46 protein-coding genes (2 of these 46 running past the window's edge) are annotated in these 57,671 nt (G+C 65.0%); 13 read left to right on the top strand and 33 right to left on the bottom strand.

The window, feature by feature from the left end; genetic code table 11:
• Positions 1-575, top strand: the 3' portion of a protein-coding gene (locus tag U5782_RS20265; protein WP_322045710.1) for a helix-turn-helix transcriptional regulator. The gene continues 385 nt to the left of window position 1, outside the view; the window shows 575 of its 960 coding nt (coding positions 386-960); the start codon falls outside the window, past its left edge; its stop codon occupies positions 573-575.
• Positions 576-743: 168 nt separating this feature from the next.
• On the top strand, positions 744-1,043 hold the full coding sequence (locus U5782_RS20260; protein ID WP_322045659.1) for a hypothetical protein: 300 nt from the start codon (positions 744-746) through the stop codon (positions 1,041-1,043).
• Between the two features lie 86 nt (positions 1,044-1,129).
• On the opposite strand, the gene U5782_RS20255 is transcribed toward U5782_RS20260, so the two are convergent.
• The 9 genes from U5782_RS20255 to U5782_RS20215 all read right to left on the bottom strand — a co-directional run bounded on the left by U5782_RS20255 (position 1,130) and on the right by U5782_RS20215 (position 11,521).
• Positions 1,130-2,257: a porin gene (locus U5782_RS20255; RefSeq protein ID WP_322045658.1), complete on the bottom strand. Its 1,128-nt coding sequence runs from the start codon at positions 2,255-2,257 to the stop codon at positions 1,130-1,132.
• 185 nt (positions 2,258-2,442) lie between these two features.
• Positions 2,443-3,147: a response regulator gene (locus U5782_RS20250; RefSeq protein WP_322045657.1), complete on the bottom strand. Its 705-nt coding sequence runs from the start codon at positions 3,145-3,147 to the stop codon at positions 2,443-2,445.
• A 9-nt stretch (positions 3,148-3,156) separates the two neighbouring features.
• Positions 3,157-4,539 (bottom strand): sensor histidine kinase, encoded by a 1,383-nt coding sequence (locus U5782_RS20245; RefSeq protein ID WP_322045656.1) that lies wholly within the window; start codon positions 4,537-4,539, stop codon positions 3,157-3,159.
• 90 nt (positions 4,540-4,629) lie between these two features.
• Positions 4,630-5,490: an ABC transporter permease gene (locus U5782_RS20240; protein ID WP_322045655.1), complete on the bottom strand. Its 861-nt coding sequence runs from the start codon at positions 5,488-5,490 to the stop codon at positions 4,630-4,632.
• A gap of 25 nt (positions 5,491-5,515) precedes the next feature.
• Positions 5,516-6,325 (bottom strand): ABC transporter ATP-binding protein, encoded by an 810-nt coding sequence (locus tag U5782_RS20235; RefSeq protein WP_322045654.1) that lies wholly within the window; start codon positions 6,323-6,325, stop codon positions 5,516-5,518.
• An 82-nt stretch (positions 6,326-6,407) separates the two neighbouring features.
• A complete protein-coding gene (locus U5782_RS20230; protein WP_322045709.1) occupies positions 6,408-7,403 on the bottom strand; it encodes an ABC transporter substrate-binding protein in 996 nt (331 codons plus the stop codon).
• 323 nt (positions 7,404-7,726) lie between these two features.
• The gene (locus U5782_RS20225) at positions 7,727-8,875 is read right to left on the bottom strand and encodes a branched-chain amino acid ABC transporter substrate-binding protein (protein ID WP_322045653.1); all 1,149 of its coding nucleotides are present in this window, start codon (positions 8,873-8,875) and stop codon (positions 7,727-7,729) included.
• Between the two features lie 43 nt (positions 8,876-8,918).
• Entirely contained in the window at positions 8,919-10,151 is a 1,233-nt protein-coding gene (locus tag U5782_RS20220) for an FAD-dependent oxidoreductase (protein WP_322045652.1), read from the bottom strand.
• Positions 10,151-11,521, bottom strand: a complete 1,371-nt coding sequence (locus tag U5782_RS20215) for an amino acid permease (protein WP_322045708.1) — start codon at positions 11,519-11,521, stop codon at positions 10,151-10,153. The genes U5782_RS20220 and U5782_RS20215 overlap by 1 nt, the downstream gene beginning before the upstream one ends.
• A gap of 362 nt (positions 11,522-11,883) precedes the next feature.
• Between U5782_RS20215 and U5782_RS20210 the strand changes: the two genes are divergently transcribed.
• Positions 11,884-13,308 carry a PLP-dependent aminotransferase family protein gene (locus U5782_RS20210; protein WP_322045651.1) on the top strand — a complete coding sequence of 475 codons (1,425 nt, stop codon included), beginning with the start codon at positions 11,884-11,886 and terminating at the stop codon, positions 13,306-13,308.
• 68 nt (positions 13,309-13,376) lie between these two features.
• Here U5782_RS20210 and U5782_RS20205 read toward each other — a convergent pair whose 3' ends face one another.
• Positions 13,377-14,327 (bottom strand): LysR family transcriptional regulator, encoded by a 951-nt coding sequence (locus U5782_RS20205; protein WP_322045650.1) that lies wholly within the window; start codon positions 14,325-14,327, stop codon positions 13,377-13,379.
• Positions 14,328-14,494: 167 nt separating this feature from the next.
• Between U5782_RS20205 and U5782_RS20200 the strand changes: the two genes are divergently transcribed.
• The 3 genes from U5782_RS20200 to U5782_RS20190 all read left to right on the top strand — a co-directional run bounded on the left by U5782_RS20200 (position 14,495) and on the right by U5782_RS20190 (position 18,196).
• Positions 14,495-15,664: a M20 aminoacylase family protein gene (locus U5782_RS20200; protein ID WP_322045649.1), complete on the top strand. Its 1,170-nt coding sequence runs from the start codon at positions 14,495-14,497 to the stop codon at positions 15,662-15,664.
• 77 nt (positions 15,665-15,741) lie between these two features.
• Positions 15,742-17,070 (top strand): MFS transporter, encoded by a 1,329-nt coding sequence (locus tag U5782_RS20195; RefSeq protein ID WP_322045648.1) that lies wholly within the window; start codon positions 15,742-15,744, stop codon positions 17,068-17,070.
• A gap of 25 nt (positions 17,071-17,095) precedes the next feature.
• Entirely contained in the window at positions 17,096-18,196 is a 1,101-nt protein-coding gene (locus U5782_RS20190) for a porin (protein ID WP_322045647.1), read from the top strand.
• Positions 18,197-18,205: 9 nt separating this feature from the next.
• Here U5782_RS20190 and U5782_RS20185 read toward each other — a convergent pair whose 3' ends face one another.
• The 17 genes from U5782_RS20185 to U5782_RS20105 form a co-directional block, all read right to left on the bottom strand.
• Positions 18,206-19,354 (bottom strand): alginate O-acetyltransferase AlgX-related protein, encoded by a 1,149-nt coding sequence (locus U5782_RS20185; protein WP_322045646.1) that lies wholly within the window; start codon positions 19,352-19,354, stop codon positions 18,206-18,208.
• 4 nt (positions 19,355-19,358) lie between these two features.
• Positions 19,359-20,768 (bottom strand): MBOAT family O-acyltransferase, encoded by a 1,410-nt coding sequence (locus U5782_RS20180; protein WP_322045645.1) that lies wholly within the window; start codon positions 20,766-20,768, stop codon positions 19,359-19,361.
• Between the two features lie 115 nt (positions 20,769-20,883).
• On the bottom strand, positions 20,884-21,594 hold the full coding sequence (locus U5782_RS20175) for a cell division protein FtsQ (RefSeq protein ID WP_322045644.1): 711 nt from the start codon (positions 21,592-21,594) through the stop codon (positions 20,884-20,886).
• 82 nt (positions 21,595-21,676) lie between these two features.
• The gene (locus U5782_RS20170) at positions 21,677-22,327 is read right to left on the bottom strand and encodes an SGNH/GDSL hydrolase family protein (protein WP_322045643.1); all 651 of its coding nucleotides are present in this window, start codon (positions 22,325-22,327) and stop codon (positions 21,677-21,679) included.
• 56 nt (positions 22,328-22,383) lie between these two features.
• The gene (locus U5782_RS20165) at positions 22,384-26,451 is read right to left on the bottom strand and encodes a cellulose biosynthesis protein BcsC (RefSeq protein ID WP_322045642.1); all 4,068 of its coding nucleotides are present in this window, start codon (positions 26,449-26,451) and stop codon (positions 22,384-22,386) included.
• Between the two features lie 13 nt (positions 26,452-26,464).
• Positions 26,465-28,834, bottom strand: coding sequence for a cellulose biosynthesis cyclic di-GMP-binding regulatory protein BcsB (bcsB, locus tag U5782_RS20160; RefSeq protein ID WP_322045641.1), 2,370 nt, complete (start codon positions 28,832-28,834; stop codon positions 26,465-26,467).
• Between the two features lie 40 nt (positions 28,835-28,874).
• On the bottom strand, positions 28,875-31,316 hold the full coding sequence (gene bcsB, locus U5782_RS20155) for a cellulose biosynthesis cyclic di-GMP-binding regulatory protein BcsB (protein ID WP_322045640.1): 2,442 nt from the start codon (positions 31,314-31,316) through the stop codon (positions 28,875-28,877).
• Positions 31,313-33,595 (bottom strand): UDP-forming cellulose synthase catalytic subunit, encoded by a 2,283-nt coding sequence (gene bcsA / locus U5782_RS20150; RefSeq protein WP_322045639.1) that lies wholly within the window; start codon positions 33,593-33,595, stop codon positions 31,313-31,315. The genes bcsB (U5782_RS20155) and bcsA overlap by 4 nt, the downstream gene beginning before the upstream one ends.
• A gap of 10 nt (positions 33,596-33,605) precedes the next feature.
• The gene (bcsQ, locus tag U5782_RS20145; RefSeq protein ID WP_322045638.1) at positions 33,606-34,628 is read right to left on the bottom strand and encodes a cellulose biosynthesis protein BcsQ; all 1,023 of its coding nucleotides are present in this window, start codon (positions 34,626-34,628) and stop codon (positions 33,606-33,608) included.
• The gene (locus U5782_RS20140) at positions 34,625-35,185 is read right to left on the bottom strand and encodes a hypothetical protein (protein ID WP_322045637.1); all 561 of its coding nucleotides are present in this window, start codon (positions 35,183-35,185) and stop codon (positions 34,625-34,627) included. Before U5782_RS20140 ends, bcsQ begins: the two co-directional genes overlap by 4 nt.
• 73 nt (positions 35,186-35,258) lie before the next feature.
• Complete coding sequence (bcsD, locus tag U5782_RS20135) at positions 35,259-35,735, bottom strand: cellulose biosynthesis protein BcsD (protein WP_322045636.1); 477 nt, start codon at positions 35,733-35,735, stop codon at positions 35,259-35,261.
• A gap of 415 nt (positions 35,736-36,150) precedes the next feature.
• Positions 36,151-36,669, bottom strand: coding sequence for a hypothetical protein (locus U5782_RS20130; protein WP_322045635.1), 519 nt, complete (start codon positions 36,667-36,669; stop codon positions 36,151-36,153).
• A 369-nt stretch (positions 36,670-37,038) separates the two neighbouring features.
• Positions 37,039-37,794, bottom strand: a complete 756-nt coding sequence (locus U5782_RS20125; RefSeq protein ID WP_322045634.1) for a response regulator transcription factor — start codon at positions 37,792-37,794, stop codon at positions 37,039-37,041.
• Between the two features lie 59 nt (positions 37,795-37,853).
• Entirely contained in the window at positions 37,854-39,287 is a 1,434-nt protein-coding gene (locus tag U5782_RS20120) for an efflux transporter outer membrane subunit (RefSeq protein WP_322045633.1), read from the bottom strand.
• Entirely contained in the window at positions 39,284-42,634 is a 3,351-nt protein-coding gene (locus U5782_RS20115) for an efflux RND transporter permease subunit (RefSeq protein WP_322045632.1), read from the bottom strand. Before U5782_RS20115 ends, U5782_RS20120 begins: the two co-directional genes overlap by 4 nt.
• Positions 42,631-45,738 carry a multidrug efflux RND transporter permease subunit gene (locus tag U5782_RS20110; RefSeq protein ID WP_322045631.1) on the bottom strand — a complete coding sequence of 1,036 codons (3,108 nt, stop codon included), beginning with the start codon at positions 45,736-45,738 and terminating at the stop codon, positions 42,631-42,633. The genes U5782_RS20115 and U5782_RS20110 overlap by 4 nt, the downstream gene beginning before the upstream one ends.
• Positions 45,735-47,069, bottom strand: coding sequence for an MdtA/MuxA family multidrug efflux RND transporter periplasmic adaptor subunit (locus U5782_RS20105; protein WP_322045630.1), 1,335 nt, complete (start codon positions 47,067-47,069; stop codon positions 45,735-45,737). The genes U5782_RS20110 and U5782_RS20105 overlap by 4 nt, the downstream gene beginning before the upstream one ends.
• A gap of 239 nt (positions 47,070-47,308) precedes the next feature.
• On the opposite strand from U5782_RS20105, the gene U5782_RS20100 reads away from it, so the two are divergent.
• The 4 genes from U5782_RS20100 (at position 47,309) to U5782_RS20085 (ending at position 50,416) form a co-directional block, all read left to right on the top strand.
• Complete coding sequence (locus tag U5782_RS20100; protein WP_322045629.1) at positions 47,309-48,052, top strand: response regulator transcription factor; 744 nt, start codon at positions 47,309-47,311, stop codon at positions 48,050-48,052.
• Complete coding sequence (locus tag U5782_RS20095) at positions 48,052-49,413, top strand: ATP-binding protein (protein WP_322045707.1); 1,362 nt, start codon at positions 48,052-48,054, stop codon at positions 49,411-49,413. Before U5782_RS20100 ends, U5782_RS20095 begins: the two co-directional genes overlap by 1 nt.
• A gap of 62 nt (positions 49,414-49,475) precedes the next feature.
• On the top strand, positions 49,476-49,871 hold the full coding sequence (locus U5782_RS20090) for a DUF2946 domain-containing protein (RefSeq protein WP_322045628.1): 396 nt from the start codon (positions 49,476-49,478) through the stop codon (positions 49,869-49,871).
• 98 nt (positions 49,872-49,969) lie between these two features.
• Positions 49,970-50,416 (top strand): copper chaperone PCu(A)C, encoded by a 447-nt coding sequence (locus tag U5782_RS20085; protein ID WP_322045627.1) that lies wholly within the window; start codon positions 49,970-49,972, stop codon positions 50,414-50,416.
• A 66-nt stretch (positions 50,417-50,482) separates the two neighbouring features.
• Here the strand turns inward: U5782_RS20085 and U5782_RS20080 are convergent, their stop codons facing one another.
• From U5782_RS20080 to U5782_RS20060, 5 genes are all read right to left on the bottom strand, one after another.
• Positions 50,483-51,148: a GntR family transcriptional regulator gene (locus U5782_RS20080; protein WP_322045626.1), complete on the bottom strand. Its 666-nt coding sequence runs from the start codon at positions 51,146-51,148 to the stop codon at positions 50,483-50,485.
• A 49-nt stretch (positions 51,149-51,197) separates the two neighbouring features.
• Entirely contained in the window at positions 51,198-52,523 is a 1,326-nt protein-coding gene (locus U5782_RS20075; protein ID WP_322045625.1) for an amidase, read from the bottom strand.
• A gap of 75 nt (positions 52,524-52,598) precedes the next feature.
• A complete protein-coding gene (locus U5782_RS20070; RefSeq protein ID WP_322045624.1) occupies positions 52,599-53,567 on the bottom strand; it encodes an ABC transporter substrate-binding protein in 969 nt (322 codons plus the stop codon).
• Entirely contained in the window at positions 53,564-54,382 is an 819-nt protein-coding gene (locus U5782_RS20065; RefSeq protein ID WP_322045623.1) for an ABC transporter permease, read from the bottom strand. The genes U5782_RS20070 and U5782_RS20065 overlap by 4 nt, the downstream gene beginning before the upstream one ends.
• Complete coding sequence (locus U5782_RS20060; protein WP_322045622.1) at positions 54,379-55,233, bottom strand: ABC transporter ATP-binding protein; 855 nt, start codon at positions 55,231-55,233, stop codon at positions 54,379-54,381. The genes U5782_RS20065 and U5782_RS20060 overlap by 4 nt, the downstream gene beginning before the upstream one ends.
• A 453-nt stretch (positions 55,234-55,686) precedes the next feature.
• Between U5782_RS20060 and U5782_RS20055 the strand changes: the two genes are divergently transcribed.
• The 3 genes from U5782_RS20055 to U5782_RS20045 all read left to right on the top strand — a co-directional run bounded on the left by U5782_RS20055 (position 55,687) and on the right by U5782_RS20045 (position 57,104).
• Positions 55,687-56,151 (top strand): type VI secretion system tube protein Hcp, encoded by a 465-nt coding sequence (locus U5782_RS20055; protein ID WP_322045621.1) that lies wholly within the window; start codon positions 55,687-55,689, stop codon positions 56,149-56,151.
• Positions 56,152-56,153: 2 nt separating this feature from the next.
• Complete coding sequence (locus tag U5782_RS20050) at positions 56,154-56,555, top strand: DUF3592 domain-containing protein (RefSeq protein WP_322045620.1); 402 nt, start codon at positions 56,154-56,156, stop codon at positions 56,553-56,555.
• Between the two features lie 312 nt (positions 56,556-56,867).
• Positions 56,868-57,104, top strand: coding sequence for a hypothetical protein (locus U5782_RS20045; protein WP_322045619.1), 237 nt, complete (start codon positions 56,868-56,870; stop codon positions 57,102-57,104).
• Positions 57,105-57,151: 47 nt separating this feature from the next.
• On the opposite strand, the gene U5782_RS20040 is transcribed toward U5782_RS20045, so the two are convergent.
• Positions 57,152-57,671, bottom strand: partial view of a glycosyltransferase family 2 protein gene (locus tag U5782_RS20040; RefSeq protein ID WP_322045618.1) — the 3' portion only. It continues 233 nt past the right edge of the window; only the last 520 of its 753 coding nucleotides appear in the window; its start codon lies beyond the right edge, outside the window; it ends in the stop codon at positions 57,152-57,154.

The following is a 57,671-nucleotide window of genomic DNA, read 5'->3' as shown; positions in this document are numbered from 1 at the left end:
GCGGCCTCGGCATGTCGTTCATCCAGGTCGCAGCAGCAGTTGGGACGCGCTGGCAAACGATTCAAAACTGGGAAACGGGCAAGCTGCCGCGCCACGTCGATGCGTCGTCGTTTGCAGCGTGGGAAGAAGCCTTGTCGGTGCCGCACGGTTGGCTCAAGCGTGGCCAAGGCGCTGCCGCTGCGGCAGATCGAAACGGCTCGATCGAAGTGCGATTCCCCGCCGATGATTTTTATGAAGCTGTGCGAACGATTGGAATCGTACTCGCCAAACCCGCCTTCGATCCGTTCTGGCATTCCACCGCGCTCGACGCGAAGCAAAGCCGGTTAGCAACCCTCTTCGCGCGTCGTTTCGGCGATGCACAAAACCCGTTGAGCGACATGCGCACGATTGCCGCCGATTTCCAGATCTCACGACGGCACGCCACACAACTGGTCGACGCGATGTGTGTACGCGCCGCACGTTATGTTTTTGTGGTGTCGATGAATACATCTGGCCATTCTCAGGAAACGCGGTTTATCGTGGATTCAGCGCGGGGCGTGGCGGTGATGAATGGGCCTTCTTCATCCGTTGAATGACATAGCCCAGGCGGGGATTCGCTAAACAAGGCGGATCGGCGAACGAGCGCTTTATTCATACATTCGAATCCTTGAGTTCGGCGCAAGAGTCATTTTCCGAATTCGCGCTAGCGCGACGGCGCGGGCTGATCGAATATGGAAGCCCCTCAATCAGCTCAGGAGCGTGTCATGAAGATCACCCCACTCTGCACCGCATTCGCCTGTGCCGCCGCGCTCTGGAGCACAGGTAGCTTTGCTGCGCCGCCGCTTTCTTCTTACGAAACGGCCATCCATCTATCAAGCGGAAAAGACCTGATTTGCGGCGTCAATCAGGCCGCACCTGCCGGCGCTTCGGTCGCGCTGACGCCTGGCGAACAAGCGCAGGCCGACGTGCTGGCGACGCAGCGTCTGCGCCTCGTGAGCGGACCGTCGTCGCCTTATCCGTCTGATTACACGGCGCCGACCGTAGCCTGCGCGAGCGCGGGTTGAAACCCGACTGATAGAGGGCCGACTAATCGCCTCCCGCGCACGACGGCGCACGCCGGCGACCGCCCTCTATCGAGCGCATACGACACTCAGAAGCGCGTGCGTACGCCGGTCGTCACTTCGACCTGATTGGTCGCGCCATAGGTCGTGCTCACCGTATAACCGCCGTGCAGTTTCATGAAGTCGCCCGCCAGATACACTTCGGTGCGCTTCGAAAGGTGATAGAACACCGAGCCGTAGAGCGTTTCCTTGAAGCCGTTGTGCAGACCGCTGGTCGGGTCGAATGCGCCGATGTTGGCGTTCGGAATATCGCCGCCCGCGTTATAGGCGGCGTTGTGCGTGCGCATCTGCTGATAGCCCAGTTCGTAATCGAACGCACCCTTCGGCACGAGCTTGAACGACACGGTCCACGCATTATCCTGGCGCTGACCCAGCGCGCCCTGGTTGCCCCAATAACGGAAGTAGCCCGCATTGGCGCGCACGATACCGAGCGAATAGTTACCGCCCACCGAGAATGCCTGATTCGTGAAGCCGTCGCGATTCACGTGGCTATAGAAAGTCGACGCGGTATACGTCGGGCCGTTGTAGCCCAGCGCGAATTGATAATTTGCGTTATTGCCGAAACTCGTCGAATTGCCAAACGCGTAACCGGCGCTCGCGAAGATGCCATTGTCGAACACCTTCTTCCACGCGACCCCGTTGTCGTAGCGTGTGCCGGTCGCACTCGCCGCGTAGAAAATCATCTGCTTGAAGTTGTTGGCGTTGGTCCAGCCGCCCTCTTCCGTCGTCAGCTTGGCGTTGCCGTACGGGTCGCCGTAGATCGCGGACGCATCGCGCGCGATGGTGTTCTGGAAACCGGCCGTGAACTTGCCGAAGCGCTCGTCGTCCAGACCCACCCACGCGTCGCGGTCGAAGAGTTGGCCCGGGTCTTCCATCTGCCCGTCGCTCACGCGGTATTCGCTTTCGAGCCGGAAGATCACCTTCGTGCCGCCGCCCAGGTCTTCCGCCCCCTTCACGCCCCAGCGGCTGCCGCTGAACCACGGCTCGCCGCCGATGCCCATCCCGACCACGTGATTGCCATTGGCGTCCGCGTGCGACTGGTACGTCGGCACGCTCAGATCGAGGAGGCCATAGAGCTGAACGCTCGACTGTGCGTGCGCGCCGCTCGCGGCCAATACGCCGGCCGCCACGGTGAATGCGAGATGTTTTTTCTTCAAGATTGTCTCCTCAGAGTGCTGCGTTCAAATTCTGATGGTTCCGTTGCCGCCTTCTAGTCCGTCGGCTTCGATCTGCGCCGGTCTGTCAGCGTGCAACGGATGAGACGAATCCTAGTGGGGTGAATCCTTCGCGCTCCTTTCGCGAATCATTGGCATCACTAAGTGCATTCACCAATGCCCGATCACTACGCACCTTGCATGGCAACGTGCTCGTGCGTGGCGGTTTCCTTCGCCCGCAGGATATAGCCGAGCCCACGCAACGTCATGATCTGCGCGCTCGACTCCGCAAGATGCTTGCGCAGGCGGTGAATATAGATGTCGATGGCGTCCGCGCTCGGCTCGTCGTTCAGGCTGAAGATGCGTTCCATCAGTACATGCTTGGACACCGTCTTGCCCTGTTGCAGCATGAGCGCCTCCAGGATCGAATGTTCGCGGCGGCGCAGGCTCAAGGTCGCGTCGTTGTGACGAAACTCGCGCGTGTCCGAGACATAGTGCAGATCGCCGCATGTGAGGCAGCCCGACTTCTCGCCCGTTTGCCGCCGTATCAGCGCCTTGATGCGCGCAACCAGTTCGCGGCTGTCGAAGGGCTTCACCACATAGTCGTCGGCGCCTGCGCTGAAACAGGCCACCTTGTCGTCGATCGAACCATGCGCGGTGAGCATGAGGACCGGCACGTTGTCGCGCCGCCTTCGCAAGCGGTTGAGCACGTCCTTGCCGCTCATGCGCGGCAAGCGCATATCGAGCAGCACGACGTCGTAGCGCTGCGTGAGCAGCACCGAGTCCGCCGATTCGCCATCGGTCACGGCATCCACGGCGAATTGCTCCGCGCGCAGCAAGTTGACGATCCAGTGCGCCAGTTCGGCGTTATCTTCCACCAGCAGCAGTTTCATAGGGTTTCCTCACTCGCGCCAAACTGGCAGACGCACGGTCACGACGAGCCCCACGCGCCCTGCACCCGGCGCGAGGGCAACCGAGCCGCCGTGCGAGCGCGCGACCTGATGCACGATGGCCAGTCCAAGCCCCGTGCCGTCCGTATCCGCCGACACGCGGTAAAAGCGTTCGAATACATGCGCACGCGCTTCGGCCGGAATGCCCGGCCCATTGTCGATGACCTGAAGCACCGCCTCATCGCCTTCGCGTTTGCACAGCGCGGTCACACTGCCGCCCCGTTGCGTATAGCGTATGGCGTTGTCGATCAGATTCGATGCCAGCGAGGCGATGAGTCCCGCGTTGCCCGCCACGCTCACGCGTTCGTCGAGTTCCGCGCCCAGGTCGATATCGCGATGCTGCGCAGCCTGAATCAGTTCTTCCAGCACAGAGGACAGCACCGCAGCCAGCGGCACGCGCGTCGCCACGGCGGGCGTCGCCATCGACTCGGCCTGCGCAAGCAGCAGCAACTGACTCGTCAATTCCGCCATCTTCTGACTGGTTCGGCGCACGCCGCTCAGTGCCGCGAACAGCGCCGGGTCGCGCGCGTCGCATTGGCTCGCGAACTGGGTTTGCGTCGCGAGCAGCGTGAGCGGCGTGCGCAGTTGATGCGCGGCGTCGGCAATGAATTGGCGCTGCGTCGATGCGTGCACCTTGAGGCGCGCGATGCACTGGTTGATCGCATCGACGATCGGCCGTAATTCCGATGGCAAATGCGCGGGACGTATGGGTTCGAGTTGCGTCGGCTCGCGGTCGGCCACGTCGTCTTTCAGCTTGATCAGCGGACGCAGTTCGAGCGTAAGACCGAGCGGCACCAGCAGCATGACGAGCGCGAGCATCAAGCCCTGCCGCAAGAGTTGCGGCCGCCAGAGGCTATCGATCATCGCCTGGCGCGAGGCCATCGTCTTGCCCACGATCACCGTCACGCGCTCCGCTCGCCCCGAATCGTAGAGCAGTCGCTCATAGGCCACCGCGCGGATCGGCATGCCCGCATAGGTGCTGTCGTAAAACGCGGGCAACGCCCGGCCCGCAGGCGGCGCCGCGAGATCCGGCGCGCCGATCAATAGTCGTCCTTCGGATCGACCGCCACCGGCCAGCACCTTGTAAAACACCTGGTCCTGGTAAGGCGACTCGAATAGCTCCAGCGCCGCGGGCGGCACCGTGGCGATAAGCGCGCCGTTCTCCCAATCCACATCTTCGATGATGGTGCGCGCCGACGCGAGCAGCGCACTGTCCTGCAACAAATCCGCGGTCTGCCGCGCGGCGTCGTACGACACGCCGCCCGCCACCAGCACGAACGCCGCGAGCGGCAGCAACAGCCACAACAGCAAACGCGCACGCAGGCTATGCACCATGTCACGCCCTCCAGTACAAAGCCGTCCCGCAGCGTATGCGGGACGGCAATGGGGTTACTTCTATCGTCTTCACTCACGCCCCAATGGCGTTCAGAACGCAGCGGGCCGCCATTTGAGCAAACGCTTTTCGACTGCGCTCAACAGATAGTCGGTCGAGAGCGCGACCACCGCGAGCACGATCATCGCCGCGAATACGCCGCTCGCATTGAAGGCGCCTTGCGCCGTCGAGATCAGCAAGCCGATGCCCTGCTTCGAGCCAAGGAATTCGCCCACCACCGCGCCCACCAGTGCAAAGCCAAAGCTCACATGCAGGCTCGCGAGAATCCACGAAAGCGCCGAGGGAATCACCACCGAGGTCGTCACCTGGCGGCGCGACGCGCCGAGTATCTGCGCGTTGGCGATCATGTAGCGATCCGCTTCGCGCACGCCCTGGAACGCGTTGCCGAACACCACGAAGAACACCATGACGACCGCCAGCGCCACCTTCGACGCCATGCCAAGACCCAACGCAATCACGAACACCGAACCGAGCACCACACGCGGAATCGAATTGGCGACCTTGATATAGATGCTGAACACGTCGGAGAGCAGCTTGTTGCGACCGAGCAGCACGCCGCACACCACGCCGCCCGCCGCGCCAATCAGAAAGCCCAGCACGGTTTCTTCGAGCGTGACCCACACCTGTAGCAGCAACGGCCCTTGCGACGTGCCGTTCTGAAACCAGTCGACGATCTGCAAAAAGATCAGCGAAGGCATCGAAAAGAAGAACGGGTCGATCCACTTGTTGCGCCCTGCGAGTTCCCAGCCGCCGAGCACCGCCACGAGCACGAGCACGCGCAAGCCGATCACGAGCGCATGACGCTGGCGTATGCGGCGTTGCGCGAGGCGTTCGATCTGCGCGAGCGAATGACCGTCGATGGCGGCACGGGAAGACGGGGTGGACGATGTCATGGATGGTTTCCGGAGTTCAAGCGTGTCAGGCAATTTGCACCTCCTCGCGCAGGTCGTGCCAGATGTCACGCGAGATTTCGATAAAGCGCGGTTCGTAACGAATTTCCGAGGTGATGCGCGGGCGCGGCAGGTCGATTTCATAGACCTTCTTGAGCGTCGCGGGCCGGGCCGTCAGCACGAACACACGGTCGGCGAGCGCGATCGCTTCTTCCAGATCGTGCGTGACGAACACCACCGATCCCGTGCCGCCCCACAGTTGCAGCAGTTCGTCCTGCATCAGCGTGCGGGTCTGCATGTCGAGCGCGGAAAACGGTTCGTCCATCAACAGGATTTCGGGCCGGTTGATAAAAGTTTGTGCGAGCGCCACGCGCTTGCGCATGCCGCCCGAAAGCTGATGCGGATAGTGCTTGCCGAACTTGTCGAGTCCCACACGTCGCAGCCAGTCGTTCGCCTCGTCGTAAGCCGCGCTTTTCGAGCGTCCGCGAAAGAGCGGGCCCGCCGCGACGTTGTCGAGCACGGAGCGCCACGGAAACACGGCATCGGCCTGAAACACGAAGCCAATGCGCGGATCGATGCCGTCCACCGGCGCGCCCATCACACGCACTTCGCCCGAAGTGGGTTTGAGCAGGCCGGTGATCATGCTGAGCGTGGTGGACTTGCCGCAACCGGTGGGACCGACGATCGCGACGAATTCGCCTTGCGCGACGGCCATGCTGAAATCGCGCAGGGCGACGGTGGCCTTGCCGTCCGGCGCGATGAACCGGCACGACACCGAGCGGAACTCGATCGCCGGGGTGGCCGTGGGAGTGGGAGTCGGGGCTGGAGCTTGCTTCATCAAAGGCATCTCACGATAAATCAGGCGCCGCGAAGGGCGCCAAAGCCGCGCGACGCGAAGGCGTCGCGCAGCATCGACGGCTTCACTTGACGCTGACGAACTCGTTCGTCCAGGTCCTCGCGAGGTCCACGTGCTTGCCCTTGACCGAAGGGTTGAAGCTCGACAGCACTTTCAGCACGGTAGCGGGACCGTCGGCGGGCATCTTGCCGTCCGCCGTGTACATCGGCAGCGACGCCTTCAGCGCGCTCACATAGAGCGTTTTGTCCTTCTGATAATCGTCGGGCATCTTCGCGGCGATTTCGTCCGCGCTGTGTGTATGGATGAACTGCATCGTGCGCACGAATGCATGCGCGAGTTTCGCGGCCTGCGCCTTGTGCTGCGCCGCCCACGCATCCTGCACGTAGAGGCTCGCCGCCGGATAGGTGCCGCCGAGCGCGGCGCGCGTGCCGTCGACGGTGCGCATGTCGACGAGCACCTTCGCGTCGCCGGACTTCTGTAGCGCGGAAACCGTCGGCTCGGTGGTCATGCCCGCGTCGATACGGCCCTGCTTGACGGCGGCGATGAAGCTCGCGTCGGCGCCCACCGGCAGCATGGTGTAGTCGGTCGACGCAATGCCGTGCTGGCCCGCGAGATATTGCGTGAGAAAGCTGGTCGACGAACCCAGCCCGGTTACGCCAAGCGTCTTGCCCTTGACGTCGGCCATCGACTTGAGCGTATCGGCGGATTTCGACGACACCATTTCCACTTCGCCGGGCACCTGACCGAACACGACAATTGATTTGACATCCTTACCTTTTGTCTGGAGGTCGATGGTGTGATCGTAGAAACCCACCACGCCTTGCACCGCGCCCGCGAGCAATTCGTTTTCAGCATCGACACCAGCCGGTTGCGAGAGCAGTTCGACGTCCAGCCCCTCATCCTTGAAATAGCCGAGCTGTTCCGTGAGGCGCGCCGGCAGATAGATGAGCTTGGTGATGCCGCCAACCATGATGGTGATCTTGTTGGCGTCGTCCGCCGCACGGGCTTGCGGGGCCGCCATGCCGACCAGCAGACCGGTAGCGAGCGCAAGCGCGGGCATGCGGCGGCGCAATGCGCGAGAAGTGGGTTGCATCGACTGTCTCCATTATTGTCGGCCAGCGGCACGATGCTGCCGGCGCTCGATTAATGGGCGAATTCTAGGGCCGCAAACCCTTCTCGATGCTTTCGCAGAGGCACTGGAAATATGGGGGATTTCCATGAGCCGACAGATTCTTCGTTGCTTTTCTCGCTTGAATAAAAGTCGTTGCTATTCATGAAAAGAAAAAGCTTGTTCGCGGCGCACGAACAAGCTTAGGTAAAGCTTAAAAATCGGCTGGACTGTAAAAAATAGCGCGCGCCGTGCGCACCCTGCGCGTCATGCTGCTAGACGCCGCTGCCTCCCACCGTGCGCTGGCTCTTCCACTGCCCTTGCTGCACTTCAAAAAGCGTATAAGGCGGCTTGATCAGATCGCCATGTGGATCGAACGAGATGCTGCCCGTCACGCCCGTGACCGTCACTTTCGGAAGGCTCGCGACGATCTTCGCGCGATCGAGCGAGTTCGCGCTCTGGATTGCCTTGATCATGGCCAGCGCGGCGTCGTAGGCGAACGGCGCATACAGTTCGACATCCTGATTGAATCGCGCCTTGTAACGCTTGGCGAACGCCTGCGCCGACGGCAGCTTGTCGAGCGCCGGTCCCGGTTCGAGATCGCGCGTGCCCTCGCCTGCGCTGCCCGCCACTTGCAGGAACGCGTTGCTCTTGAGCGCGCCAGCCCCAAAGAGGCGGGCCTGCAAGCCCAGCGAGCGCATCTGCTTGACGAGCAACGCCCCCTGCTCGTCCAGGCCGCCGAAGAAGATCAGGTCGACGTTCTTCTCCTTGAGCGACGTGAGAATGGCGCGAAAATCCACCGCCTTGTCGTTGGTGAACTCGCGATCGACGAGATTGCCGCCCGCGTCCTTCACGCCCTTCTGGAACGCGTCGGCGAGCCCCTGACCGAACGCCGTGCGATCGTCGATAATGCCGATCCGCTTCGCCTTGAGCTGTTCCACCGCGAAGCGCCCGGCAATCACGCCGCCAATGCCGTCATTGCCCATCGTGCGAAACACGTTCGTAAAGCCCTGCTGCGTGAGCGCGGGATTCGTCGATCCGGGCGTGATCATTGCCACGTTGGCATTGTGATAGACCGCCGACGCAGGAATGCTGCAACCCGAGTTGTAATGGCCGATCACGCCGACAACCCCATCGTCGACCAGCTTCTGCGCCACCTGGATCGCCACACGCGGGTCGGCCTGATCGTCCTGCACATCGAGCACGTATTTGACTGGCTTGCCGTCGATCGTCGGATGCCGCGCGTTTTCCTCGTCCAGCGCGAGTTGCGCGCCGTATTGCAGGTCCTTGCCGACCCGTGCCACCGGGCCGGTCAATGGTCCGGCGAAGCCGATCTTGACGATCTCGGGCTCGGCGCCAAACGCGGGCGCGCAGGCGCCCACGACCCCGAGGGCCAGCGCGATTACCAGGTTGCGGCGGTTCATGATGTGGGTCCTCTGCAGACTGCGGTGGTGGTGAAATCGGCCGTCAAAAACGGCGCGGGTTATATGGTGCGAGATCGAGCGGCGCGGGCCGCCCAGCCACGAGATCGGCGACCACGCTGCCGGTCACGCCGCCTAGTGTGACGCCCAGATGCTGATGGCCGAACGCATAGACCACGCGCGGCGAACGGCGCGACGCGCCGATCACCGGCAAACCGTCGGGCAGGCTCGGCCGGAAACCCAGCCAGTCGCCGTCCGGCTGCGGCAGCGCGGGCAGCGCCTCGCGCGCCGAGCGCGTGAGCAAGGCGAGCAGATCCGGATTCTTGCGCGCCGCAAAACCGCCCAGCTCGACGGTGCCCGCCGCGCGGATGCCGCCCGTCATCGGCGTCATGTAGAAGCCGCGCTCGGCCCAGCCGCAGGGTCGCGAAATGAGGTTCGAGGTGTCGGGAAAACGTACGTGGTAGCCGCGCTCCGTGTCGAGTGGCAGTGCGTCGCCGCATTGCCGCGCGAGCGGGCCCGAGTGCGCTCCCGCGCAGAGCACGACATGTTCGGCATCGGAGCGCACGCCGCCTGCATCGACGAGGCGCACGCCGTGATCGCCCGCTGCGATGCGCGCGATGCTGGCTTGCCGGTGTGTCAGTCCGCGGTGCACGAGCGAAGCGTGCAACGCGCGCAGGAATCCGCGCGGATCGCTCAGATACCAGCTGCCGTCGAACAGCGTGCCGCGCGTGAAGATGGGCGCGAGGCCGGGTTCGAGCGCGCGGATCGCGTCGCGATCGAGCGTGCTGAAGCGCACGCCGAGCGAGGCGCGCAACGCCAGCGACGCTTGTGCGGCCTCGAACGACGACGCGCCCGAATAGAGGTAAAGGCATTCGCGCTCGCGCACGAAGGCGTGCAGCGCCGGATCGTCGAGCATCTCGCGGTAGCCGTCGAAGGCGCGCGAGAGTATGCCCGCCAGCGCCTTCGCGCTCGCCTCGTAGCGCTGCCGGGTCGCGCTCAGCAGGAAGCGCGCGAGCCACGGCGCGAGCGTGGGGGCGTAGCTCCAGCGAATGCGCAACGGGCTCGACGACGAGAACAGGAAGTGCGGCAACTGGCGAAACACATCCGGATTGTTGACGGGGATGCAGGCGTAGTTCGCGAACGTGCCCGCATTGCCATAGGAAGCGCCCTCGCCGGGCCCGAGCGGATCGTAGAGCGTGACCGCGTGGCCGTCGCGCATGAGCCAGAAGGCGCACGACAGGCCGACGAATCCCGCACCGATGACAGCGACTTCGGCCATTATGGTTTCCCTTGCGCGGCGGGCACGCCCAGGGCGCCGCCGGTGGCGCTCTCGTGCGACATCGCGCCGTCGCTGCTGCGGCGGCTGAACCAGCGGGTGAGCCAAAACGCGATCGACACCACCCCCAGACTGCCGAGACTCGCCAGCAACTGGCTAGCGAGCGAGCGCTCGAATCCCATCGCGATCAGCACGCCCGCGATCGCCGCCACGACCGCCCACGAGAGCCACGGAAAGAGCCACATCCGCAGCGTGAGACGCTCGGGGGCCTCGGCTTCCAGGCGGCGGCGCAAGACGATCTGCGCGAGCGCAATCGACAGATACACGAACAGCATGATCGCGCCGGACGCGTTCACGAGATAGAGAAACACGCCCTGCGGCGACGCAATGGCCGCGACGATGGCGACGTAGCCCACCACACTGCTCGCGAGCACCGCGAGGCGCGGCACGCGGCTGGGCGACAGCACGAGCAGGCTACGCGGCGCGTCACCGCGCTCGGCAAGCCGGAACATGATGCGCGACGACACGTAGAGCCCCGAATTGAGCGCCGACAGCACGGCGACCAGCACGATGGCGTTCATCATGTCCGCCGCGCCGGGGATGTGCATCGTTTCGAGCGCGGCCACGAAAGGCGAATAGCCGACCTTGATATGCCCCCAGGGCACGATGCACGCGATCACGAAGATCGAGCCCACATAGAACGTGATCACGCGCAGGATCACCGAGCGCGTCATGGACGCGACATTGCGGCCGGGGTCGTCCGATTCGGCGGCGGCGATGGTCGCGATCTCGGCGCCGCCGACCGCGAAGATCACCGTGGGCACGCCCGCGAACACCGACATCGCGCCGAACGGCATGAAGCCGCGATCGCCCGTGAGGTGCGCAGCCGTCTGGTGCCAGCTTGAGAAGCCGCACAACCAGCTCACGCCCACGACGATGAACACGATGATGGCGGCCACCTTGATCGACGCGAACCAGTACTCGAACTCGCCATACGATTTGACGGACAGGAGGTTGATGAGCGTCATCACGGAGAGCAGCACGAGGCCGATCAGCCAGACCGGAGCCGGTATCCAGCGTTGCAGGATCGCCGCTCCCGCGACGGCTTCGACCGCCACGACGATCACCCAGAAATACCAGTACAGCCAGCCGTTCGTGAAACCGGCCCAGTTGCCAAGACCGAGGCGCGTGAACTCGGTGAACGAGCCGACGCCGGGATGCGCGAGCGCCATTTCGCCCAGCATGCGCATGATGAACAGCACGACGACACCCGCGAGCAGATAGCTCAAGCAGGCCGCCGGTCCCATCGCGCCGATGGTGGCGCTGCTGCCGACGAACAGCCCCGCGCCGATGATGCCGCCAAGCGAAATCATGGTGACGTGCCGCTTGCGCAGCGCATGGCCGAGATGGGCGGACGACCCGCCGGATGGGGAAACGGATGGGCGATTTGCCACAGGCAGCTCCTCAGGTACAGTGCGTGTTGCGCCGAATCATTGGCCGAACAAAACCATGACTTCATACTCACACAATAAATTTTTGTGTGCAATTTAAAACGCTTTGTATGGAGACCAGGATTTGCCCTGGGGAGCAGTCGAATTAGCCGTGAACTTCTGAATAATCCCTTGCCATACAAGGGAATATTGGATGAACATGCGAGGAGACCGTCGGCAATATCGCGCAGCATCAGGCTCTAGCGAGCGCCGGCAAACGAGTTTTGTATGGAGTTATTACTTGAATGAAGCACGACGATAATCAGACAAAAAGTGATGACACCCTCCAGACAAAAGGTCGTCAAGCCACCTATCTCGAGGTCTCGCGCAACCTCGAGGAGCAGGTGCGCAACGGACACTATCCGCCCGGCAGCCGCCTGCCGCCGCAGCGCGATCTGGCCGTCGAGCTTGGCATCAACGTGTCGACGGTTTCACGCGCGTACAAGGAGTTGCAGGCGCGCGGCCTGATCGTGGCGAGCAAGCGGCGCGGCTCGATCGTCACGGGTGGCGCGATGCCCGTGGTGAACACGCCCGCGCAGCGCAACGCGCCGGGCGAGCCGCCAGGCAACGGCGTGATCGATCTGACCGTCAACCGTCCGGCGACCGGCGAGTTCGTGGCCCAGCTCGCGCGCACGATGGCGGCCATCGCGCGCGATCCGCGCTTTGCCGAAACGCAGGAATACCAGCCGCCGCAAGGCCCGGACTGGGCCCGCGCGGCGGGCGCGCAATGGATCGCCGCGCCGGGCTTCACGCCCTCGCCGGACAATCTCGTCGTCACGAGCGGCGCGCAGCACGCGCTCTATGCGGTGTTGAGCAGCCTGATGGGTCACGAGGGCGTGATCCTCTCCGACAAGCTGACCTACTACGGCCTGAAAGCGCTCGCGCCGGTGTTCCAGTTCGAACTGGTCGGCATCCCGAGCGACGACGACGGCCTGCTGCCCGAGCATCTCGAAGAGGCGTGCAAACGCCTGCGCGTGAAGGCGATTTTCACGGTGCCCAACCTGCAGAATCCGGGCGTCGTCACCATGAGCCTCGAACGGCGCGCGGCGCTCGTCGATATCGCGCGCCGCCATCACATCGCGATCATCGAAGACGACGTCTACGGGCCGCTGCTGCGCAAGCGGTTGCCGACCATCGCGAGCCTGTGCCCCGAACTCACGTTCCACATTGCCTCGACGTCGAAAATCCTCGCGCCGGGCCTGCGCATTGGCTATCTGCTCACGCCGCCGCATGGCGCGGCGCTCGCGGCCGAGGCGGTCCGCACCACGGCATGGATGCCCGCGCCGCTGTCCATGCTCATCGCTACGCGCTGGATCGAGGACGGCACGGCGCACACCATTCTCGAGGCGCAGCGCGAAGAATTGCAGGCCCGCCAGGCGCTGGCGCGCGAGTTGCTGCCAGCCGATCTGCTCAAGAGCGACCCGGCGTGCATGTTCGTGTGGTTGCGCGTACCCGAACCCTGGCGCTCCGACGACTTTGCCGCGAATGCGCTCGCGCGCGGCGTGAATACGATGCCGGCGTCGGCGTTTGCGGTCGACCGCTCGACGACCGAGCACGGCGTGCGCATCAATCTGGCCTGCGCGACCTCGCGCGAACAACTCTCGCGTGCGTTGCAGATTCTTTCGCGCACGCTGCGCGACCGGCCACGCGCGTTGTTTGGCACGATCTAGTACAGCACTGGCGCTCGTGCGCCAGTGCTGGCATTAATCTGGATGACTAATCACTTCGCGGGCATGCCTTAAATCAACAGCTTGAGCGTATCGAACAGCACCGTATCCTCCCGGCGCGACGACCTGCCCCGCTGCCGGATCACCTCGAAAAGACACTCGATAAAACAGTAGGCCGAGGCGCTCGACACCGCATTCCTGCGCTTGATGATGCCAACTGTCCTCGCCTGCAACGCCTCCTGCAAATCCAGCTTCACGAGCGGCGTGCTGGGGTCGCTCACGATCAGCGGCTCCGGGCAGGGGCCGATCATGTCCGCGCGCCCGATCAGGTCGAAAAGAAAGGAAGCCGAATGAGCGCGATGCAGGCGCTTGGGATCGATATCGAAACCATGCTGCCAGAACAGGTCCTGCATCTGCCCAGGATAGGTCGAGACCGTGAAATTCACCGCCCAGTTCATCTCCAGCAATTCGCCGATGGAACGCGCATCGACGGCGGCATGACCCGGACGCGCCACGACATAGGTGTTGAACGACACCAGCGCCTCGTTCTCGAACTCCTGCTCGGGCATCGCGGGAATCAGCGGAACGACCGCGAAATCCAGCGTGCCGTCACGCAGGCGCGGCAAGGCCACCGCCGAAAGCCCTTCGAATAGCTCGATCTGCACATCCGGCATGCGCGCGCGAAACCGCACGAGCGCCGCCGGCACGAACGCGCGCATCACCCAGGGCGTCACGGCGATCGACAACTGGCCCACATGTTCGCCGCGCATTTCGGCCATTTCCTCTTCGGCGCGCTGCAATTGCCCCATGACCTGACGCGCATGCGAGAGCAGCTTCTGCCCGGCCTCGGTGAAGGTGACGCCGCTCACGCTGCGCGTGAGCAAGGGCAAACGCTGGGTGCTTTCCAGTTCGCGCAACGCCTTGCTGATCGCAGTCTGCGTCACGGCGACGAGGCGCGCGGCCGCGCGGATGCTGCCGGTGTCGGCCACCGCGACGAGCGCTTCGAGTTGATGGAGTTTCATGGCGTCGGACGGCTCAAGAGGGTATACGCGAAATAAAAGCCGGGGGTGAAAACCAGCGGTTTTCACCATAACACTTTTGAGTCTTCCCTCCAAAATTCCGTCTCCCTACCATCCTCGCCGAGATCTAGACCGATGGGCATTCGCCCACATCACGAGGAGATAAACAGATGGAGTTCGACGCGATCCCCGAAGGCATGCGGAAAATTCAGGCCGAGATGATTGCCCTGCGGCGCCAGATTCACGCGCTGCCGGAACTCGGCTTCGAGGAGATCGAGACCGGCAATCTGGTGGCGTCGTGTCTGGAGAAGTGGGGCTATAGCGTGCACCGCGGTCTGGGCCGCACGGGCGTGGTCGGCACGCTCAAGCATGGCGACGGCCCGTCGCTGGCGCTGCGCGCCGATATGGATGCGCTGCCCATCCAGGAGGAATCGGCGCTGCCCTACGCCAGCGCGGTGGCGGGAAAAATGCACGCCTGCGGTCACGACGGACACACCGCGATCCTGCTGGCCGCAGCGAAGTATCTGGCCGAACACCGGCCGTTCAAGGGCACACTGCATCTGGTTTTCCAGCCCGCAGAAGAAGGTCTGGGCGGCGCGAAGGCGATGCTCGACGATGGTCTTTTCGAGCAGTTTCCTTGCGATGCGATCTTCGCGTTGCATAACATGCCTGGCCTGCCGACGGGCAAATTCGGCTTTGTGGCTGGGCCCTGCCTGTCTTCGTCCGATACGGTCACCATCCGTGTGTTTGGCCGTGGCGGTCACGGCGCGATGCCGCACGAGGCCGTCGATCCGGTAGTCGTGTGCGCCTCGCTCGTCATGGCCCTGCAAAGCATCGTGTCGCGCAACGTCAATCCGCTCGATAGCGCGATCGTCACGGTTGGCGAGATCCGTGCGGGCGATGCGCCCAATGTGATTCCCGACATGGCCCAGATGCGTCTCTCGGTGCGCGCCTTCAATCCGGAGGTGCGGGCGCTGCTCGAACGCCGCATTACCGAATTGACGCATACCCACGCGCAAGGGTTTGGCGCGCGCGCAGAAGTCGATTATCAACGCCGCTATCCCGTGCTCGTCAACCACGAAGAACAGACCGCCTTCGCACGCGAAGTCGCGCTCGACTGGCTCGGTGAGGACGGTCTCGTGCAGAACATGCGCCCCGTGACGGCAAGCGAAGACTTCGCTTTCCTGCTTGAAAAGAAGCCGGGTTGCTATCTGTTCGTGGGCAATGGCGACGGCGAAGGTGGTTGCATGGTCCACAACCCCAAGTACGACTTCAACGACGATTGCCTGCCGATCGCGGCCAGCTACTGGGTCAAGCTCGTCGAGCGCTTTCTCGCCTGACCTTCTGGCCTGACGCTTTCGCCTGATTTCCGCAAGCCTTCCCTTCCACGCCACCAGGCCGCGCCCGGAGAGTCCCCGTGTCCACCCCTACCCCGCCCTCGGCTGCCATGCTGCGCCGTGTCGTTATCGCGTCCGTGCTGGGCAACGCGTTCGAATGGTTCGACTTCTCGATCTACGGACTCTTCGCGGCCATCATCGCGAAGCAGTTCTTTCCCAGTGATGCGCCGCTCACATCGCTCATGTTCGCGCTGATGTCGTTCGGCGTGGGCTTTGCGGTGCGGCCTATCGGCGGCGTTCTGCTCGGGCTGTACGGCGACCGCGTCGGGCGCAAGCGCGCACTCTCGCTCACGATCCTGCTGATGGCCGCCGGCACCGGGATGGTCGGCATCATCCCGAACTACGCCGCCATCGGCGTCGCCGCGCCTTTGCTGATCGTGCTCGCACGCATGATCCAGGGCGCGTCCGCAGGCGGTGAATTCAGCGGCGCGACCACCATGCTGATCGAATTCGCGCCGCCTGGCGTGCGCGGTTTGCTCGGCAGTTTCCAGATGTGCGCGCAGGCGCTGTCCTTCGCGTGCGGCGCGGGCACGGTCTGGCTGCTCGACGCAACGCTGGGGCAGCAGGCCGTCGAAAGCTGGGCTTGGCGTTTGCCGTTTTTGTTCGGCATCCTGATTGGTCCGATCGGCTGGCTGATCCGCTCGAAGGTCGACGAATCGCCCGAGTTCGCCCGCCATGCCGCCGCCAGCAAGGCGACGCCGCATCAGCCTGTGCGGCTGGGCGAGCTTGTCACCCGCTATCCGCGCGAACTGCTGGTGAGTACCGGCACCGCTATCGTGGGCACGGTATCGGCTTATGTGCTGGCCATTTTCCTGCCCTTGCTCGCACGACAACTGGGCGTGAGCAGCGCCGACGCCAGCCGCGGCACGCTGTTCGCCATGGCCATCATCTTCGTGCTGAGCCCGCTCGCCGGTTATCTGTCCGACCGGCTGGGACGCAAGGCCGTGTTCGGCAGCGCCACCGTGGTCTATGGCATCACCGTCTGGGTGCTGCTGCACCGCTTCGTCGCCGCGCCCTCCGCAAATACGCTGATGACCCTGCAACTCGCAGCGGGCATCTGCATGGCGTTCCTCTGGGGACCGGCGCCCGTCATTCTCGCCGAAGCCTTTCCCACCGCCGTGCGCGCCACCGGCATTTCGCTGACCTACAACGTGGCCGTACTGGTGTTCGGCGGTTTCGCGCCGTCCATCAATCTGTGGCTGATCAAGGTCAGCGGAAATAACGCCGCCCCCGCCTGGTACATCGCGTTCAGCGTGCTGATCGGCTTCGCCAGCGCCTTGCTGATGCGTGAAAACGCGGCGCGGGGTGCCGATGCCGCCGCCCGCCCCGTCCCCGCAAACAGAACATAACGACATTTCGCACCCGGAGATCTCCATGAAAAAGCACACACGCCTGTGCCTGGGCGCCTTCGCGCTAACGGCCTCATTAGTGAACGCAACGACGGCCTACGCGCAATCGTCGGTCACGCTGTATGGCAGCATCGACAACGGCATCACTTACGCCAACAACGTAAGCGGCAAGTCGATCCTGATGGAGCAAGGCGGCGTCAGCAAGGTCAACACGCTCGGCTTCTCCGGTGTGGAAGATCTCGGCGCGGGCCGCAGCGCGATTTTCAAGCTGGAAAACGGCTTTTCGTCGACGGCCGGCACCTTGGGGCAAGGTGGATTGCTGTTCGGCAAGCAGGCGTATGTGGGGCTGCGCGACCATGCCATCGGCGAAGTCACGCTGGGTCGGCAATACGATTTCACCGTGCAACTCGAACCGTATATGCCCTGCCTCGGCTGCGGGATTTACGCAGTCGAAAACGCCGATCTCGATCGTATCGCCGGTGAACGGCTCAACAACGCCGTGCGCTTTGCCAGCGCGCCGTTCGCGGGTTTCTCGTTTGGCGGCATCTATTCATTCGCACAGAATAGCGGCAGCCTGAGCACCAACCAGGGCCGCGCCTATAGCGCAATGGCGAAGTTCGAGCGCGGCGCGTTTTCGTCGATGGCGGTCGTCACCGATATCAACGATGCGCCGATCGCCGTCGGCAGTCTTGGCGTCACGCAGTTCCTGGGGCAGCGCGTCACGCCCGGACAATCGAGTATCTTCGTCGACAACCAGCGGGTCGTTTCGGTGGGTGCGCTGTATCACCTCGGCAAGTGGACGCCGTCGTTCACCTACTCGAATACGCGCCTGTCGAATCACGGCGTTTCTGCGACCGACCAGGTGTGGCGCGTGGGCACGACCTATATGCCGATTGCCTCGCTGACGCTGGCTGGCCAGGTGGCCTACGATCGCTTCGAGTCGTCGCATTGGGAAGAACTCAATCTTGGCGCCGACTACTTTCTGTCGAAGCGCACGGATGTCTATCTCGACGCCGCGGCGGAGCGCGCCAGTGGTCCTGGCACGGTCGCCTCGATGTTCCTGCTCGGCGCATCGTCGACCGATTCGCAAATCGCGGTGCGGGTTGGCATGAAGCATCTGTTCTGATTCGCAAGCCTAAGGATTGCCAGGCTTCCCCGCCTTCGGCACGACGACGCGATCATCCGCTTCCAGCGGCGCTTGCAGATCGCGTTCGTCCAGTTCCCAGACGATGAGTTTGGGCGGCGTCTGCGCATAGGCCGGGCTCACGAAATACGCCCGAGCCGAGCCGCCGAACTTCGCGCCTTCATGCGCGAAATTCCCCACACCCGTGCCCAGCGCCAACGCCAGTTGGGGCACGAAATCGGAGGTCGTCGAATACGACGTGCCGATCACCGCGATATTGGGCAAATCGGCATCGCCGAAGAGATCGTCGGCCGATGCGGCGGTCTGGGCCTCGTGTATATAGGCGCGGCTCGCTACGATCTCTTCGCGCGGCTGCGAGGACAGCGGCAATCCGTCCAGCCCCGCCAGGCGCACGAGGTCGCCGGGCCGGCGTGCAGGCGCTTTGTCCGCCACACGATAACCAGGCTTGCTCGAACCCAGCGGCACGCCCAGCGCGCGAATGCGTTGCGCCACGGCCTGCGCCGCCGCGCCTGCGCCGTCCTGGGTCCAGTGCGTATCGGTGCGGTAGAAAGCATCGCCCGACACGCTGCGCAGCGCCGCTTCCAGATCGATCACCGGCACGCGCGCGGCTTCCAGACGCGAGGTCCATTCCCCCAGTCGCGCATTGAGCGAAGCCGGACGATAGAGCTTGCACAAGTGTTGCGGCTCGAGCCGCGACTTGTCGGGCACCACGGCGACCAGCAACGCGATGCCGTGGCTCGCCAGATCGCGCTGGACGGTCGCGACCGTGTCGGCGCGCGTGGCGAGATGTTGGTCGCCGTCGGCGTACACATTCAGTTCGTCGCGCAGGAACAGCCAGCCCTCGCAGCCCTGGCGCACACGCGGCCCCAGATCGTGCAACGTGAGCCAACCCAGCGCGCGTTGCGCACGCGCGGCATCGGCGGCGATGGGCGTATCGGCCATGCGGCTGGCCAGTTCTTTCGAGACCGTGCCGTCGACGAGGCTCGCGCGCGTCACGGCCGTGGGCAGCAACGATTCGGTGGTCGTTGCAAAGCGGAGATTGCAGGCGAGGCCGACGAACAGGAGCGCCATCAGGCTGACGGCTGCGACCTTGCCCGCGCGCGTGGCGGGTCGTTGAGGCAGCGGCTTGGGATCTTCCATGGCGTCAGAACTGGAAATAGAGGAAAGGCACCGCGCCACGCGCGACGATCAGGCCATACGACAGCAGGAAACCCGCGAGCGGCCACACGGCCTGCCACACGCGGCCCGCCGCCGTATCGGCCATACGCTCCCAGCGCGCCTGCCAGATCGGCAGCAGCACACAGACGATGCCCAGCGCCGCCGCCAGCGCATGCACGGGCCGCAGCAGCACGATCGTCGCGTCGCTCAGGCCGATGCCGTTCAGGCCGAATTGTCCGCGATACATGGCGAGCGCCGCGTGAAAGCCCACCGCGCGAAACAGCGTCCACGCGAGCATGACGAACAGCAGCGTCAGCCCATGCGAGAGCCAGCGCGGCACGACCGGCATGCCGCCGCGCCGCCACAGGCGCGCGACGATCAGCGCCACGCCATGCGCCGTCCCCCACAGCAGGAAATTCCAGCTATCGCCGCCATGCCACAGGCCCGCGATCGCCATCGTCAGCAGCAGGTTGCGGCAGGTCTTCCATTCGCCGTGGCGGTTGCCGCCAAACGGGATGTACAGGTAGTCGCGAATCCAGCTCGACAGGGACAAATGCCAGCGCCGCCAGAAGTCCTGAATGCTGCTCGCCAGATACGGATGGTTGAAGTTCTCGGGGAAGTGAAAGCCCAGTATCTGCCCCAGACCAATCGCCATCGCGCTATAGCCCGCGAAATCGAAGAACAGTTGCAGGGTGTAGAAGCCGCAGCCGAGCCACGCATCGGCAAGCGTGGGCGAATGCATGGCGAAGATGGCGTCGACGATGGGCGACAGCGTGTCGGCCACCAGCACCTTCATGCTCATGCCGACCATGAGTCGCCGCGCGCCCGCCGCGAAGCCGTCCCAGTCCACCGTGCGCGAGACCAGTTCGCGCTTGACCCAGGCATAGCGGATGATCGGCCCGGCGATCAGGTGTACGAACATTCCCTGGTAGGCGCCGTAGCGGATCATGCTGTGATCGGCCGGCACCGTGCCGCGCTGCACGTCGACCAGATAGGAGATCGATTGCAGCACGATGAAGGACAGGCCGATGGGCAGCACGACGTGCTGCCAGGGAATCGGCCCCGCATGGCCGAGCGCCAGCACGCTGTCGAGACTATCGACGAGGATGTTGGCGTACTTGTACCAGCACAGGATCGCGACGTTGACGGCGATGAAGAGCGCGAGCCATGCCCCGCGCGCACGCGGATTCGGCGCGCGGTCGATGACCACGCCGCCGAGCCAGCCCCAGAAGGTCAGCGCGATGAACAGCAGCAGGAACACCGGGCTCCACCAGCCGTAGAAGAACCAGCTGCAAAAGAGCAGCACGCCGTTGCGCCAGCGGGCGGGCGACACGACGTAGATCGCGAGGAAGGCCGGCAGAAACAGCGTCAGGAATTCGAGGGACGCAAAAACCATGCATCGTTCTCAGTCAAAGGAAAACGCTGGGCGCACGCGCCGTCGCCCAGTCACGCCTCATGACGTGACCGGCGCGAGGTGCGCTCAGGCAAGCGGTCAAAAAGCGCAGGCGCGCTCAGTGGCTGACCGCGTCGTTGGCGAAGAAGATGCGCGACTGCGCCCCCGCCGGCACGAGAAACACGGTATAGCGCTGCCCCGCCACGAGCGTGCCCAGGCTCAGCGGTTGCCCCACGGCCTGGCCACCGCACGCCAGTTGCACGGAAAGCGCGACCGGATTGACCTGGCGGCGCTTGCCTTGACCCACGGCCACGCCGTCGAGCAGCACGATGTCGCGGCCCGGCACTTTCAGCGTGGGTGCGGCGCAACGCGCGTCGAGGTTGTAGAGCGCCACGGAGGCCTTGAGCGCGTTGAAGTCGTCCGGCTTTTCGCGCACCGTCACGGCATGCGCGCTTTTATCGGCGCTCTTATCCCCACCATCGAGCGCGACGATGCTCACGAACTCGCCGGGCTGCACCGTGGCCGCTACGTCGTGATGCGCCCCGCCGCTCGTCAGCGTGCCGGCAACCGGCTTGCCCGCGGCGATCGGAAAGAACTGGCTGGCCGGGTTCGTCGTGTCGAGCGTCAGACGCGCTTTCGAGCCCGCGGCGCTCACATCGACCGGATGCGATCCGCCATCGACGAAACGCACGAACGACGAGTCCTGCGCAGGCCCGGTGGGGTACAACGGGATATCGGCGGCCGAGGCCGCTTGCATGGACAACCCGGACAGCGCGCAGACCGACAGCGTGAGGCCGGACGAAAGCAGATGGGAGAAGAGGTTTTTCATGGTGTGGTCAGACCGTGCCGTGGGCGAATGCACCCGCGGATCACGGTCATGGAGTCGATTGACGTGCGAGGCGCGCGACGCGTTACTTGTGCTGCACGACCGGCAGCTGGACCAGCGAGCGCATGATGTCCGCGCCCCAGTACTTGTAGCCGGTGGTCGTCAAATGCTGGCCGTCGACCGTCGCCCATTCGCCGGGCTTGGAGAACGTGAGCGAGTCGATGTACTGGCACGGCGCAACGTTGGTCGCAAGGAACGATGACAGCTGCTTCACGCGTGCGAAGGACTTCTGGTACTTGCCGCCCTCGGTGCCCCAGGCCGGTCCCACCCAGACACAGGCCGTCTTGTTGGCGGCCAGATCCTGCGTGAGCGACGTGACCTGCTGCCACGCCCAGGACTTGGCGAAGTCGTCCTTGCCGTAGCCGCCGATGGTGTCGCCTTCGACGATGATGACCAGATTGGCCTTGTTCGCGGCGATCAGTTGATCGATGGGTTGCGTCTTTGCATTGTGGTCGACCACGATCGGCCCTTTGCCGACTCGCGTGGCGCCGCCACACGTGCCCGGCACCGACTTCACCCAGTCGCCCGGCGTGCTGCCGCACACGCCGTACGTATGCACCTGCGCGCCAGCGGCAACCAGTTGGTCCTGCAACGTGTCGATGAGATAGCCCGGCTCGCTCAGATGGCTATCGCCGATCATGAGGATGCTGATACCCGCGAGTACGGAAGCAAGCATGAATCTATAACTCCTGAGAAAAGTTCGGTGTCCGATCGATTGCGCGACGAGGCGCGCTATTGATCGCTGTAATGCGACTGATAAGGCATGACCGGCATGTCCAGCGACTTCGTCTGCGGCGCGAAGCTAAAGCGCACATACAGCCCGGCGACCCACTGGCGGTAGCTGGATGAGTTGTTGGCACCCACCGATGCGCCCGCAGTCAGATGGTTGCTGAAACGGTACTCGGCAGTGGCCAGCAGGTTGTAGCCGATCCCGGTCGACGACTGCGCTGGATGGATCGCGCCGTCGGTCAGACCGAGCGTCGACGCCGCCGTCACGGCAGCCGACTGCAACGCGCTGTCGGTCGGGAAATACGGCGCGGCGGATTGATGGAAATACTGCAAGCCTGCCGCGCCCTGCAACTTGTAGGTCCAGCGATCCGAGCGCTGCGCCCACGTGATCGGCACCGTGAACGCATAGAAGCGCTGCGGGCTGAAATAGCCGCCGTTGCCGTAGGTGAAGTTGTTTTCGTTGTGGCGGTAGAACTCGCCGCTCAGATTCATCCCCGCGGTCAACATGCTGTTGGCGCTGCGATGCAGATACCAATACGTGCCCGCGCCCACTTCGGCGCCTTCGTTGGACTGGACGTTATGACCGTCCAGATACTTCACGGCGCCGTAGGTATAGAAGCCGTACTGATGATTGTCGAGACCGATCGCGCCATGCAGGCCCGTGGCCGTCACGCCGCCCCAGCTCAGGCCCGAGCGCGCATCGCTCGTGCCGGCGAACGACGTGATGCTGTCGGTCACGGCGCGGCGCGACACGCCCGCGTTGAACCAGCTGTCCGGAATCGCGTCGATGGTGCTCTTGAACGTTGCACCCGCAACGACATTGGTGTACTGGAAACCCAACGGCGTCGTGCCGATGTCGGCGCTCCAGTTGCGGGTTTCGTAGCCCACGCCCAGACCGACGCCACGCGCGGTCTGCGAGGCCGGGGCGGGCAAATTGTTGTCTTGCTGCGCAAGCGTGGCGGACGGGCCGCCGCCGTACTGGCTGCTCGCATAGGTCGAGTCGCCGAGCGTGCCGCTACTGAGTTCGACCGGCGTCACGCGCAGCGACAGCTTGCCGTTGCCAACCGGAAGCAGCACTTCCGCCGGGGTTTGCACGCTCGTCAACTGCGAGGTGCCGCCCGCGCTGTTGTTCGACGACACGAACAGACCGGTGCGGATTTCCGGCGAGCGATCCGAGCGGATATCGTCGAGTTCGTTGCGCATCTCGTCGAGCGAGAGTGAGCCGTCCTGCGGCTCGCTCGCGCCCACCGCCTCCTGCGGCGCCTGCACGCCGATCGGCGTGCCCGCCACGGTCGGCAGCGAGGTCGCACGCGACGACGCGCGGCCGGACGTGGTCGTGGCCATGATCGTGCTCGTCGCCGATGCGGAAGCCGCCGGAGCGCTCGCGAGCGCGCCCGTCGCGCCGGCGTCGCCGGTATCGACGCTACCGGACGCAACGGCGGCATCGCCCGCCACCGCCGCCGTGCCCTTGCCGGCAAACGGATTCGCACTCGCCTCGCGCGCCTGGCGCGCCGCGCGGCGGCGCTCGTCGTCGGCGTGGATGAAGGGGTTGCCCGGCACGTGGCCGTTCTGCGCCTGCACACCCAGGCGCTTTTCCTTGGCGGCGATGGCCGATTCCAGCAACGTCTGCGCCTCGCGGGTCTTGCCCTGCATGAGGTAGATACGCGCGGCGCCCGCCAGCACGTCGGGATCGCTCGGCGCCTTCGCAACCGCCTGTTTCAACGCCGTATCCGCGACACCGCCCTTGCCGGCCTGCACCGCCGCCATCGCGACGCCCAGTTGCAGCCCCGGATTGTCGGGATCGTTCGCGAGCGCCTTCTGATAAAGCGAGAGCGCGTGGTCGTACTGGTTGTCGGCGGCATACATGCGCGCGAGCGCGGCCGTCGCCAGGCTGTCGTTGGGCCGCTTCGCGAGAATCGGCGCGAGCGTGTCGTAGGCCTGCGCCAGATCGCCTTGCTGGCGTTGCTGGTCGGCGAGGCGCACGGCATAGAGGTAATTGAGGTCGTCCAGTTGACGGCGCTGCGCCGCGGTCAGCGTTTCGCTTTGCAATTCGCGTATCGCGGCCTGGGCCTGGACGTTCTGGCCGATCTTGAGCAACAGGCTCGCATAGGCCAGTTGCACATCGGGGCCGCTGCCTTTCAGGCCGCCCGGCATCAGCGCATGCATCAGGCTCATCGCGCGCGGCAGATTGCCCGCATCGACATACGCCGAAGCCAGTGCGCTCACCCGCGCCGGGTCCTTGCCCGCCGACGCTTCGAGCCGCGCCAGCATGTTGCGCGCGTCGTCCAGATTGCCTTCGCGCGCGAGTTGCGAGGCCTGGGCGGCCACCGCCTGGAAATCGATCTGCTGGGCCGTCGCCACCATGTTCGGCGTGCGCGCGGCGGCGGGAATGCGCGCCATCGTGTCCTGCGCGCGCGTCCAGTCGCCCATCTGCATCGCCAGCAGCGCGCTCGCATAGAGCGCGTCGGGATTGTCGGGGATCGAGGCGAGCAGACCGTCGACGAGTTCCCTCGCCGCATCGGCATGGCCCTGCTGCAATTCGTAGCGCGCGAGTTCCAGACGCAGCCACGGATTGTCGGGATCGGCACGCTGGGCGTCTTCGAGAATGCGGCGCGCACCGTCCACATCGCCGCGCTGTTCGGCGGCGTCGGCACGGCCCGAGGCCACGGCCGCGCGCAACCGTGCAAGCCCGCCAATACTGGCCTGCTGCGCGGGCGTCATGCCGTCGACCCACTTCTGCGCCTCGTCGGCACGGCCCGTCTGGGCCAGGATATCGATGAGTCCGCTAACGGCCTCGGCGTTGTTCGGCGTGCTCGCCAGCAGATCCCGGTAAATCTTCTCGGCGCGGGACAGATCGCCCTGCGCCGCATAGAGGCGAGCCGACGCATTGCGCCCGCCCGGCTCGGCCGGGTCGAGTCGAAGCGCCTGGTCGAGTTCGCGCCGCGCGGTGGCGTAGTCGCCCGCGCTTTGCGCGCCCTCGGCCTGATTCACCAGTTGCCAGTAGCGCGCGGAATTGAGCGCCTTGATCCAGTTCTCGCCCGCCCCAGGACGCGACGCCGCGCGCGACAACAGGGTCTGCGCCTGCACCAGATCGCCTTGTTGCATGCGCACCAGACCGAGCCCGCCCAAGGCGTTCGAGTCGTCGGGTTTGTCGCGCAGCACGGCGGCAAACGACTGCTCGGCCGTGGTGATGTCGCCCGCCTTGAACGCCGCGAAGCCGCGCGTGAGGCGTGGGTCCATGACGGGTCCGGCGGGCGCACCCGACGCACGCGGCGTTTGCATCTGATGACGGATCTCGTCGTCATCGGGATGCAGCTTCAGATAGTCCTCGAACCAGGAACGGTTCTTCGGCGTGGGCGTCACCCAGGTCAGCACCGAGCGCCAGGCTTCCGTGGCTTCCGCGCCGACGTCGGGGCGCGCCGCCAGCTTTTCCAGCAAGGCGATGCCCGCCGCGCGCGTACGTTCGTCGCGGACCTCGTGCAGGGCCAGCGGCAACTGGATGTTCGGATCGTTGGGCGTGTCGGCGCTCAGGCGCGAGAGGCCCTGAATGGCCGGGTCCACTCCGCCCTCGGTGTAGCCGAGGTAGGTGTAGTACTCGCGCGCCACCGCGCCTTGCGGCGCCTTGCCGCCCAACGCCTTGTCGTAGAGCGCCATCGCAGCCGAGAGCGCCTTCGGATCGTTCTGGTTGACGGCGTCCTGCGCCATCTGGCGCGCCTTGGCGAACGTCGACTTGCCTGGCTCCGTGGCGAGACGCACGTCCTGTTCGAGCAAAGGCACGAAGGGGCTAGCGGGCGCGGCCGCGCGCAGCCTCGCCAGGTAGTCGTTGGCCACCGAAAACTGCCGCTTGCCCACGGCGATCAAACCCATCCCGTAGAGCCCTTCGGGCTGCTTGGGATCGGTCATCAGCAGTTTCGACCACGACTGCGCGGCCAGATCGGGCTTGTCGTGCGCCTGCCAATAGCGGCCCTGCTCCAGCAGCATTCTGGAGGTGGCGTCCTGCGCCCACACGGGATGGCTGAACGAGGTGAGCAACAAGCCCAGAATGCAGGCCTGGCTGCGGCTGACTAACATGAACGGTCCCCGATCAAGATTGCGCTTGCTGCTCGCGCTCGGCCAGCAGCCGCGCCCGGCGTTCAGCGTCGCGCCGCGCCTGACGGCGCCGCAGGAAAACGAAAAGGCCCCCTGCGCCCGCCGCGAGCGCGAGCCCGCCCAGCACCTTCAGCACCGCCGCGAGCGACAGGCCGAACGACGCCAGCCACCAGTCGAGGCCGCGCCACAGGCCCAGATGGCCGACGTAATAGGTGTGCTCGCCCACGAGCGAATCGACTTCCCCGCCGCGAATCGACACGAGGCTGCCCTGGATGGGCTGGCTGCCGTTGGTCGGCGCGTCCAGCAGCGCCGAGACGGCATCCTTCAAGCCTTCGGCCTGATTGCTGACCAGCATCACCACACTGCGGCCCGCCTCCTTCGGCGACTCGAAGCCCGCCAGCACGGCGCTCACGCCCGGCCCGGTCCACGCCACCGAGAGGCGGCCAGGCGCGGCGTCCAGACGCGGATTGGCGTGAAACCAGCCGCGCACGCGGCCCGGCAGATCGGAGAGCGAGAACTGCGCGCTGCGGTCATAGGCGGCGGGCATGTACGACGCCCAGTCCTTGAGCCACGCCTGATCGGCGCCCGAGGCGATCACGAGCAGGTCCTTGTCGGACGGCATCGCGTCGATGCGCTGACCGCGCAGCACGCTCACGCCGCGCGCCGGATAGCCGGTCGAATCGCCCATGCGGCCCATCACATCCAGATAGGTGCTGTATTCCTGCACGCCCGCGTTGGCGCCCAGCACGACATCCGTGCCGGACAGATCGGCCATGCGCGTGAACGGGAAGCCCGCCTGGGCGAAGGCGGCCAGGTTCGGCATCGCGATGTAGTGCGGATAGGACGAGAGGTCGATCGTCGACTCGGGATCGATCGCGCCGCGCACGTTGTCGATGATGATGTCGCGGCACTCGCCCTGCTTGATGTAGTCGTACATGTAGCGGAACTGCAGTTGCGCGCCCGGCTGCAACAACGTCGTCAGCGGCACTTCCAGCTTCGCCTGACGCGGCAGGCTGCTGTCGGGCAGGACTTCGGCGCGCAGCTTGTCGCCGCCTTCGAGGCGTTCGAGCGGCAACAGCGGAATCGACTTCATGAACTGGTCGCTGACGCTGAACAGCAGCGACGAGTTGACCATATAAGGCTGCGGCGTATAGCGGTAATGCAGGTCGATCGGCACGTTGGGCGCATGCCAGCCGAACAGGTCGGGCGGCACACGCGTATTGATGCGGATGAGGTCGGGGCTGTAGCCCGAGACGCTCAACTGGTGCGCCTCGGTCAGCTCGCCGAACGACACGGGGCGGTCGGTGCGCAACCAGCGCGGCGCATCGTAGGGCTGGCGCGCCTGAACTTCGGCGAAGTGCGTGATGAGCGCGCTCGCACCCGAGAGCGTCTGGCTGCCCGTGACCAGCGCGTCGGCGGCCTGCTTGAGTTCCTTGCCGTCACGGCCCATGACGAGCAGCAGCTTGCCGTTGGGATCGTTGGGGTTGGTGACGATGGCGAGCGTCGGGCCTTGCAGCGGTGCGCCCGCGAGCGTGGCCTGGTCCGCGCCTTCGACGATCACGACCGCGTTGCCCTGCGCCGGCACGTTCGAGAGCGACGCGGGGAAATTCGCCCCACGGTAGTTCGCCAGCGCGCCGAACCAGGACGACACGGCGCCCGCGGCTTCCAGCGCGGCCGCATCGGGGTTGCCCGCGAACACGACCGGCAGGTTCAGGCGGCGGATGTCGTGGCTGTCGAAGAAGGGCTTGGGCAGGCGCGCGAGATCGTTGGGTTGCGGCAGCGGCTGGGTGTCGATGCTCAGCGTGCTCTCGTTGCTGATGTTGGCCCACAGGCTCGAATGCAGCGGGTCTTCGCACTGCGTGGTGTAGTGGCCAATCAGTTGCAGACGCAACTTGCTGTTCGAGGTGAACAGGTACGGCGGCAGCACGATCGTGCGTTGCAGGCTCGCCCCGGCCGTGTCCTTGGGCACCGCGATCGTGGCGGCCACCTGGTCGTTGACCAGCACGTTGATGTGCGAGAGGTCGGGCAACAGCGCGGGCGAATAGGCAAAGCGCAAATTCAGGCGCGCGCCGCTCACGACCTGATCGTCGCGCACGCCGACCGGCAAGGTATTGCTGCCATCGACACCGCGCAGATTGAGCGCGTATTGCGCGCCCAGTTGCTGCAACGTGTAGGTCGCGGTCGAGGTCGGCGCACCGGCGGCGGGCGCGGCTGTGCCGGGAGCGGGCTGCGCGGTGGCGCTGTTGGCGACGTTGCCCGGCACGGTGGCGCCGCCCGCGGCGGGCTGGGCCACCGCTGCCGCTGCCGACGCCGAAACAAACGCGCAGCCAAGCAGCAGCGCCGGCCAGGCCGGTTGCACGATCATGCGACGCGCGAGGCGTGCCCGGGAAAAGTCAGGCCGGCTTTTAAACATGAGAACCTCGTCGTCCTTCTTCACGTTGCGATGTCTGGGGAATGTCCAGGTCCAGGCGGTTGAGGGCGCGCCGGTGCAGCAGCACGCCACCGAACAGCCCGATGAGCACGACGCTGAGCAGCGTCGCCACGAGCAGCAGCGCGATATGGCTCGCGAAGAACCACTCGAGCGCGAGCCCCAGCGGCAAGGAGCCGATGAAATAGCTCTGATCCTTGTTCAGCGCGGTGAGGATGCCGTCGTGCACGATCACGAGGCTGCCGCTCACCAGGTCGCCGGTACGATCGGGGCTTGCCTGCAGCGCGTCCACCACCGCCGCGAGGCCGCCCGGCGTATTGCCCGCGACCACCACCACGCTGCGTCCGCGCTTGAGCGGCGATTCGAAGCCGGCCACCATGCCGTCGTGGTCGTCGCTGCGATACAGCGCGTCGATGGCCTCGTCGCGCCGGGCCGTGGCATGGCCGCCGCTCAGCTTGTCCCACCAGGCGGCGGGGCCCTTGCCCGATGTGCTGACCGGCCCGAAGAAGCCCGGCGGCAGCGCCTCGCGCCAGGTTTTCAGCAAGGGCTGGTTGTCAGCCGCGTTGCGGCCCGCGCTATCGCCCGAGGCCAGCACGAGCAAATCCTTGTCGCGCAGCGCGTCGATCTGCGCCGGCCCGGCCACCGTGACGCCCAGCACCGGATAGCCGCTCGCCTGGCCCATGCTGCCCATCAGCGTGAGGTAGGCGGCGTAGTCGTCGGCGACCGGCTGCGTCGGCAGGATCACCGCGCTGTCGGCCAGGTCGGCGAGGCGCGTGAACGGAAAGCCGGCGTTCGCGAATGCGCGCAGATCCGGCATGGCGGTGTAACGCGGCAGCCGCGAAATATCGATAGTCGAAGTCGGGTCAATGGCGCTCAGCAGCGCCCCGCCCGGCTCGTCCTGCCAGCCGTCCTTCGTCTTGACGTTCTCGTAGCGATAGTCGAATTGCAGCGTCGTCAGCGGCGGCAGCAGATACGTGGGGATGTGCATCACGGCATGACCGTCCGACGCGTCGCCACGTAGCGCCAGGGTCTGGATCGGCGTGTTGCCCGCCAGCACCTGGAGCACCGAATGCGTCGATTCCGGGCGCGCCGTATAGCGGTAGCGCAGATTCAGCACCGCGCCGCTATTGTCGAAACCGAACAGGCCCGGCGGCAGACGCAGGTCCACGGCGATCGCGCCGGGACGCAAGCCCTGGATCGTGAAGCGATTGGCCGCGAGCAATTCGCCCAGCTCGACCGGACGGTCGGAAGGCAGCCACCTTGGCGCGTCATAAGGCTTGCGCGGCGCGGCGACGACCGGGCGGTCGATCCTGACCTGTGAGCCGGACAGCGTCTTCGCGCCCAGCGCCAGCGTGGTCGCCGCTGCACGCAGTTCGGTCTCGTCGCGGCCCGCGACCACCAGCAGCTTGCCGTTGGCGTCGTTGGGGTTCGGCACGATCGCGAGCGTCGGGCCGTCCACCGCCAGCGCGGCGGCACCCTGGCCGAGGCCGAGCCCCGGCAACTCGTCGCGCAACGCCACCACCACGCCATGGCCGTGCGCGGGCAACGCGCCGAGACTCGCGGAGAAGTGCGAGCCGCGATAACCCGCCTGCACGCCAAGCCACGAAGTTACGATCCCCGCCGCCTCCAGGCGATTCGCGCCCGGCGCGCGCGGCAGCACGACGGGCAGGCTCACCCGGCGCACGTCGTGCTCGTCGAAGAACGGCGCGGGCAGATGCGACAGGTCGCTCGCCACGGCCGCCGGCGCCACGGTCAGTTCGAGCACGCTCGTCGGCGCGGCCTTCAGCCACAGATCGGCGCTCAGCGGATCGTTGCCCGCATCGCTCGCCTTGCTATGGGCGATCAGTTCGAGGTTCAGGTGATTGAAGTCGGTCAGCAGGGAGACCGGCAGATCCACCGTCGTCTGCACGGACGCAGCCGGCGCCGGTTCGGGCAGCGCAATGGTCGCGCCCACCACGCTGTTGAGCAGCACGTTCAGATGCGAAAGCGCGGGCAGCAAGGTGGGCGAATAGCGATAGTCCAGCACGAGGCGCGCGCTGATCACCCGCTCGTCGCGCCGCAAGCCGAAGTCCATGCCGCCATAGGCGTCCTCGCCGAGCAAGCTCAGCCCCGGCGCGTTCTGTTGGCGCACCAGCGGAATGCGGTAGGTGTAGGCGTCGGACGGCGCGGCATCGGCCGACGCAGACGCTGGGGTCTGCGTAGCCGCTTGCGTAGCGGAAGGTGCGGCGGCTGGTGCCGATGCCGCGGCAGCCGATGCCGCGGCGGCCGATGCTGGCGCAGCAGGCGCAGCCTCGGCCAGCGCGACGCTCGCCGCGAGCGAGACGACAGCCAGGGCCGAAGCCAGCAGCGCGCGCAGCCGGCGCGCGCGGATCGAGGCGCGCTTCCAGGCGCGCAAACGCAACAGATAGTCGAGACTCACGATTGCTTCGATCCCAACTCGCTGTCCGCGACCGTGGCCGGGCGTGCCAGACGCTCGCGCCCACCCAGCAACAGATGTCGTGACAATTCCCGCAGGCCGCGCAGGCCGACGGCGAGCACTTCGAACAGACTGCGCAGCGGACGGTCGGGACGATAGCGGCCCCACGAGCCGATCCAGCTATCGGCGCGCGAAAACGTCACGCGCATGAAGTCGCGTTCCTGATCGATCGTCAGCGCGGGGAAGCTCACACCCACCGTGCGGCCGCGGCACACCTGGACCTCGGCGGGGAACTTGCCCTCGTAGTCGTCGCGGAACACCGAGACCACGATGCGCTCGCCGCGCTGCGGCAGCGCCACGTCCTCGGGCAACACGAGGCCGAGACCGCCCTGCGAATAGTCGCTGGTCTGACACGCGATGCGGCGCCCATCGGCGAGCAGCACCGAAGCCGGCAGCTCGATCGGCACGCGCGGCGTGAGACGCAACTGGCGCGATTCGCTTGCCACGCCCGCCGCGGCGCTGAGGTTCATCACGTTGTAGATCACCCAGACCAGATTGAAGACGATACTCATCGACTCGGGCCAGCCGGGACTGCGGATCAGCCCGACCACGCCAACCGCGAAGCCCGCCAGGTTGATGCACAGCAGGCCGATGTAGGGCCGCGCCATCGCCCAGTCGAGGAAGGACTTGCGGATCACGCCGCCCTTGGACGTCACGTTGAAGCCCTTGCGGCCGGGGAACAGCACGGCCTGGAGCGCGGGCAGGATGACGTACCACGCCAGCACCGTTTCGTAGACCTCGCTCCAGAACGAATGGCGAAAGCGCCCCTGAATGCGCGAGGCGCCGATGCTCGAAATGACGAGGTGAGGCACCGCATAGGCCAGCAGCATGAGCGCCGACGCATGGAAGACGTGCGCGCCGAAGAACAGATAGGCCATCGGCGTCATCAGGAACACGATGCGCGGCAAGCCGAAGAAGAAGTGCATCATCGCGCTGAGGTAGCACAGGCGCTGCGGCAGCGTCAGTCCCGTGATCAGCAGCGGATTGAACTGGCGGAAGATTTCCGCCATGCCGCGCGCCCAGCGAATGCGCTGGCCGACGTGGCGGCCGAGGCTTTCGGTGGCCAGACCCGCCGCCTGCGGAATCGCCAGATAGCCGGTGTTGTAGCCCCGCATGCTCATCTTGAGCGCGGTCAGCGCGTCTTCCGTGACGCTCTCGGTCGCCACGCCGCCCACATCGTCGAGCGCCGAGCGGCGCAGCACCGCACAGGAGCCGCAGAAGAACGCCGCGTTCCAGAGGTCGTTGCCGTTTTGCAGCACGCCATAGAACAGATCGCCTTCGTTGGGCACCTTGCGGAAGGTCTCGAGATTGCGTTCGAACGGATCGGGCGAATAGAACACGTGCGGCGTCTGCACCATCGCCATCTTCGGATCTTTCAGGAACCAGCCCATGCAGACCTGCAGGAACGAACGCGTGGTGACGTGATCGCAGTCGAACACGGCGATGTACTCGCCGCTCGTCTTCGCGAGCGCCGCGTTGAGGTTGCCCGCCTTGGCGTGCGTGTTGTCGGGCCGCGTCAGGTAGTCGACGCCCGCCTCTGCGCAGAAGGCGCGGAACTCGTCGCGACGGCCGTCGTCGAGCAGGTAGACGCGCATCTTCCCGGCGGGCCAGTCGAGCAGCGTCGCGGCCAGCACCGATTGCCGCACGACTTCGAGCGGCTCGTTATAGGTGGGGATGAACACATCCACCGTCGGCCATGCCGAGGGATCGGCCGGCAGCGGCGCCGGGCGGCGATGCAGCGGCCAGAGCGACTGGAAGTAACTGCACAGCAGCATCAGCACCGCATAGCATTCGGCGGCCAGCAGCAGATAGCCGAAGGTCGCGTCGAGCGGGCCGGTGAAGGCCAGCGTCTGCGTCACGCGCCAGTACAGATAGCGCATCGACATGAACACCGACAAGGCCACCAGCGACACCGTGAGAACGCGGCTGCGAACGCGGTTCAGGAGAATCGCGACGCCCATGCAAAGCAGGGCGAAGATCCATTGCCGCGACGCCGCGAGGGGAACCGTCATCGTGGAAATAAACAGCAGCACGGCGGCCACCGTCAGGAGCACGCGCACCCAGCCGCGCGCGAGCAGCGCCGCGCCCGCGGCGAGGAGCTTGTCGTCCCAGTCGCCGGCGTCGTCGCTCTGCTGCGCACTCGCGCGTTGACGTTGCAGCATGGGCTGCACGCGTGGCTGCCCGTCGTGTTTGTCGTGGTTGTCCTGTTCGATCTGTGCCATTGCCTCTTCCCTAGCGGGTCTTGACCCCAAGCACGATCAGCAGCACCAGCACCCCACACAGCAGCACGGCCATCAACCGATTCACGCTCATCATTCGCGACGACGAAACCGCCGCAGCCGGGCGTCTGTCGTCGTCGCCCAGCACCATATTCATGAATTGTTCCGCTTGATTCTCTTGTTGCTCTTGTTGCTCTCGTGCCTCGATGGCGGGTTGCGCCACGGCCTGCGGCACAACACCGCTCGCCGCCGAACTCGAAGGCAAGCGGCGCAGCACCTGCACAGCGCACTGCGTGAGGTCCTCGCGTCCCACACTGTGCGCAGGCGCTTCGGCGACGGTGCGGCCTTGCCCCAACGCCTCGCTCACCGACTGGTCCACACGCACGCGCGCGATCACGCGCTCGCCCAGCACACCCTCGATCAGCGCCAGCGATTCGCGCGAGATCGCGCGTGTCTCGTCGACCTGGTTGACGATGCACACCGGGGCGAGCGCGCCGCGCTGTTGACTACGTTGTTGGTCGCGTTGTTGACCTTGATAACGCCGGATCAGGTTCCCGATCTGCGGCAGCGTGGCATACGACGCCGCATCCGCCAGCACGACGGAGATCACGAGATCGGCCACGCCCAGCGCCTGACGCAGGTAGTCGGACACACCCGGCGGCGTGTCCAGGATCACCACCGCGTCGTCGGGCAGATCGAGGCGCTGCAAGTGAACCGAAAGCCAGTTCGGCGCGTCCGCGATGCGGCGCTCGAGCGCCGGCAGATCGACCTCGTTGATCTGGCCGAACGGCAGCACGTGAACGCCCGACGCGGTGCGCACGCAGGCATCGCTCCACGGCGCACCCGCCACGCTCGCGCGCGACAGACCCGCGATGGCTTGCGGATTGCCGCCCAGGTGCAGATGCAGGGCGTTCTGCGGATCGAGATCGACGGCCAGCACGGTTCGGCCGTGACGAGCCAGCACGACGGCCAGATTGGCCGCAATCGTGCTCTTGCCCACGCCGCCCTTCGCGGAAACGACTGCGACGACGATCATGGGGTCCCGGTTGGCGGCACGTCGTCGCGAGACTCGTTGCGCGCAAGCAGGCGCGCGAACACGCTGCTGAGCGCAGCAGGCTGCGGTTCGTTGTTTGCGCTCGAGGTTGCAGCGACAACAGCAGGCGCGGGCGCGGTGAACGCGACCGACGACACGGCTTCGGATTCAGCGACGGCCCCGACCTCGGGCACGGCCACCACAACCGGAGGCGGTTCCGCGGCGCTCGCGGCAATGGTCCACGCGATGAGCCGCTGCGGTGCGTCCGGATCTGCGTCCGGTGCTGCATCCGAATCGGGCTCGGGCGCAACCGCCAGTACCTCGGCATGAACCTCGTCCGCCGCATGCGGCGCATCGATTGGCGTCGTGTCGGCCTGCGCCGTTTCCAGCGGCGCCGCCTCAACCAGAGGCGCCGCACACGGGATCAACTCAGCCGCGGGCAACGCAGCCCATGAGCCACGCGTACCTTGCGTCTGCTCCGTGCGTTCCACTTCCTGGTACTGCGCTGGACTGCCGCCCGCCACACCGAAAAGATTTGCAATGTCCGAAGCACTGCTCATGCGCCGACCCCGTCGTATTCGTTGTGCCGTCCATCAAACCGGGCCATGCGCCCAGGCACAATCTGCTGTTTTTTTATCTGCCGAACAGAAAAACCATCGTTCCCGAAACATCCGCCGGGCCTGCCGTGGTCATTCGCAATTGCGAATCGGCGCCCAACTGGTGCATCCATGCTTCATAGGCCCCTTCGAGGAACGCCCCGGCCCACGCCAGGTTTTCCGGGCCAAAGGCCGCCTTGAGCGGCGCGCGGTAATGCGTGAGCACCAGCCAGTCCTGAGCCTCGCGTATCTCGACGCTGCCCCAGCCCAGTTCGCTCCAGACCTGATTCATGGCCGCCTGCATGGCGGCGACCGTGCCGGCAGGCTCGAGGGCATATTGACTGGCGAATTGGCCGCCCGAGCCACGCATGAGCTGGGTCAGAAGCTTCGGGGTCAGGTTTTGCGTCAACTCTTGCGCGAACAACGACAGGAACGGACGCCATTGCGGTTCAGGCTTGGAATTCATCGCATATCCATGCGCCTTCTGCCGCGATACCGCCGCGCAGGCGCACATTGTGTGACTCGGTGTGTAACTAAGGAACTGGGAGAAGCGGCCCTGAACGCGATCCGGGCAGTGACCAACGTTGCGCACAGGTAATCCTTGCCGATGATCCCTGCTCGTAGACCTACAAGGACGTCAGGCTAATTCGGCGCGCGCGGCGGATTATACTTATTATTGCAGCCGTTTTTATTTTTTAATCTCGCGGGATCGCTCGATCTGTCACGTCCGCGCGACAGAAAATAAATGCCGAAAACGTTTGCGATGAAAAAGGGGCGCTTCAATCAGACGCATTCAAACTGTTTCAACTGAAGAAAGCCCGCGCGCGTGAAAAGCCCTTCGAATCAGCCTGAGCGGCAATTTATTACGGCGTAATACAACAGGTCATCGCCTTCTGCCCAGGCCTTCGGCTCGCACGGCGCGAGATTCATCAGACAAGCGCGCGCACGCCACGCGGCGCTTGCGGATTTTCTTCTGGCATGTTGTCCGCCTCAGCATCGACCAACTGACTACGCGCTGTGGCCGCCGCGAGCGGCACCGTTTGCGATGTCTCCTGCGCCTTGGCGCGCGGGCTCTCGCAGGCGGCAAGCGGCTCGGGCGCCCCGGCATCGACGCCGTGCCGCCATTGCCCCGTTTCCAGTTCGCCATCCCACAGCGGGCCGTGAACGTTCAAGTCGACCGCCTGCTGCGGATGCGATTCGAACAGATCGTCGTAAATCGCCTGCGCGATCGCGAGACGCACGAGATGTTCCGCCGGCGCGTGCGCAAACGTTTCATCGTGCACTCTCGGCACCATCAGTGAAAACGGCGCGTGTGCAGAACCGATTCGAATGAACGCGATACTGATTCCGTGCACGACGATTGCGCTGTAGCGCAGTGTTTCGTTTCTGCTTCCCCGGAAACGAAACATGTATTCGGTTGTTTTCATTTTTATCGTGACCCGCCCCACCCCGAGGCATAAGGTCAAATCTAATTATCTTTTATAAGCATCGACGCGGATTCCCCGACTGAAAACCCGATCGATGTGCGCGTGCGATGGACTGCCTCGATGTGCAGCCTCGATGTACAACTTGTTACGCTGCCTGGCGCAAAATCGGCACGATCTGCACGCAGGCAGAAAAACGGCCGCCGTATCGTGCGATGCGGCGGCCTGCTTTTCTGGTCGGACTTGCAACCGCCATCCAATGGCCGGTTTCAAGCAATTTAACAATTGCAAAAATAGTACCACGCGGCGGCGCACCCACCGCGGGCGGGAAATAAATATTCCCCCTTCAACTTACTTAACCGTCCTGATGATTTCCGCGCGTGTCGATTCAGCTCATGAGTCGGAACGCTCAACCGATTCAGCCATCCCGCCCGCTTGCCCGCCATCGCCCCGTACATCGGGCACGAACTGATAGCCTTCGCCGCGCAGCGTGCGAATCCAGCCTGGATGGTCGGGGTCGACCTCCAGCACCGCGCGCAGCCGCGACATCGCCACATTGACGCTATTCTCGCGAATCCCGCCACGCGTGAGCGCCACCAGTTGCGCGCGCGAAAGCGTTTGCATGGGACGCTGCGTGAGCAGGGCCAGCAACGCAAACTGGCTTTCGGTAATGCGCAGGGGCACGCCGTCCTTCAGCAGCGTGCGCGTGGCATACACGATGTGAAACGGGCCGAAGCTCAGTTCCTTCGCGACCGCGCGCGGCGCCTCGCCCGAGGTGATCCGGGGCATGCGGCGCAACACCGCCCTCACGCGCGCGAGCAGTTCGGACGGCACGAACGGCTTGGCCAGATAATCGTCCGCGCCGAGTTCGAGTCCGATCACACGGTCGATCGCATCGGCAAGCGACGAGAGAATGATGACCGGCGTGGTGTCGCCGTGCCCGCGCAACTGCTTGAGCGCCGCGAACCCATCGAGGTCGGCAAAGCGCCGCTCCATCAGCACGAGATCGGGCAAGGTCGAGCGCACATCGATCGGCAATTGCCCGCACGTATGCAGAGTCGAGACGCTAAACCCCGCCTCGCCCAGAAAATGCGACAGCAATTCGCACAGCGCGCGATCGGGGTCGACCACGAGAATGCGCTGCTTCATCGACGAGACCGACGAGCCCAACGACCTGCCTGCTTCTACCGCGTCTTGCACAGGCACCCTCAACGCTGCGCCTGCTTCGACTCTTGCAATTGCGACGCGTCCCAGCCGCCGCCCAGCGCTTCGATCAGGCTCGCGCTTGCGATCAGACGGTTCGAGCGCACCTGCAACGCGGTTTCCTCGTTCGAGAGCGCCGTCGCCTGCGCGGTCACCACGGTCGTATAGGCGACCGTGCCCGCCTCGTATTCGTCGAGCGAGATCTGCACCGACTGGCGCGCAAGCTTCACAGCCTCATCCTGCGCAACGGCCTGCTCGCCCAGCACGCGCAGATTCGACAATTCATCTTCGACATCGTGGAAGGCCGACAGCACCGTCTGCCGATAATTGGCGACGCTTTCGTCGAACGTCGCGCGCGCCGCGTCGACGCTTGCCGAACGCGCGCCGCCGTCGATCAGCGTTTCGCTGCCGCTCGCCGCGAGCGACCAGAGCGCGTTGGCCGCGCTCAGCAACGGCGCAGCACCCGAGAAGCCCGCCGCGCCCGAGAGCGAAATGGTCGGGTAATACGCGGCCACGGCCACGCCAACCAGCGCGTTTTCCTGCGCCATCGTGCGCTCGGCCTCGGCAATATCGGGGCGGCGTTCGAGCAGCGCGGACGGCACCACCAGCGGCACGTCGGGCACGTCCTGCGCGAGTTCGGCCGGCGCGATCGTGAGCCCAGAAGGCGGGCGGCCGATCAGCAGCGCAATCGCGTGTTCGTACTGGTCGCGCAATTCTTCGGCAGCAATCGCCGAGGCGCGCGCGGTCGCCAGCGTGGTCTGCGCGGTCACGACGTCCGAGCGCGCCGCTACGCCCGCTTCGTACTGGTTGCGCGTGATCTCGAGGCTGCGTTCGTAGGCCTTCACGGTGTCGTTCAGAAGACGCGTGAGCGAATCCTGGTAGCGCATCGAAAAGTAGTCCGAAACGAGTTCTTCCTGGGCCGATAGCGTGAGGTCGGCAAGCTGCGCCGCGCTCGCCTGCGCGCTCGCCTTGTCGCTTTCGATCTGGCGGCGCACCTTGCCCCACAGATCGATATCCCACGACGCGCTGGCCTCCAGAGAACCGCTTGTCGAAGTCGTGTTGCTGCTGCGCGCGCGCGAGACGCCGGGCGAGACCGAGACCGTGGGCGAGAGATTCGCGCGCGCCTCGCGCACCACCGCCAGCGCCTGGCGATACGCGGCCTCGTAGGCCTTCAGGTTCTGGTTGCTGATGGCCACCTGCGGCACCAGCGAGTCGAGCACGGGGTCGTGATAGACGCTCCACCAGTCGCCGCGCGCCGCGCCGTCGGCGGGCGTGGCGCTCTTCCAGCCTTGCGGCGCTTCCTTGAAGGCGACCGGCGTGATCACGTCGGGGCGGCGGTAATCGGGGCCGACGGTGCAGCCTTGCAGCGCGAGCAGGGCCGCGCCGAGCGCGAGGGACGTGCAGAGAGTGTTGCGGATACGCAAGGGCATGAGCTTCATGATGAGGTGTCCGTCATCGCGCCGCCGGACGAACCGCGCTGGACGCGACGCCACAGGGCGCGTGCGCGATGGCGCAGGCGATCGAGATAGAGATAGACGACAGGGGTCGTGTAGAGCGTGAGCAACTGGCTCACGATCAGCCCGCCGATGATGGCGATGCCGAGCGGGCGGCGCAGCTCCGCGCCCATGCCCTGGTCGAGCACGAGCGGCACCGCGCCGAACAGCGCGGCACAGGTCGTCATCATGATCGGGCGAAAGCGCATCACACAGGCCGTGCGAATCGCTTCGGCGGGCGAGAGGTTTTGCGTGCGCTGCGCGTCGAGCGCGAAATCGACCATCATGATCGCGTTCTTCTTGACGATGCCGATCAGCAGGAACACGCCGATCAGCGCGATCACCGAAAACTCGGTATTGGTCGCGAGCAGCGCGAGCACCGCGCCCACGCCCGCCGAGGGCAGCGTCGAGAGAATCGTGAGCGGATGCACGTAGCTCTCATAGAGCATGCCGAGCACCGCATAGACCGCCAGCAGCGCCGCGCCGATCAGCAAGGGCATCGCCGATGCAGCCGCGAGCGCGCTGCCCGCCGTGCCCGCGAACGCGCCATGCACGGCGTTGGGCATGTTCAGATCCTTGACGGCCTGATCGACGGCGGCAGTGGCATCGGCCAGTTGATAGCCGGGCGCGAGGTTGAACGAGATCGTCACGGCCACGGCCTGGCCCTGGTGATTCACCGAGACCGGCGTGTGCGCCTGCACGAGCTTCGAGAACGCCGACAAGGGCACCATCGTGTCGCTCGTCGTGCTCACGGCCGCGCCGCTGGAGACGCTGCCGCCCGTGCTGGTGGCGATCGAATTGGTGGCCGCGTTGGTGGCCGAACTCGACGTGCTGGTGCTGCTGCTGGACGTGCTGCTCGACGAAGACGATGACGACGTCGATGCGCTCGTGACCGTGCCCGAAACCGCATTCGTCGACGACGTGCCGCTCGCCGAAGCACCCGAGGTGCTCACATAAATATCGTTGAGCGAAGACGGGTCCTGCAACCACTTCGGCGCGATTTCCATGACCACGTGATACTGGTTCTGCTCCTTGTAGATGGTCGACACCTCACGCTCGCCGAAGGCGTCGTAAAGCGTCGCGTCGATCGTGTCGGGCGTGAGGCCGAAGCGCATCGCCGTCGCGCGATCGACCACCACTTTCGCGGAGAGGCCGCCATTTTGCTGATCGGAACTCACATCGGCGAGCGCGGGCACGTGCTTGAGCACATCGGTCAGGCGCGTGGCCCACTGCTGCACCTGCGCGGTGTCGTCGCCTTGCAGCGTGTACTGGAATTGCGCGAAGCTCTGGCGACCGCCCACCATCAGATCCTGACGCGGGAACATCATCATCTGCACGCCGGGAATCGCGGAGAGCTTCTGGCGCAGGCGCGCCATCACCACGAACGCCGAGACATTGCGCTCGTCGAGCGGCTTGAGCGTGACGCTCGTGAACGCCTGGTTGGTGCCGTGACCGCCCGTGAAGCCCACCACCGTCTGCACGGCGGGATCGGCCTTCACGATGGCGAGCGCCTGCTTGACCTTGGCGCTCATCGCCTGGAACGAGATGCTTTGATCGGCCATCATGCCGCCGCCCATCAGCCCGCTATCCTGTTGCGGGAAAAGGCTCTTGGGCACCACGGAATAGAGCACGACATTGAGCGCGATGGTGGCGATCAAGGTGCACAGCACCAGCAGAGGATGGCGCAGCGCCGCACCCAGCGTGCGCGCATACACGGCTTCCGCCGCATCGAACCAGCGGCCGAGCGTATCGCTCACGCGTGCGCAAAAGCGCGTGTAGCGATTGTCCTTGCGCGGCTTCGCGGCTTCTTCGCGCTCGCTGCGCAACAGCAGCGCGCACAGCGTAGGCGTCGTGGTGAGCGCGAGCACCATCGAGACCGCAATCGCAATCGACAGCACGATCGCGAACTCGCGGAAGATGCGGCCCACGAGGCCGCCCATCAGCAGGATCGGCAGGAACACCGCGATCAGCGAGACGCTCATCGAAATCACGGTGAAGCTCACTTCCTTCGCGCCTGCGAAGGCGGCTTCGAAACGCGATGCGCCGCGCTCGCGATGCCGCGCGATGTTCTCCAGCACAACGATGGCGTCGTCCACCACGAAGCCCGTGGCGATGGTGAGCGCCATCAGCGAAAGATTGTCGAGGCTGTAGCCGAACAGCTTCATCGCGCCGAAGGTGCCGAGGATCGACACCGGCACGGTCACGGCGGGAATCAGCGTCGCGCGCACATTGCGCAGGAACGCGAGCACCACCAGCACGACCAGCACCACCGCAATGATGAGCGTGCGCTCGGTGTGCGAGAGCGAGGCGCGAATCGTGCTGCTGCGGTCGTCGGATACGGTGACTTCGGTGCCCGGCGGCAGTGCGGCCTGCAATTGCGGCAGCACGGCCTTCACGCGATCGACCACGTCGACGATATTGCCGCCGGGCTGCTTGAAAATCCACAGCATCACGGCGGGCTTGCCGTTCACATAACCCGCATTGCGCAGGCTTTCGACCGAGTCGTTCACCTGCGCCACGTCGCGCAGGAACACGGGCCGGTTGCTGCGCCAGGCGACCACGAGATTGCGGTATTCGTCGGCGCGCTCGGCCTGGTCGTTGGCGTAAAGCTGCCAGCGCAGCGCGCCGTCGCTGACCATGCCCTTCGCGCTGTCCGCGTTGGCGGCCGCGAGCGCGGCGCGCACGTCTTCGAGACCAATGCCGTATTTGAACAGCGCGCCCGCGTTCAACTCCACGCGCACGGCGGGCAGCGAACTGCCGTTCAGATCGACGTTGCCAATGCCGTCGATCTGCATGAGCCGCTGTTGCAGCACCGTCGCCGCGCTGTCGTAAAGCTGGCCCGGCGTGAGCGTCTTCGAGGTGAGCGAGACGATCAGAATGGGCGCGTCGGCGGGATTGAACTTGCGATAGGTCGGGTTCGACTTGAGCGCGCTCGGCAAGTCCGCGCGCGCGGCGTTGATCGCGGCCTGCACGTCGCGCGCGGCGCCGTTGATGTCGCGATCGAGGCCGAATTGCAGGATCACATCGGTGGAGCCGACGCTGCTCTGCGAGGTCATTTCCGTGACGTCGGCGATCTGGCCCAGATGGCGTTCGAGCGGCGCGGCGACGGTGGCGGCCATCGTTTCCGGACTCGCACCCGCCATCTGCGCCTGCACACGGATGGTCGGGAAATCCACGGCCGGCAGCGGCGCGACCGGCAGATAGCCGAACGCGAGCATGCCCGCCACGGCGATCGCGACGGTCATCAGGATCGTCGCGACCGGCCGGCGAATGAAGATCGCGCTCAGATTCATGACGTGCCCCGCTGCGCGTCGTTCAGCGTCCAGCCGCGCGCACGCAGCCACGCCGCCATGCGCTCCATCGCGAGATAGACCGCGGGCGTGGTGAAGAGCGTGAGCGCCTGGCTAAACACGAGGCCGCCAATCATGGCGATGCCGAGCGGGTGACGCAATTCGGAGCCGCTGCCGGTGCCAAGCGCCAGCGGCACGGCGGCGATCAGCGCAGCCATCGTCGTCATGAGAATCGGGCGCAGGCGCAACAGGCAGGCGCGATGAATCGCCTCGCGCGGGCTGAGGCCATCGTCGCGTTCGGCGGCGAGCGCGAAGTCGATCATCATGATCGCGTTCTTCTTGACGATGCCAATCAGCAGCACGATGCCAATCACGCCGATGATGTCGAGATCCGCGCCGGTGATCACCATCGCAAGCAACGCGCCCACGCCCGCCGAAGGCAACGTCGAAAGAATCGTGAGCGGATGCACGAAGCTCTCATAGAGCACGCCCAGCACCACGTACATCACGAGCACGGCCGCGAGCACCAGATACAGCTCGCTCGACAGCGACGACTGGAACGCGTCCGTCGCGCCCTGGAAGCGCGTTTCGAAACTATCCGGCAACGCCACAGCGGCTTGCGCGCGCTTCACCGCCTTGATCGCCTCGCCGAGCGACGCGCCCTTCGCGAGGTTGAACGAGATCGTCGTGGCCGGGAACTGGCCGAGGTGCGAAATCTGGATCGGCTTCTTGCTCGTGACGATCTGCGCGACGGCCGAAAGCGGCACCTGGCCATCGGTGGCGGTGGACGACGGCAGATACACCGAGTCGAACGCGTTGAGACCGCGCGCGAGCTTCGGATCGATCTCCATGATCACGCGCTTCTGGTCCGACTGCGTGAAGATGGTGCTGACGATACGTTGTCCGAAGCTGTCGTAGAGCGCATTGTCGATGGTCGCCAGCGTAATGCCGAAGCGCGCCGCCGTAGCGCGATCGACCTGCACGGTGGCCGCAAGGCCCGCGTCCTGCAGGTCGCTCGTCACGTCGGCGAGTTCGGGCTGCTTGCGCAGTTCGGCGATGAGCTTCGGCGTCCACGCGCTGAGCGTGTCCATCGACGGGTTGTCGAGCATGAACTGATACTGCGTCGCGCTCACCTGCGTATCCACGCTCAGGTCCTGGACCGGCTGCATATGCAGCGCGATGCCCGTGACGTCGGCGGTTTCGCTTTGCAGACGGCGGATGATCTCGCTGGCCGAGGCGCTGCGTTCATCCTTCGGCTTGAGGTTGATCTGCATTCGGCCCATGTTGAGCGTCATGTTGCTGCCATCCACGCCCACCGACGACGAAAGGCTCACGACGTCCGGGTCCTTGAGCACGGCATCGGCAAGCTGCGTTTGCAACGCGCTCATGCGCTCGAACGAAATGGATTGCGAGGCTTCGGTGATGCCCTGGATCACGCCCGTGTCCTGGGTCGGGAAGAAGCCCTTCGGGATGAACACATAGAGCGCCGCCGTGAGCGCGAAGGTGCCGATGGCCACCGCCAGCGTCGCCTTCTCGTGATCGAGCGCGAAGGTGAGCGCGCGATCGTAGTGCTTCATGACGGGGCCGAACCAGTCGCGGCCCTTGCGTTCCTTCTGATGTTGATGCGGCGCGGCGCGCAGCAGGCGCGCGCACAACATCGGCACGAGCGTGAGCGACACCAGCGCCGAAATCACGATGGCCACGGCCAGCGTCACCGCGAACTCGTAGAACAGACGCCCGATCACATCGCCCATGAACAGCAGCGGAATCAGCACCGCGAGCAGCGAGACCGTGAGCGAGATGATCGTGAAGCCGATTTCGCGCGAGCCCTTGAGCGCCGCGTCGAGCGGCTTCATCCCCGCTTCCACGTGACGGCTGATGTTCTCGATCACGACAATCGCATCGTCCACGACGAAACCCGTCGCGATGGTGAGCGCCATCAGCGAGAGATTGTCGAGGCTGAAGCCATACAGATACATCGCCGCGAAGGTGCCCACCAGCGAGAGCGGCACCGAAAGACTCGGGATCAGCGTCGCGGGCACGTTGCGCAGGAACACGAAGATCACCATCACCACGAGCGCGACGGCCAGCGCCAGTTCGAGCTGCACGTCCTTCACCGAGGCGCGGATCGTGGTCGTGCGGTCCGTGAGCAGCGCCACGTGCACCGACGAAGGCAGATCGCGCGTGAGCGCGGGCAGCATGGCCTTGATCGAGTCCGCGACCTTGATGACGTTGGCGCCGGGCTGGCGCTGCACGTTCAGCAGGATCGCGGGCGTGTCGTTGCTCCACGCGGCCAGCTGGGTGTTTTCCGCGCCCGCCACCACGTCGGCAACATCGCGCAGCAGCACGGGACGGCCGCTGCGATACGCAATCACGGTATCCAGATACTGCTGGGGATCTTCGATCTGGTCGTTCGAGTCGATCGTCCACGCGCGATGCGGGCCGTCGAGCGAGCCCTTCGGCGCATTCGTGTTGACGTTCGTGAGCGTGGTGCGCAGGTCGTCCACGTTCAGGCCGTAAGCGGCCAGCGCGCGGATGTTCGGGCGCACGCGCACGGCCGGCTTGTGGCCGCCGGAGAGCGTGACGAGACCCACGCCCGACATCTGCGAAATCTTCTGCGCGATGCGGGTGTTGGCGAGCGCCTGCACGTCGGTGAGCGGCATCGTCGGCGACGTGATCGCGAGCGTGAGGATTGGCGCGTCAGCGGGATTGACCTTGGCGTAGACGGGCGGCGCGGGCAGATCGCTCGGCAGCAGGCTGTTGGCGGCGTTGATGGCGGCCTGCACTTCCTGCTCGGCCACGTCCATCGAGACCGCGAGATCGAATTGCAGCGTGATGACCGAGGCGCCCGCCGACGAATGCGAGGCCATCTGCTTGAGGCCCGCCATTTCGCCGAGCTGCTGTTCGAGCGGCGCGGTGACCGCGGAGGTCATCACGTCCGGGCTCGCGCCCGGATAGAAGGTCTGCACCTGGATCGTCGTGTATTCGACCGAGGGCAGCGCGGAAAGCGGCAGGAAGCGCCACGCCACCAGGCCGACGACGAGCAGCGCCGCCATCAGCAAGGTGGTCGCGACGGGCCGCAGAATGAAGAGGCGCGACGGATTCATGACTGCGGGCGGGCCTTCGCTTTGGCGTTTGCTTTGGCGTTGTTATCGCTGCCCTGGTCGGCGCGCGGTTGCGTGCCTTGTTGCGTGCCTTGTTGCGTGCCTTGTTGCGTGCCTTGTTGCGTGCCTTGTTGCGTGCCCTGCTTCGGTTCGCGAATCTTCACGCCGTCGCTCAGATGATCGGCGCCATCGACCACGACACGATCGCCAATCGCCAGCCCCGCGAGCACGGCGGTATGGCCATCGGCGGACGCGCCCGCGCGAATCTTGCGCAGCGACACCGTGTGGTTGTCGTTCACGCGATAGACGAAGGTGCCAGGCGTGCCGGTCTGCACGGCTTCGGCCGGAATCGTCACCGCGCCGTGCAGCGTGTCGAGCAGCAGCGAAATATTGACGAACTGGTTAGGGAACAATGCGCCGTCGGTGTTCTTGAACAGCGCGCGCAGCTTCACGGTGCCCGTGGTGGTGTCGATCTGGTTGTCGACGGTGTCGAGCACGCCGTCCGCGAGTTTCTCGTCGCCCGCGCGATCGTAGGCCGCCACTTCCAGACGCGCGCCGCTCGCGAGGCGCTTGTTCAGGCGGCGCAGATCGTCCTCGGGCAGCGTGAACACCACCGAGATCGGATCGGTCTCGGTCACGATGACCACGCCGTCCGTGTCCGAGGCCGTCACGTAATTGCCCACATCGACCTGACGCAAGCCCACGCGCCCGTCGACCGGCGACACGATGCGGCAGTAGGTGAGATTGAGCTTTTCCGTATCGACCTGGGCCTGGTCGGTGAGCACCGTGCCTTCGTATTCGTGCACGGTGGCCACGGCGGTGTCGAGCGTCTGCTGCGCAACCGAGTCGGTTTTCGCGAGACGCTGATAGCGCGCGAGGTCGAGGCGCGCGTTGTCGAGCAGCGCCTGGTCCTTCACCACCTGTCCCTGATATTGCTTGAGCAGCACTTCGTACTGGCGCGGGTCGACCTGGGCGAGCAGATCGCCCTTCTTCACGTGCTGGCCTTCGCGGAAGTCAATCGACTGGAGATAGCCGCTGATCTGCGATTTGACGGTGACGGTCGCGAGCGACGTGACGGTGCCGAGCGAGGTCAGGCGCACGGGTACATCGCCCGCGGCGGCGGTGGCGATACCCACGGATTGCGGCTGGCCGCCCATTGGGCCGCCCGGGCCGCCGGGGCCGCCAGGACCACCCGGAAAGCCCGGCGGGCCGCCTGCGGGCCCGCCATGCGGGCGCAGCGCGAACAGCGCCCCCGCGCCCACGGCCAGCGCCAGCAGCGCCCACGGCCAGACCCGGCGGCGCCGGGCACCGCTCGTTTCGTGCGGCTCGCGCACGCTAGTTTCATCAGGATTTCGGGGGGGCTCTACGCGCTTGTCCATGCCGTTCGCGATACGTGAAAGAAGCCGCGAACGATACGGCATGGCGCGCATATGTTGTTGATTCATAATGGAATCAACACAATGTATCCAGATTGACACACGATATGCAGCCCAACCGTTAACAAATTGTTGGACAATGAAAAGGTCTTTTTTACACGGTTTTACGCACGCCCCGGCGCTGCACTTTCCTGCCCTTGAACAACGCTCCCATTCTCATCGTCGAAGACGACCCGGACATCAGTGCCCCTCTTGCGCAATTCCTTAGCGGCAAGGGCTATCGCACGCGTGTGGCCGGCAGCGCCGAGCAGGCGCTCGCCATGCTCGCGCAGGAAAGCGTGGAGCTGGTGCTGCTCGACGTGATGTTGCCGGGCATGGACGGGCTCGAACTGTGCCGCCGCCTGCGCGCCTCGGGCGGGCCGCGCATCATCATGCTGACTGCGCTGGTCGAGACCACGGACAAGGTGATCGGCCTCGAACTGGGCGCGGACGATTACGTCGCGAAGCCCTTCGATCTGCGCGAACTGCTCGCGCGCATGCGCTCCGCGCTGCGTCGTCCGCCCAGCGGCGCGCAGGAGGAGCCGAGCGCATCCAGCGACGCCGCGCGCGACCCCGGCGCCGAACTCGTGATCGCCTTCGCGGGCCACACCTTCTTTCCGTACCGCCGTTTCGTGCGCTCGCCCGCAGGGCTGCGCATTCCGCTCACGGGCGCGGAAACCGATCTGTTGCTGGTGTTCTGCCGCCACGCACGCCAGGTGCTCTCGCGCGAGGAACTGATCGCGCTCACGCGCGGCAAGAATTTCCCGATCGCCACGCGCTCGATCGACCTGCTCGTGAGCCGCCTGCGCCGCAAGCTGAGCGGCGACGATCCGCTCGAAGAAACCATCCGCACGGTGCGTGCGGACGGCTACGCGTTCCAGCTCGACGTGGTCTTCGAGTGATGCAAGCCTTGCGCCGCTTCTTCTCCACCACGCTCGGGCAAATCCTCGCCATCATCGCGTGCTCGTCGAGCATCACGTTCGGCCTGTTCATCCTGCTGCTGTTCAACCCGGGCGGGCCGCCCAGGCCGCCGTGGCCCTGGACGCCGACCTATCGCATCGCCAGCATCGCGCGCGTGCTCGCGCAAACGCCGGTCGATGCGCGCGCGAGAACGGCGCTCAGCCTGCAAACGCCCAGCCTCACGCTGGGCATGACCAAGACGCCCGCGCGCTGCACCGTCAACACGCTTGACGACAGCGAGCTCTATCACACGCTGAGCGACGAACTGCGCGACATCGGCGCCACCATCAGCGTTCATTCGTGCGACGCGCGCGATCCGAACGGCACGATCCAGGTGCTCGTGCGCCTGAAGGACGACGACGCGATGCAACTCGAAGCGCGTACGCAACGTGTCGGCCCCGAGCCGCCGCGCCTGCGCTTCCCGTTCTACGGCGCCGCGCTGTTCATGTGCGTGGGGCTGCTGGCGATGTCGCTGTGGGCCGTGGCGCGCGTGATCCGTCCGCTGCGCCGTCTCGCCGACAAGGCCGAGGCGTTCGGCCGCGAGATCGCGCTCGCGCCCATCGAGGAAGAAGGCCCGCTCGAAATCCGCCGCGCCGCGCATGCGTTCAACCTGATGCAGGAGCGCATCACGCATTCGCTGCAAAACCGCACGCGCATGCTTGCGGCGGTGAGCCACGACTTGCGCACGCCGCTCACGCGCATGCGTCTGCAACTCGACACCAACGAGAGCGAGACCGTGCGCGACAAACTGCGCAAGGACATCGACCTGATGCAGACGATGGTGTCGTCGGCGCTCTCGTATCTGAATACGGGCAACGACGACGAGAGCAAGGAATGGCTCGACCTGAGCGCGCTGATCGCGACGATCTGCGACGAGTATGAGGAAGCGGGCGCCGCGATCCGCTACGAAGGCCCGCGCCAGATCCGCTGCTTCTGCCGCCCCGACGGCATGCAGCGCGTGCTGGCGAACCTGATCGACAACGCCTTGCGCTTTGGCGAGACGGTGGTCGTGGTGGCCTCGGTGCGCGAGGACACCATTCTGATCGACGTGAGCGACGACGGGCCGGGCATTCCCGAAACGCGCCTGCGCGACGTGCTCGAACCGTTCGTGCGTCTCGATCCTTCGCGGCGCGGCCAGCCAGGCAGCGTGGGGCTCGGACTGTCGATCGTGCGCGACATCGTGCGCGCGCATGGCGGTGAGCTCAAGCTCATCAACCGGCGTCCCGTCGGGCTGACGGCGCGCATCGTGATGCCTCAGTGCACGCACGATCAGGACGCCAAAGCGGAGCTCTCGCAGCGCTAACGCTTGACGGCGCGCCTGACGTTTTGACTGAAGTTTTGCCGCTCATGCGTTACGATGCGCGGATGTCCCTGCCCGTTCGCACCCGTCGACGTCTGTCCGTATGGCTTGCCTTGCTCGCCATGTGGCTCGTCGTGGTCGTGCCCGTGGCGAGCCAGTTGATCGCTTCGGCGCGGGCGGCTTCGCCCGATACCGCCAGCGTGCTGTGTTCGGCGAGCGCCACTGCTGGCACCCCAGCGGCATCGCATCTTCATCTTCATGCGGACAGCCTCGCGGCCTGCGGCTACTGCACGTTGCTCGGCCATCAGCCCGCGATGTCGGCCCCGCCTGCTGCTTTTGCCGCGCTCGATATTGCCGAAAGCGCGCCTGCCGCCCCACTCCCCCGCGCGCAACATATTCCCGCCGACTTTCCGTCTGGAAGGCCGCGCGCCCCGCCTGCGTTTTCGGCTTTTTACGCCTGATATTCCGCGCTTTTGCTGCGGCACCGTGCTCACGCACGGGCCGCGTTTGCGCGCGTATTCGCACCCTTCACGCTTCAACCACGATCAGGAGAAACTCCATGCATCGCTTTTTGCGCCAATTCGCTTTCGCCCTGCCGTTCGCCGCTGCCGCACTGCCAGCTTTCGCCGCGCCCTCAGGCGCGATGACGGTGTCCGACTGCTGGATCCGCTCGATGCCCGGCGATATTCCTTCGGGCGGCTATTTCAAGCTCATGAACATGAGCGACAAGCCGGTCGATCTCACGGGCATTCACGCCGACGCCTTCGGCATGGCCATGCTGCACCAGACGCAGAGCAGCGGCAGCGCCTCGAAGATGGCGATGGTCGATAAGGCGAGTGTGCCGGCCAATGGCACGCTGGCGTTCGCGCCGGGCGGCTATCACGTCATGTTCGAGAAGGCGAAAAAGCCCTTGACCGTAGGCTCGACGATTCCCGTCGTCTTTCAGTTCAGCGATGGCGAGAAGGTCGAGGCGCAATGCGCCGTGAAGAACGCTGCGGGTCAGTAAGACCTCGCAGGTCACCGATCCGCGTCTCGATGCATGAGCGGATCGGTCACGATCGAGCGCCGTGAATCAGGCCGCCAGCGCGCGCGCCGATTGATCCACACAGGCGACGATCGCGTCGCGCGTATTGAGCAGATGCACGCGCGTCTGCTCATGCACGGCCGCGGCGTCGCGCGCGCGCCAGGCCGCGAGCAATTGCGCATGTTCCTCGTTGTTGTTCGCCATGATGTCCGGCTGCACGTACATGGAGAGCGACACATAGGGCCGCGCCAGCAGCGCAAGCCCGCGCACCACCTCGAACAACCGCGTGTGCGCTTCGCAGGCCATCAGATGCTGATGGAATTCCTCGTTGAGCAAGGCCCATTGCTCGGAACTCGGCGCAATGCCGCTCATGGCTTCGTGGCTTGCCTGCGCCGCCTCGAGTTGCGCCACGCTTGCTCGCGCACAGGCGCGCGCGGCCAACATCGGTTCGAGCATCATGCGCAGTTCGTAAATCTCGCTGACATCGTCGGCGGTCAGCCCGCGCACTTCGACACCCTTGTTCGGATCGATCGCCACGAGCCCTTCGGCGCGCAGATCGCGAAACGCCTCACGCACCGGCGTCGTGCTCACACCGAGACGTTTGGCGACTTCCTCCTGGCGCAGCCGCGTGCCCGCCGTATAGACGCCCTGGAGAATCTCCGCGCGCAGCGTGCCGAGTACGTACTCCTGAATGGTGCGATACGGCTTGGTCATGGTGTCTCCTGGACCGATGCGGGTTTGATGTTTCTGATGACCTTGTGCGTTACACCGCCGCTTCCGTGCGATCGGGCAGTTCGAGATCGCGCCGCGCGCCGATGATGCGTTCGATCCACGAGGCCACACGCAATGTCGAGAGATCGGCATCGAACGCGCCGACGATCTGAAAACCCAGCGGCAATCCGCTTTCGGTCCAGCCCGACGGCACCGTCACGGCGGGCACGCCCAACAGGCTCCACGGCGCGCAGAATGTTGGGTCACCAGTATCGTCGAGCCCGGCCGGCGCCGCCCCCGTGGCCGGCACGCTCACAAGTGCATCGCAGCCCGCGAGCAGTTCAGTCGATCTCGCGCGAAGTTGCGCCTGCAACGTCAAAGCCGCCTGATAACGCGCTTCGGGCATCGCCGCGCCTTCGTCGATCAGCGCGCGCATGTGCGCACTCAATTCGTCGCGATGATCGCGCGCCTCGAGCGCCATCGCGCGCCACGCATCCACGCGCAAGATCACCTGCAAGGCGTCGACGATCTGGGCGAGGTCCGCATCGAAAACGATCTCGCTCACCTGCGCGCCCGCCGCACGCAACTGCGCGAGCGACGCTTCGAAATTCGTTTTCTGCGCGTCCTGCAAGCGATCGTCGAACGGTGTGCGTACAACGCCCAGACGCGGCGGCACGGCCAACGGCGCGAACCACGCCTGCCAGGTCGTTACGCTCTCGGCCACCTCGGGACGCCGCGCCACGAACAACGCATGTGCGAGCGCCGCGACTTCGACATCGCGCGCGAAAAAGCCGATGTGATCGAGCGACGCCGCAAGCGCATGCACGCCCGCGCGCGAAATCGTGCCGTAGCTCGGCTTGTAACCCACGACGCCGCAATAGGCGGCCGGCCGGATCACCGAGCCCACTGTTTGCGTGCCAAGCGCGAGCGGCACGATGCCCGCCCCCACCGCCGCCGCCGAGCCGCTCGACGAACCACCCGGCGTATGATCGTGCCGCCACGGATTCACGGTCGGCCCCGGCTGACGCCACGCGAACTCCGTCGTCACCGTCTTGGCGAAGATCAGCGCGCCAAGCTCGCGCAGTTGCGCGACGACGGGCGCATCGGCCAGCGGACGATGCCCGCGCCAGATCGGCGAACCGTAGGCGGTCGGCATATCGGCCGTGTCGATCAGATCCTTCACGCCCACGGGCAGGCCCGCGAGCGGCGCGCACGCATCGGGCTCGACGTACGACCCAGGGCGATACGTGAAGGCATGCAGCGACGCTTCGAGCGCCTCGGCGCGCGCGACTGCTTCGTCGATGCGCGCGCGGCTCGCAGCCACGTTGCCGCGCTGCGCAATCAATGTCGTCACGAACGACGATTTGGCTTCGTTCATTCTGCGCTTCCCTTCGAGGCGTCCGCGCACGGCGCGAACGCGATGGCTCAAACGTGACAGCGGATCGCGCGACGCTTATTTTTTCGCGGCGGCAATGGCAAACGAGTTATCGACCGCGCTCGCATAGGTCACGCTGCCCGGCTTGATATTGCCGATCGACACCTGGAGATCCAGCGCGTTATGGAAGGCCTGCTCGGAAATCTCGGGCGTCGGCGCGTAGATATTCTGGTCGATCAAGCGGCCCACCGCCGCTTCGACGATCTTCGCGTCGAGCGAGGGGAACTCCGCCTTCGCCACGGCCTTGGCCGTATCCGGCGATTGATGGATCAGCGCCTCGGCTTCGCCAATCGACTTCACGAATGCGGCCACCATCTGCGGCTTGTCCTTGATGGTCGAGGCCAGCGTGTCGATGCTGGAGAACGCATAGCCGCCGGGATAGGCCTTCGGGAAACCGTAGACGATCTTGTAGCCCTGCGAAATACCCGTATCCGCCTGCGGCTCATAGACGGCCGCCGCCTGGCTGCGGCCCGCGCTCACCGGCGCGAGTTCCGTGCCCAATTGCACCGTATTGAGCGACACCTTCTCTATGTTCTGATCCTTGATCAAGCGTTGCAGCAAATACGTGCTGGTCGAAGGCGGCAAGGCCGTCGCCACGCTCTTGCTCGACATATCGCCAGGCTGATGCACGCCCGCATCGGGCGGCGCGATCACCCACACCGGCACGCCCGCCACCACGTTCGCCACCGCCATCACGTTCGCGCCCTTGAGGTTCGCGAGCACGGCCGTCATCGGATCCTGCAGCGAAAAATCCGCATGACCGCCGATCACCGCCGCCACACCCGCCGCGCCGCTGCCCGCCGTCACCTTCTTCACGTCGAGGCCATTCTTCGCAAAGATCCCCTTGTCGATCGCCACATAGAGCGGCAGATACTGGATCGACTGGAACGCCTGATAGACCGTCACCGGCTCCGCCGCCTGCGCGCTCACCTGCACGCCCAGGCCCGCCATAGCGGCCGCCAATGCCATCGCGCTGACTCGTTTCATCGTGTTGCCTTCCATGAAATGACCTTTGCTTCCGTGAATTGAACGATAAAGCCCAGCAGCGTCGCCATCAGCGTGAGCACGATGATGCCGAGCCACACCGTATTGAGATCGAACAGCGATCCCGCGACGAAAACCTCGTGGCCGAGACCGGCCTGCGATGCGATGTACTCCCCCACCACCGCGCCAATCAACGCGAAGCCGATATTCACGCGCAGCGTCGAGAACACCCACGGCAGCGCGCCCGGCACGATGAGCTTCGTGAAGATCATCGACGGCTTCGCGTTGAAGGAGCGGAACAGGTTGAGCAGATCCTTGTCCACTTCGCGCGCCGCCGCGCAGGAAGAAATCATCGCCACCGCGAAGGTGGAAATCCCCGCCAGCCAGACCTTGGACGTCATGTCCGAGCCGAACCAGATAACGATCAGCGGCCCGAGTGCGATCTTCGGGATACTGTTGAGGATCACTGACAAACCTTCGGCCACACCGGACACGCGCGGCACGAACCAGAGCAGCAGCCCGAGACCGATGCCCAGACCGCTGCCCACCACGAGGCCGACCACGGTTTCATACAGCGTGACGAGCGTATCGGGCACGAGCGTGCCGCCATTGAGCCCCTGCTGCGCGGCCTGCCAGATCCCAACGGGCGAGCCGAGCAGCTTGCCATTGATCCAGCCCGCCGACACCGCCGCCTGCCAGAGCGCGATCAACGCGACGACGATGAGGGCAACCGCGCCCGTGGTGCCGAGCTTCGCGGCGCGACGCGGCTTCGCGCGCCGGCGCGCGGGGGCGTTGGAGGAAATCGCGACGTCGCTCATGCCGGGGCTCCCGCGTGCTGGATCGTGTGGCTGCGCAGTCCGTTCCAGACGCGCGAATGGAAGGTGCGAAACTCGGGCGCCTCGCGTGCGGAGACCGCCGTGCGCGGGCCATGCGTGGTGAGGCGCACGTCGATATCGTCCTCGATGCGCGCCGGGCGGCCGCCGAGCAGAATCACGCGGTCGCTCACGGCGATCGCTTCCTCGATATCGTGCGTGACGAGCACGACACTCGTGCCGCTCTGTTCGCGCAGCGCCATGACGTCGTCCTCCAGCGCGAGACGCGTTTCATAGTCGAGTGCGGAAAACGGCTCGTCGAGCAGCACCAAGGTAGGATCGACGAGCAGCGTGCGCGTGAGCGCCACGCGCTGACGCATGCCGCCGGATAGCGAATGCGGATAGGCGTCGGCGACTGCGCCGAGCCCATAACGCGCGAGCATCTGACGCGCACGCTCAAAGTCGACGGGCTTGACCTTGCGATACAGTTCGATGCCGAGCACCGCGTTTTGCAGCACCGTGCGCCACGGCATCAGCAAATCTTTTTGCAGCATGTAGGCGATGCGCCCCGCGCTGCCGTCCTCGCGCCTTTCCACGCTGACCTGGCCCGACTGCGGCTTGATGAGGCCCGACACGAGATTGAAGAGTGTGCTCTTGCCCGCCCCGCTGCGGCCGACGATCGAGACGATCTCACCGCTTCTGACGCTGAAATCGAGCCGCTCGAAGATCGGCACTTCAATATCGTCTGCATTCCGAAATGCATGACTGAGTTGCTGGACCTTCAAGCGGTCCGTGCCCGACGCGTGCGTCGAAGCGGTTTCCCCCGCATGCGGGGACGCAATGGCAGAAACACTCATGGGCATCCTCATCGGTACGTGACGTACGTTTGCGCTGTGCACAACACATAATGCACAGTCAAAAAAACGCGACGCAAGCGAAAAAAATTCCCGGCGCAATTGGGGAATTACCTGCCCGATCGTGGTGCGGTGGGGTTATCGCATGGGCATGGGGTGCACCAGAGGCGCGTGTTGGGGGGGCGCTTTGGTGCGTGAGGGGGGAGAATTCACGCGATACGCCCGTCGAAACCCATTGGATTCGGCTCGGCCGGATTGATCGAGATTTGGGCAATAACTGCGGTACATCAAATTCGCGAATCGCGCCCAATCATGTCGCATTGCCCATGCACCCATTCAAGCTAAATCCGTGACAGGATGCGATCGCAGACGCACGGAAAACCAGCGACGCATTCATCGCGTGACAGAGATTGAATTGCCGCCCATCTACTTTCTGGAGATAGCGAAGTGTCAGATATGTTTCTCAAGATCGTCGGCATTTCCGGCGAAGCGCAGGATGCCGTCCACCAGGGCGAAATCGATGTGACCAGTTGGCGATGGAAGATGGCGCAGCAGTCATCCATGATGTCGGGATCAGGTGGAGGCGCTGGCAAAGCGACGATTAACGACCTGGAGATCGTCCATCAAATCGACCGTGCGAGCCCGAATTTCATGCGCTACTGCTTGACCGGCCGCCACATACCCGAGGTGATTCTCACCATGCGCAAGGCAGGCGGCGCGCCACTCGATTTCCTCAAGATCACGATGGGCAACGTCGTGATTACGAGCGTCGAGCCCACCGGAGCGAATAACCACTTTTGGGAAAAGGTAACGCTTTCATTCGCGAGGGTGACGCAGGAATACACGGTTCAAGGCAACCTCGGAACGAGTAACGGCACCGTTACCGCAAAATTCGACATCAAGGAAAATCTGGACAGTTAGACATGCCGAGATTTAACTATCCGGCTCTGCTCATTGGCTTCGTCGTTGCGATCATTTGCGCGATTACCGCGTTTCATACGCTGGAATTCCTCAGCACTTCCGTGACCGCCGACGGTGTGGTCACTCATCTTCCCTTCGGCCCATACCACCCCCAGGTCAGCTTTACGACGTCCAGCGGGGAGCAGATCGAATTCCCTGCCGGCGGCTTCGTCCATCAAAACCTCGGCGATCGAGTTCGTGTCAGATATGTGCCGGATAAACCGTTCTCCAGCGCAAAAATCGATACGGTCTGGAGCATATGGGATTTTCCGATCGTGCTTTTCGCCTTCGCGGCCCTGTGGATTCTGGTCGGCGTCCGCAACATTCCATTCAAGGGATGGAAAAATGATCAATCTGCGAAATAGCAACTGGACATTCGCAACAAGCGCGGGCGGCGAGGCTCCGATAGGAGAAGTTGTGACGTCAGGAGGAATACTTGTCTTGCGGGAACCGGCGAAGAAGCAGCATCGATTCGCGTATCACGGACTCGGGATCAGCGTCGGCGCTCCGGTTAGCCGATTCCTGCCGAAGGTAGCGTTGCCGAGAATCGTGCTCAACGGAAAAGAATTAGGCGCGACGGGCGCAACAACCGACTTTCCGAGCGGCGGTACGGTGTACGCGAGCGCGCCACCAAAGGCGAACTGACCACGCATGACCTGGAAGGGGCTGCAATCTTTGTGGAACTGGGTGCGGGGCTTCTGCTGGGCGGGAGCGTGACGGCGATTTTTACCGGCGTGTCCGAGTATATGGAGCAGGTGGGCTGTATGTTTCCGCAGTTCATCGGAACCGCGCTCTCAACTGCACGCGCCGCGATCTTTATGCATGGCGTGAGCGAGGGGTTACAGCAAAGCCTGAGTGTAGGACTGATGTTCGGACAAGTCACCTATAAGGGGATTGAGTCCGAAAATGAATAGTAGACGCTGGTCAGCCTCGCACTTTTGCGGGGCTTTCCGCGACGACTCTACGACGCCTCGAACCGCGTCAACTTCAGAAACCGGTAATACACCGTCTCGGCGTTATACACAGCGATAATCAGTCCCGCACGACCATCGAGAAAACCGCGCCGCAGCACATAGGTGCGAATAAACGCCCACGCACCGCGCCCGAGCGCCTTTCTCACGCTGCTTTTCTTGCCACCCGCGCGCCGTTGCTCCGCGCCAAGCGTCGAGTACGAATCCATCTTGCGCAGCACGGTTTCGTAGTTGTCGTAGGAATAATGCAGCAGCTTGCCTTCGAGCCTTTTGCACGGCACGTCGTACACCAGACGTTCGTGTACGAGATCGTCGGAAAAGCGCGCCAGCTCGCGCGGGAAGAGGCGCGGAATCCAGTCGGGATACCAGCCGGAGTGATAAATCCACTCACCGCAAAAGCTCGACAGCCGATCGACCGCATAGGCGGCCAGGTCCGACTCGGCGATGGCGCGGCGAATCGACTCCGCCAGTTCCGGCGTAACGATCTCGTCGGCGTCGAGGGAGAGAATC

The sequence above is a fragment of the Paraburkholderia sp. J67 genome, from assembly GCF_905220265.1.
In the GTDB taxonomy this organism is placed as follows: Bacteria; Pseudomonadota; Gammaproteobacteria; order Burkholderiales; family Burkholderiaceae; genus Paraburkholderia.
The sequence above is the reverse complement of the archived record's forward strand: the minus strand, read 5'-3'. Positions and strand labels throughout refer to the sequence as shown.

Coding starts and splice junctions, on each gene's coding strand:
- U5782_RS20220 (WP_322045652.1), bottom strand. CDS start 10,151: ATGGCCGAAGTCGCTGTCATCGGTGCGGGATTCGTCGGCCTGTCGTGC.
- U5782_RS20090 (WP_322045628.1), top strand. CDS start 49,476: ATGTCCCTGCCCGTTCGCACCCGTCGACGTCTGTCCGTATGGCTTGCC.
- U5782_RS20075 (WP_322045625.1), bottom strand. CDS start 52,523: ATGAACGAAGCCAAATCGTCGTTCGTGACGACATTGATTGCGCAGCGC.
- U5782_RS20170 (WP_322045643.1), bottom strand. CDS start 22,327: ATGCTTGCTTCCGTACTCGCGGGTATCAGCATCCTCATGATCGGCGAT.
- U5782_RS20190 (WP_322045647.1), top strand. CDS start 17,096: ATGAAAAAGCACACACGCCTGTGCCTGGGCGCCTTCGCGCTAACGGCC.
- U5782_RS20240 (WP_322045655.1), bottom strand. CDS start 5,490: ATGACATCGTCCACCCCGTCTTCCCGTGCCGCCATCGACGGTCATTCG.
- U5782_RS20215 (WP_322045708.1), bottom strand. CDS start 11,521: ATGATTTCGCTTGGCGGCATCATCGGCGCGGGGCTGTTCGTCGGCAGC.
- bcsD (WP_322045636.1), bottom strand. CDS start 35,735: ATGTGCGCCTGCGCGGCGGTATCGCGGCAGAAGGCGCATGGATATGCG.
- bcsA (WP_322045639.1), bottom strand. CDS start 33,595: ATGGCACAGATCGAACAGGACAACCACGACAAACACGACGGGCAGCCA.
- U5782_RS20225 (WP_322045653.1), bottom strand. CDS start 8,875: ATGAACCGCCGCAACCTGGTAATCGCGCTGGCCCTCGGGGTCGTGGGC.
- U5782_RS20165 (WP_322045642.1), bottom strand. CDS start 26,451: ATGTTAGTCAGCCGCAGCCAGGCCTGCATTCTGGGCTTGTTGCTCACC.
- U5782_RS20060 (WP_322045622.1), bottom strand. CDS start 55,233: ATGAGTGTTTCTGCCATTGCGTCCCCGCATGCGGGGGAAACCGCTTCG.
- U5782_RS20235 (WP_322045654.1), bottom strand. CDS start 6,325: ATGAAGCAAGCTCCAGCCCCGACTCCCACTCCCACGGCCACCCCGGCG.
- U5782_RS20070 (WP_322045624.1), bottom strand. CDS start 53,567: ATGAAACGAGTCAGCGCGATGGCATTGGCGGCCGCTATGGCGGGCCTG.
- U5782_RS20115 (WP_322045632.1), bottom strand. CDS start 42,634: ATGAATCTGAGCGCGATCTTCATTCGCCGGCCGGTCGCGACGATCCTG.
- U5782_RS20125 (WP_322045634.1), bottom strand. CDS start 37,794: ATGAAGCAGCGCATTCTCGTGGTCGACCCCGATCGCGCGCTGTGCGAA.
- U5782_RS20180 (WP_322045645.1), bottom strand. CDS start 20,768: ATGGTTTTTGCGTCCCTCGAATTCCTGACGCTGTTTCTGCCGGCCTTC.
- U5782_RS20085 (WP_322045627.1), top strand. CDS start 49,970: ATGCATCGCTTTTTGCGCCAATTCGCTTTCGCCCTGCCGTTCGCCGCT.
- U5782_RS20210 (WP_322045651.1), top strand. CDS start 11,884: ATGAAGCACGACGATAATCAGACAAAAAGTGATGACACCCTCCAGACA.
- U5782_RS20050 (WP_322045620.1), top strand. CDS start 56,154: ATGCCGAGATTTAACTATCCGGCTCTGCTCATTGGCTTCGTCGTTGCG.
- U5782_RS20245 (WP_322045656.1), bottom strand. CDS start 4,539: ATGGTGCATAGCCTGCGTGCGCGTTTGCTGTTGTGGCTGTTGCTGCCG.
- U5782_RS20065 (WP_322045623.1), bottom strand. CDS start 54,382: ATGAGCGACGTCGCGATTTCCTCCAACGCCCCCGCGCGCCGGCGCGCG.
- U5782_RS20175 (WP_322045644.1), bottom strand. CDS start 21,594: ATGAAAAACCTCTTCTCCCATCTGCTTTCGTCCGGCCTCACGCTGTCG.
- U5782_RS20080 (WP_322045626.1), bottom strand. CDS start 51,148: ATGACCAAGCCGTATCGCACCATTCAGGAGTACGTACTCGGCACGCTG.
- U5782_RS20230 (WP_322045709.1), bottom strand. CDS start 7,403: ATGCCCGCGCTTGCGCTCGCTACCGGTCTGCTGGTCGGCATGGCGGCC.
- U5782_RS20110 (WP_322045631.1), bottom strand. CDS start 45,738: ATGAATCCGTCGCGCCTCTTCATTCTGCGGCCCGTCGCGACCACCTTG.
- U5782_RS20055 (WP_322045621.1), top strand. CDS start 55,687: ATGTTTCTCAAGATCGTCGGCATTTCCGGCGAAGCGCAGGATGCCGTC.
- U5782_RS20140 (WP_322045637.1), bottom strand. CDS start 35,185: ATGAGCAGTGCTTCGGACATTGCAAATCTTTTCGGTGTGGCGGGCGGC.
- U5782_RS20260 (WP_322045659.1), top strand. CDS start 744: ATGAAGATCACCCCACTCTGCACCGCATTCGCCTGTGCCGCCGCGCTC.
- U5782_RS20205 (WP_322045650.1), bottom strand. CDS start 14,327: ATGAAACTCCATCAACTCGAAGCGCTCGTCGCGGTGGCCGACACCGGC.
- U5782_RS20120 (WP_322045633.1), bottom strand. CDS start 39,287: ATGAAGCTCATGCCCTTGCGTATCCGCAACACTCTCTGCACGTCCCTC.
- U5782_RS20095 (WP_322045707.1), top strand. CDS start 48,052: ATGCAAGCCTTGCGCCGCTTCTTCTCCACCACGCTCGGGCAAATCCTC.
- bcsQ (WP_322045638.1), bottom strand. CDS start 34,628: ATGATCGTCGTCGCAGTCGTTTCCGCGAAGGGCGGCGTGGGCAAGAGC.
- U5782_RS20200 (WP_322045649.1), top strand. CDS start 14,495: ATGGAGTTCGACGCGATCCCCGAAGGCATGCGGAAAATTCAGGCCGAG.
- U5782_RS20250 (WP_322045657.1), bottom strand. CDS start 3,147: ATGAAACTGCTGCTGGTGGAAGATAACGCCGAACTGGCGCACTGGATC.
- U5782_RS20185 (WP_322045646.1), bottom strand. CDS start 19,354: ATGGAAGATCCCAAGCCGCTGCCTCAACGACCCGCCACGCGCGCGGGC.
- bcsB (WP_322045641.1), bottom strand. CDS start 28,834: ATGATCGTGCAACCGGCCTGGCCGGCGCTGCTGCTTGGCTGCGCGTTT.